Origin of the sequence: Pseudomonas kielensis, from assembly GCF_014236655.1 — a bacterium.
In the GTDB taxonomy this organism is placed as follows: domain Bacteria; phylum Pseudomonadota; class Gammaproteobacteria; order Pseudomonadales; family Pseudomonadaceae; genus Aquipseudomonas; species Aquipseudomonas kielensis.
Window position 1 is genome coordinate 1 of record NZ_JACMYG010000029.1, and the last position, 55,179, is coordinate 55,179.

The following is a 55,179-nucleotide window of genomic DNA, read 5'->3' on the forward strand; positions in this document are numbered from 1 at the left end:
CGTGATCGGCATGCTCGAACTGACCCTCGAACGTGACGAGCACAGCCTGCAGGATCGTCCGGCCATTGAAGTGGCCTACAACTCGGCCAAGGACCTGCTGGCGCTGATCGGTGACATTCTCGACATTGCCCGAATCGAATCCGGTCGCCTGAGCCTGGCGCCCGAACGGGTCAATCTCGGCGCAACCCTGGAAGCTGTGGTACGGGTCTTCGACGGACTCGCGCGGCAGAAGAAACTGACGCTGAGCCTCGACTTCCCCGACGCGGATGCGCAGCCGGATGTGCTGACCGACCCTTTGCGCCTGAAACAGATTCTGTCCAACCTGATCAGCAATGCCATCAAGTTTACCGAGCAGGGAGAAGTCAGCATCAAGGTCCGGTTGATGACGGTCGAGGGTGCCGACCACCAACAAATGGTCATGCACATCAACGATACCGGGATCGGCATCAGTGCAGACGACCAGCGCCGGTTGTTCGAGCCTTTCGCCCAGGCACAGCACACCGGACAATTGGCCAGGAGCGGTGCCGGCCTGGGCCTGGTGATCTGCCGCAGCCTGTGCGAAATGATGGGTGGCGACCTGCAACTGAGCAGCCAACCGGGCGTCGGCACCCAGGTCCGGGTTGATCTCCCCATGACGCCGATACCAGGAGCCTCCGTGCGGGAGCCAGCGCCGCCGCTGGTCGCACCTGGCCAGGCCAGCTTGAACGTGCTGGTGGTCGACGACCATCCGGCGAATCGCCTGCTGATGAGCCAGCAACTGGGGTTCCTGGGCCACCGTTGGGTCACGGCGAACGACGGTGCGCAAGGCTTGGCGGCCTGGCGAGAGGGCCATTTCGACCTGGTGATTGCCGACTGCAACATGCCGGTGATGAATGGCTATGAACTGTCCCGGGCCATCCGCAGGATCGAGCAGGATGAGCAACGAACACCGTGCACGGTGCTCGGTTTTACTGCCAACGCCCAGCCCGAGGAAAAACCTCGATGCCGCCAGGCGGGAATGAACGATTGCCTGTTCAAACCCATCAGCCTGGCGACACTGAGCCAGTGCCTGGAGACCCTGCAGCCGTTCAATGAAGAACCGGCCTTCAACCTGCAGAGCCTGCAAGCACTGACCGGTGGCGACCCGGTGCTGGTGCAGCGCCTGCTCACCGAGCTGCTCAACAGCAATCGCATCGATCGACAAGCATTGCTCAGCGTGTCACCAGGCTGCGGGCGCGAGGCGTTCATCGATATCGCCCACAAAATCAAAGGTGCGGCCCGCATCGTCCAGGCCACCAGGCTGATGGACAGCTGTGAAGCACTTGAGCGGATGTGCCACGAAGCGTTCACCGAGGCCAGCCTGGCAAGCTGCACCGAAGCGATACAGCAGGCGATGCTGGAACTGGAGCGAGCACTGCAACGTGAGATCACCCAGCAATCGCCGGCCTGACGCTTCCGGGCCACAGGTTAAGCCCTGTTGGCCCTGCCCCCCCCCCGGACAGCCTCGAGGATTCACGGCAGACCGTTGTGCCATTAACTATGCTTGTTCGCTGAGCCGTGCGTATCGATCATGGAGAGCCAGCAATGCCCAGCCCACTGCGCCCGGACAAACGGCGATTGCCGCTGCACGTGCACATCAGCGTGATGTTCACCCTGTTGCTGCTGTTCACGGGCGTTGTACTGGGTATTTTCAATTACCGACAAACCACCGAAATCATCCTCTCCAGCAGTGAGAAACTGTTCGAACGCATAGACCAGGACGTACGCAGGGACCTGCAAACCACCTACCAGCCCATTCGACGATTGCTCAGCCTGTTGGCAGAAAGCGTCGCGATCCAGGGCACGGACCTGGCGCACCGGCTGCCCCTGCTCAAACCCTTCAGCCAGTCCCTCAGGGACAATACCGAGCTGGCATCGCTGTACGTCGGTTATGCCGATGGCGATTTTTTCATGGTCCGTCCATTGCGCAGCGATGCACTGAAAAAAAACCTGCAGGCACCTGATGCCGCCGCCTTTCAGGTCTGGAGCATCGATCGTGACAGCCTCACCGGGCAAACCCGCTCACAATCCCTGTTCTATGACGCGACGCTGAACCAGATCGGGCGCCTGGATAATCCGCAGGAAGCCTATGACCCGCGCACCCGCGCCTGGTTCGACCGGGCCAACATCAGCCAAGAGCAAATCACCACCGAGCCCTACATCTTCTTTTCGACCCACAACATCGGCACGACGCTTGCCCGCCGCAGCGGCCCCAATGCCGTCGTAGGTGCCGACCTGACGCTGGCGCAGCTGTCCGCCACCCTGGCCAAGCACCAGGTAACGCCCGGCACCGAGGTCGCCCTGTTCGACGGCGACGGCAATGCTGTTGCCTACCCCGACAGCCGCAAGCTGATCATCGATGATCAAAAGGCCCACTTGGCCAAGGTCAAGGACTTGAGCCCGGCCCTGGCAGCCCTGTTCATGCATACGGCCAGCGGCAATCGCCTGGAGGTCGGCAACCGTCAATGGATCTTTGCCCGCAGCAGCATCCAGGAGGGTGGCCCGCGGGGGCTGAACCTGGCGGTGATGGTGCCCGAAGAGGAATTGCTGGTCGATGCCTATCGAATGCGCTGGCAGGGCGCCCTACTGACCCTGGCTATCTTGTTACTGTGCGTGCCACTGGGTTGGCTGACTTCCCGCATCCTGGTCAAACCGTTACGGGCACTGGTGCAGGAAGCCGACGCGATTCGCAGTTTTGATTTCAACTACCCGGTCACCCGCCGCTCGCCGGTGCTGGAAGTCGACCAGCTCAGCGTCTCCATGGCGCGCATGAAAGCGACGCTGGCCAGCTTCTTTGAAATCACCGACAGCCTGTCGGCAGAAACCCGCTTCGAGCCGCTGCTGCTAAGAGTCCTGGCGGAAACCGTGAAGATTGGCCAGGCCCAGGCGGGACTGATCTACCTGCGGGAAAATGAAGGCAACCGCCTCCAGCCCCATGGCTTGTTCATCGAGGGTGAATCCCACGACCTGTCGGCGTTCAACATCAAGGGTCACGACCCTGACGACACGCAGGCCCCTGCCTGGTTGCGCCCACTGACAAGCCAGAACGCCCTGGTGACTACCCTGGGATTCGAGCAGGCAGGCGACCTGCAAAGTGTCATGCTGGCGCTGCAGAGCCCCAGCGTGCACCTGATCGGCATTCGCCTGCACAACCGCCATAACGAAACGGTCGGCGTGCTGGTCCTGTTGCTGGCCGACAGCGGCGCGCAAGCGGACCTCGAAAAGCTGCGCCCCGACCGGATCGCCTTCATCCAGGCGGTCTCCGGCGCTGCGGCCGTCAGCATCGAAAGCCAGCGCCTGCAGCACAAGCAAAAACAGCTGCTGGACGCCTTCATCCAGTTGCTCGCAGGTGCGATCGATGCCAAGAGCCCCTACACCGGCGGCCACTGCCAACGGGTACCCGCACTGACCCTGATGCTCGCCCAGGCTGCCGCCGCCAGCCGGGCCCCGGAATTCGAGCGCTACAACCCCACCGACGATGAATGGGAAGCGCTGCACATTGCCGCCTGGTTGCACGACTGCGGAAAAGTCACCACTCCCGAATACGTGGTCGACAAAGCCACCAAGCTTGAGACCCTCACCGACCGCCTGCACGAGATCCGCACCCGTTTCGAGGTGCTCAAGCGCGATGCCTGGATCGACTACTGGCAGGGGCTCGCCCAGGGGGGCGATGAACAGATACTGGCTGCGACGCGCGACACCCGCCTGGCCGAGCTCGACGACGACTTTGCCTTTGTCGCCCGCAGTAACCTGGGGGGCGAGACCATGGCCGAGGCCGACCTGCAACGCTTGCACGCCATAGCCCAGCGCACCTGGACCCGCACCCTGGATGACCGGCTGGGACTGTCCTGGGAGGAAAACCGCCGTCAGGCACGTAGCCCAGCTCCCGTGCTGCCGGTCAGCGAGCCGCTGCTGGCGGATAAACCCGAACACCTGTTCGAGCGCAACAGTGCCGAGCTGATTCCAACGGACAACCCCTGGGGCTTCAAACTCGACGTACCGCCGCACAAATACAACCGTGGCGAGCTGTACAACTTGAGCATCACCCGCGGCACGCTGACCCGCGAGGAGCGCTACATCATCAACCATCACATGGTGCAAACAATCCTGATGCTCAGCCACCTGCCCTTCCCCGGGCACCTGAGCAACGTCATGGAGATTGCCGCCGGGCACCACGAAAAAATGGACGGCACCGGCTATCCCAGACAACTCACGCGGGAACAGATGAGCCTGCCGGCGCGGATGATGGCGATCGCCGATATTTTCGAAGCGCTGACTGCCGCAGACCGACCCTACAAGAAAGCCAAGACGCTCAGTGAGGCCCTGGGCATCATGGCGTTCATGTGCCGTGATGCCCACATCGACCCGCAGCTTTTTGCGCTGTTTATCGAGGAACAGATCTATCAGCAGTACGCCGACAGATACCTGGAGCCAGGGCAGATCGATGCCGTGGACCGGCAAGGCCTGCTGGCCAAAGCAGGCCTGGTCAGTTGATCAGCAGTCGGTAAGGCGCAGGAAGATTGCGGCCAGTTGCTCGATACCGGCCTGGTCGGCGACGCTGAAGCGCGCCAGTGATGGGCTATCCAGGTCCAGCACGCCGATCAGCCGACCGTCCTTGACCAGTGGCACCACCAACTCACTGTTCGACGCGCTGTCACAGGCAATGTGCCCGGCGAACGCATGCACATCCTCCACCCGCTGAGTCGTGAGCGTGGCCGCCGCAGCGCCACAAACACCCCGCCCGAAGGGGATCCGCACACAGGCAATCTGGCCCTGGAATGGCCCGAGCACCAGCTCTTCATCGCGGTTCAGGTAGAACCCGGCCCAGTTCAGGTCATCGAGCTGATGGAACAGGAACGCCGAGAACTGCGCGGCGTTGGCGATAAAATCTCGCTCATCGGCCAGCAACGACTCCAGCTGTGCGCAGAGCAGGCCATAACCGTCCAGGCCTGCGCCGCTGTTTTGCAAATCGATCATGCCTGTTGCTCCAACAATTTGAGCCCGACCCAATAGCGGGCGAACTGATAGGCGCAACGCCCGTTGCGGTTACCACGGCCAGTCGCCCAGCGCACCGCGAGGATTTCCAGCTCTTCATCCCGTTGCCAGGCCAGGCCGGCCTTGGTGGCCAACTCGCCGACCCAGTGTTCGACCACGTTGAGAAAGTGCTCCTGGGTAAAGGGGTAGAACGACAGCCACAGGCCAAAACGATCCGACAGCGCGATCTTGTCCTCCACCGCCTCACTGGGGTGCAGTTCGCCGTCGACCCTTTTCCAGTTTTCGTTATCGCTCTCTTTTTCCGGCACCAGGTGGCGCCGGTTGGAGGTGGCATACAGCAGAACGTTGTCCGGGGCCTGCTCCAGCGAGCCGTCGAGCACACTCTTGAGTACCCGGTAATCGCCCTCGCCCGCCTCGAAAGACAGATCGTCACAAAACAGCACAAAGCGTTGCGGCAACTTGGCGACCTGCTCCACCACCCGTGGCAGGTCCGCCAGGTGATCACGCTCGATCTCGATCAAGCGCAGCCCGCCCTTGGCATGCTCGGCCAACAACGCGCGCACCAGTGAAGACTTGCCCGTTCCTCGCGAGCCCCAGAGCAGAGCATGGTTGGCAGGCAGGCCATCGAGGAACTGGCGCGTATTGCGGCCCAGCTGTTCCAGTTGCTTGTCGACCCCGATCAGGTCGGTCAGGCGCATGTCCAGGCTGACCTCAAGTGGCAGCAGAAAACCACTGCGCCCCTCACGCTGCCAGCGGGCAGCCAGGCATTGTGTCCAGTCGATGGCACTGCGTGGCGCAGGCAGCAGCGGCTCGATACGAGCCAGAACCGCATCAGCGCGTTCAAGAAAGGCATTCAGTCGAGAATCCACGTCTTCTCCTCAAGGCAGTTCACAGTAATGATGGGCAGACCAAGCCGCTCCTGACGCCAGACACCATCCGAGTCGCGAGCCAGAGCGCTGCGCGCACGGCAAAACTCGGTAGCGATCAGCTATGCTTGGCCCAGAAGGGAAACGAAAGTGGCTGCGCACCCGATGGATATCAAGTTCACCAACCGCCTGTCCTATAAGCAAGCCAAGCTCACCGTGCTGGTCGGTTTTGTCCTGGGTATGCTGCTGAGTCTGCTGCAGATAGGGATCGATTATGCCAGCGAAGATGCTTCCATCAACCGGGAAATATTGTCGTTGCTGGAAATCAGCCACAGTCCCGCCTCCCGGATCGCCTACAACATCGACGCGGAACTGGCCCAGGAGTTGACGCTTGGCCTATTGCGCTCACCCGCGGTGATTGGTGCGCAACTGACCGACAATAACAACACCGTGCTGGCCAACGTCAAGCGTGCCCCCTCAGCCAGTTCTTACCGCGTGATCAGCGACTTCCTGTTTGGCGCCAATCGTCAATTCAAGGAGCGGCTGTTCCTCGAGCATCTGCCCGATGAGTCCCTCGGCACACTGCAACTGGAAGTCGATACCTACGCCTTCGGCAGCCGCTTCTTGCGCCGGGCCGAAGTCACCCTGCTCAACGGTTTCGCCCGCAGCCTGATCCTCAGTGGCATTCTCCTGGCGTTGTTCTATGTGATGCTGACCAAGCCGCTGGTACGGGTCATTCGTGAGCTGAGCGAGCGAGACCCGCGCATTGCCGAGCAACCGCCGCTGGAATGCCCGCTGCACCATCAGAACGATGAAATCGGAGTGCTGGTCAGGGTGGCCAACCAGCAGTTCGAAAGCATGACCACGGAAATCCAGCAGCGACGCGCCGCCGAAAATCGCCTGACCGACTACCTGGGTCAACTGGAGACCATCGTTTCCTCGCGAACCACCGAGTTGAAAGCGATCAATCGGCGCCTGACAACCTCCAACGAGGAACTGCAGATCGCGCGCCAGACAGCCCTGGACATGGCGCAGGCTCGCTCGGTGTTCCTGGCCAACATGAGCCATGAAATCCGCACGCCCCTCAACGGCCTGCTGGGCATGATCGCCTTGTCCCTCGACAGCCCCTTGAATGCCGAGCAGCGCCAGCAACTGGCGATTGCCCACGACTCCGGCAAAGTACTGGTGGAATTGCTCAACGATATTCTCGACCTGTCGAAGTTCGATGCGGGCCAACTGGAACTCGAACACATTCCCTTCGACCTCGGCTCATTGATCGAGGACACCGCCAACCTGCTCTCGCAGAACGCGGCACCCAGTGTCGAGCTGACCTGCCTGATCGACCCGCACTTTCCCGCCCAGGTGATTGGCGACCCGACACGGGTTCGGCAAATCGTCAGTAACCTGCTGTCCAATGCCCTCAAATTCACCCGCTTCGGCCGCGTCGATGTGCGCCTCAGTTCCTGGGAGGATGGCGTTCGGATCGAAGTCTGCGACACCGGTATCGGCATTGCCCAGGATGCCCAGGTCAAGATCTTCCAACCCTTTACCCAGGCCGGCGCCGGCATTACGCGCCAGTTCGGCGGCACCGGGCTGGGGCTGGCCCTGACCTTCAACCTGTGCAACGTCATGCAAGGCCGCCTGAGCATCAGTTCGGAGTCGGGTTTTGGCAGCCAGTTCTGTGCCGACCTGCCACTGCCCGCGCACACTCGCGCCACACCGCCGGCCCGCCTGCAGGGCAAGGTCGTGGCCATCACGGCGGCCAGCAGTGGCCTGGCCGAGTTGTTGCGCAGTCTGCTGCCCGGATGGGGCCTGGACTACCAGCAGCGCAGCCTCGATGACTCTTTGCACGGTCTGGACCCCGATGTACTGATTACCGACTGCCCACCCTGCCTGTTCGAATTGCGCTCGACGTTCTCCGCACCGATCTTGCTGGTGACAGCCTACGGCAACTTCATGCCCAGCGAAGAAAGCGCCGCCCTTGCTCCTCTGCAACAACAAGCCCGCCCGCTGGCGCGCAATGCGCTGTACCAGACCTTGCGCCGGGCCTTGAACGTGGAAAGCGCTGGGGATAACCGGGCGCCCGAACAAACGCCGTCGCCTCCACGCCGCGGGCGAATCCTGTTGGTGGAGGACAACCCGGTCAATCAACTGGTGGCCAAAGGCATGCTAAGCAAACTGGGCAGTGACGTGATTGTGGTGTCCCACGGCGCCGAGGCACTCGACCAACTGGAACTCAGCCACTTTGACCTGGTGCTGATGGACTGCAACATGCCGGTCATGGACGGCTATGAAGCCAGTCGGCATATCCGGCGCAGCGGTCGCTGGCCGGACCTGCCGATTGTCGCCTTGACCGCCAATGCCATGCCCGAGGAACGGGAGCGCTGTCGCGCGGCCGGGATGAACGACTACTTGGCCAAACCCTTTCGCCGCGAGGAACTCGCCGCGCTGCTGGACCTGTGGATACCGCTCAGGAAAGCCCCTTGATCTGCTCCAGCAACTGATCGAGCCCCGCACGCAATTGCGTCAGTTGCTGAAGATCGATGCCGCTGTCGCACAACAACCTGGTCTTGAGGGGGCCGACCTGCTCACGCAATGCACTACCGGCCGGCGACAGGCTCAGGTGCACTTCCCGTTCGTCACGCGCCGAACGTTGGCGCTGGACGAACTGCATCTGCTCCAGGCGCTTGAGCAAGGGGGTCAGCGTTCCGGAATCCAGCGCCAGGCGTTCGCCCAACGCCTTGACCGTGGGTTGCTCAGGCGGCTGTTGCTGCCACTCCCACAACACCAGCATCACCAGGTACTGCGGATAGGTCAGGCCCAAGGGCTCGAGCAAGGGCTTGTAGCTCCGGATCACCGCTCTGGAGGCCGCGTACAGCTTGAAGCAGAGCTGGTCATCCAGCGCCAGCGAATCAACGGACAGGTCATTCATTTGAGCAGGGCTTCAATCTCGCGTGTCAGGTCCTGCGGCTTGGTCGCGGGGGCAAAACGCTTGACCAGGTTGCCGTCCTTGCCGATCAGGAATTTGGTGAAGTTCCATTTGATGCCTTGGGACCCCAACACGCCGGGGGCGCGCTTCTTCAACTGAACAAACAGCGGATGGGCGTCGCTGCCATTGACGTCGATCTTTTTGAACAGCGGAAAACTGACACCGAAGTTCAATTCGCAGAACTCGGAGATCGCCCCCTCGTTACCCGGTTCCTGCTTGCCGAACTGATTGCAGGGAAAACCAAGCACCACCAGGCCCTGATCCTTGTAGGCCTGCCACAATGCCTCCAGTCCCTTGTACTGCGGGGTGAAGCCACATTTGCTGGCAGTGTTGACCACCAACACCGCCTTGCCGGCGTAATCGGCGAGGGTCTTTTGCTCCCCCTTGATCGTGGTGCACGGGATGTTGAGCAGGTTGTCGGTCATGGCACAGCTCCGATTAATAGGCAGTGGCGACAAACATAGCGAGCAATTGGATTGTACGCAATTTAATTAACCAAAAACCGACCGGGAGTACCGGCCGGCTAACGAGCGCCGGCTGCCGGGAGCACACCTTCGCCGGCCGGCCAGCACCTGCCTCAGTCGCGCGGCACCAGATCCAGGCACACGGAGTTGATGCAATAGCGCAGGCCAGTGGGCGGCGGGCCGTCCGGGAACACATGACCCAGGTGCGCCTCACACTTGGCGCAAACCACTTCCGTGCGGATCATGCCGTGGCTGACATCGCGGATCTCGACCATGGCACTGGCGCCGATCGGCTCGTAGAAACTTGGCCAGCCGCAGCCGGAATCGAACTTTGCCCGGGAGTCGAACAGCGGCTCGTTGCAGCAGATGCAATGATAGACACCCGCGGTTTTGGTCGCGTTGTACTTGCCCGAGAACGGTCGCTCGGTGCCCTTGAGACGGCACACGTTGTACTGCTCCGGATCGAGCATGGCCCGCCATTCTTCCAGGGTTTTCTGGATCTTTTCCATTGTCCTACCTCAGCAACTGAAAAAGCCCGATCTGTACCTTTTCCACGGATCGGGCGGCACGTATGATTGCGCCTCGTCAAACACCAGTCTGGCAGCCGCGTTACACGCATTCAAACGGATTTTGGTGCACCGCTCCGAGGCGCCGGGCTCGTGTGAGAACGCAGGATTCCCAGTACGGTAGTTCATACAACGTCTGGATCGTTCATTTTCGGGAACACATCGCCATGCAGGTCAGCAAATCGAACAAGCTCGCCAACGTCTGTTATGACATTCGCGGCCCGGTGCTCAAGCACGCCAAACGCCTGGAAGAGGAAGGCCATCGCATCCTCAAGCTGAACATCGGCAACCCGGCACCCTTTGGTTTCGAAGCACCTGATGAAATCCTCCAGGACGTCATCCGCAACCTGCCGACTGCCCAGGGCTACAGCGACTCCAAAGGCCTGTTCAGCGCGCGCAAGGCGGTGATGCAGTACTACCAGCAGAAGCAGGTCGAAGGTGTCGGTATCGAGGACATCTACCTGGGCAATGGCGTTTCCGAGCTGATCGTGATGTCGATGCAGGCCTTGCTCAACAACGGCGACGAAGTGCTGGTGCCGGCGCCCGATTACCCGCTGTGGACCGCTGCGGTGAGCCTGGCCGGTGGCAACCCGGTGCATTACCTGTGCGACGAACAGGCCGACTGGTTCCCTGACCTGGCTGACATCAAGGCCAAGATCACCCCCAACACCAAAGCCCTGGTGATCATCAACCCGAACAACCCGACCGGCGCGGTGTACTCGCGCGAAGTCCTGCTGGGCATGCTCGAACTGGCGCGCCAACACAACCTGGTGGTGTTCTCCGACGAGATCTACGACAAGATCCTCTACGACGATGCTGTGCACATCTGCACCGCTTCGCTGGCACCGGACCTGCTGTGCCTGACCTTCAACGGCCTGTCCAAGTCCTACCGGGTGGCGGGTTTCCGTTCCGGCTGGATCGCCATCTCCGGGCCCAAGCAACACGCCCAGAGCTACATCGAAGGCATCGACATGCTGGCCAACATGCGCCTGTGCGCCAACGTGCCGAGCCAGCACGCGATCCAGACGGCGCTGGGTGGCTACCAGAGCATCAACGACCTGGTGCTGCCCCAGGGGCGGCTGTTGGAGCAACGCAACCGTACCTGGGAGCTGCTCAATGACATTCCTGGCGTCAGTTGCGTGAAGCCGATGGGGGCGCTGTACGCGTTCCCGCGGATCGATCCGAAAGTCTGCCCGATCCACAATGATGAAAAATTCGTGCTCGACCTGCTGCTCTCGGAAAAACTGCTGGTGGTGCAGGGCACCGCGTTCAACTGGCCGTGGCCTGACCATTTCCGTGTCGTCACCCTGCCCCGCCTGGATGACCTGGACATGGCCATCGGCCGGATTGGCAACTTCCTGAAATCCTATCGCCAGTAATCGACTTGTTGCCGAGGCGAGTATCGACTCGTCCTCGGTGATTGATTCAGCAACATATCCCCCGCCTTTCGACTACTCTCTGCGCCTTGTGTACGGGCGCCGCCTCATCTGTGGCTGCAACCCAATAGCACCGGGCATTGCGTAGGAAAAAACCGACCCAATATGGCTTTAGACGATACGAAAAATGTCCTGCAACCCACTAGAATCTGGCTGTAGGACACAGTTTGAAATAGTCACCCGGTTGAATAGCCCGGTGCAGCACCTTATATACCCCGCAGTAAGCTACATCTTTAGCATGAGGAGATTTCTACAACCATGATGCGCATCCTGCTGTTTTTGGCCACTAACCTGGCGGTCGTGCTGATTGCCAGCATCACCCTGAGCCTTTTCGGCTTCAACGGGTTCATGGCGGCCAACGGGGTTGATCTCAACCTCAATCAGCTGCTGATTTTCTGTGCGGTCTTTGGTTTCGCCGGTTCCCTGTTCTCGCTGTTCATCTCCAAGTGGATGGCGAAGATGAGCACCAGCACCCAAATCATCAGCCAGCCGCGCACTCGCCATGAACAATGGTTGCTGCAAACCGTTGAGCAACTGTCCCGCGAAGCCGGGATCAAGATGCCGGAAGTCGGTATTTTCCCGGCTTACGAGGCCAACGCATTTGCCACCGGCTGGAACAAGAACGATGCACTGGTTGCGGTCAGCCAGGGCTTGCTCGAACGTTTCTCGCCGGACGAAGTGAAAGCGGTCCTGGCCCACGAGATCGGCCACGTAGCCAACGGTGACATGGTCACCCTGGCGCTGGTCCAGGGCGTGGTGAACACCTTCGTGATGTTCTTTGCGCGGATCATCGGCAACTTTGTCGACAAGGTGATCTTCAAGAACGAAGAAGGCCAGGGCATCGCCTACTACATCGCGACCATCTTCGCTGAATTGGTCCTGGGCTTCCTGGCCAGCTCGATCGTCATGTGGTTCTCGCGCAAACGCGAGTTCCGTGCCGACGAAGCCGGTGCTCGCCTGGCGGGTACCAGCGCCATGATCGGCGCCCTGCAGCGCCTGCGCTCGGAGCAAGGCCTGCCGGTGCACATGCCGGACACCCTGAATGCCTTCGGCATCAACGGTGGCCTCAAGCAAGGGTTCGCTCGCATGTTCATGAGCCACCCGCCGCTGGAAGAGCGTATCGACGCGCTGCGTCGTCGCGGTTGATCCGCCCGGCGCAATAACAAAAAGGCCCGCAGCGATGCGGGCCTTTTTTGTTTGTCCTGAGCGGGCGCCTTGCTCGCGATGTGGTCGGCACAGTCAACGCAAAGCTAACGAGGGGAAATCCGGTACACCCGCTCCACAAGCCGCGTCACCCCGGCCTGCAGGAACTTCCCGCCCTCACCCAGTACATCCTGCTCCTGCAGCTCTTGCGTCCGCCAGGCACGCCCCAACAAGCGCTGCACCTCGTCATCCGCCACGGCAAACGGTGGTCCTGGCAACTGCGCCTGATCGTAATCCAGAGTAATTAGCAACCCGCGCAACTCGGCCGGCAAGATCTGCTGCAGATGCGCGGCATAACGCTCGCGCATCGACGGCGGCAAGGCGATCAGCGCTGCGCGATCGTACAGCGCAGCACAATCAGCCACATCCCGTGCTGCCAGCGCAAAAAAATCGCCACACCACAGCTCGATGGCCCCGGCACGATAGACCCTGAACGCGCCCACATCGCTCACTTCTGGCGTTAACTGCTGCTCGCTGAAGAAGTCTTCGACAGCCGTTTGTGAAATTTCAATTCCAAGCACCGGGTGCCCCTGCCCTGCCAGCCACAGCAGGTCCAGACTCTTACCACACAGCGGGACCAGCACACGCGCCCGCGCAGGGACCGCCAGGTCCGGCCAGTGTTGCTGCAAATATGGATTGACTTGCGGCTGGTGAAAACCGATCTGGTTCGAAGCCCACTTCTTGTGCCAAAACTCCGGCTGCATAAATCACCCTGAAAATTCGATCAATAGGCACTAAAACTTATATTAGATTTAGATCAATGATCTGACTGAAGATGCAGCTATCTTACCGCTCAGGACCGCCTTCATGCTCCCCTGCCTGTTTATCTCCCACGGCTCACCGATGCTGGCGCTGGAACCCGGCGCCAGCGGGCCGGCACTGGCGCGCCTGGCCCGCGAGCTGCCAACCCCCAAGGCCATCGTGATTGTCTCAGCGCACTGGGAAAGTCAGGACCTGCGGGTCAGCAGCGGCGCACAACCAGAAACCTGGCACGACTTTGGTGGCTTTCCGGCCGCCCTGTTCGCCGTGCAATACCCCGCACCCGGTCAGCCGGAGCTGGCGGCACAAGTGGCCGAACTGCTCAAGGCTGATGGCCTGGTGGCGCAACTGGACGGGCAGCGTCCGTTCGATCATGGGGTCTGGGTGCCGTTGTCGCTGATGTATCCGCGCGCCGACATCCCCGTGGTGCAGGTGTCACTGCCAAGCCATGCCGGTCCGGCGCTGCAGACCCGGATTGGTCATGCACTGGCCAGCCTGCGCAAACAAGACGTGCTGTTGATCGGCTCCGGCAGCATCACCCACAACCTGCGAGAGCTGGACTGGCACGCCGGCCCCGAGAGCGTCGAGCCATGGGCCCGTGAGTTCCGTGACTGGATGATCGACAAGCTGGCGGCCAACGATGAAGCGGCGCTGCATGACTACCGCCAGCAGGCACCCAACGCGGTGCGCAGTCACCCGAGTGACGAGCACCTGTTGCCGCTGTATTTTGCCCGCGGTGCCGGCGGCACATTCAGCGTGGCGCACACAGGCTTCACCCTGGGCGCGCTGGGCATGGACATCTATCGTTTTGGCTGACCCCTGCCCCTGGGCAGCAAACAGCAGGCAAAAAAAATCCCCGAACCAGTCGGGGATTTTTTATCGCAGATCAATCAGCCCAGGGGCGGATCAATCTTCGCGGTAGCGACGCAGTTTCAGCTGCTTACCGGCAACACGAGTGTCCTTCAGCTTGGTCAGCAGTTTCTCCAGACCATCTTCCGGCAGCTCTACCAGCGAGAAGCTGTCACGCACCTGGATGCGACCGATTGCTTCGCGAGCCAGACCACCCTCGTTAAGGATGGCGCCCAACAGGTTCTTGGCAGCGATACCGTCACGCGCACCCAGCGCGGTACGGCAACGAGCACGACCTTCGGCCAGCGGGATCGGTGCACGACGCTCACGATCACCACGGTCCGGACGATCACCGGTACGCTCTGGACGGTCGCCACGCGGTGCATTGTTCGGCACCAGTGGACGCTCCTTCTCGATCGCAGCCAGGGTCAGCGCTTGACCGTTGGTAGCCTTGCGCAGCAGGGCTGCGGCCAGGGCACGCGGGCTGCAACCGATGTCGGCGGTCAGGCGATCAAGCAGATCACCGTGGGTCGACTCGGCATCAGCAACCAGCGGCGCCAGGCTGTTGGTCAGTTTCTTGATGCGCGCATCGAGAACTGCCTGGGCGTCCGGCAGGCGAACTTCAGCAACTTTCTGCCCGGTTACACGCTCGATTACTTGCAGCATGCGGCGCTCACGAGGAGTCACCAGCAGCAGCGCACGACCTTCGCGACCGGCACGGCCGGTACGGCCGATACGGTGAACGTAGGATTCCGGATCGTACGGCATGTCAACGTTGAACACGTGAGTGATGCGCGGAACGTCCAGGCCACGAGCAGCAACGTCGGTCGCCACAACGATGTCCAGACGGCCATCCTTGAGGGAGTCGATCACGCGCTCACGCTGGTTCTGGGCAATGTCACCGTTCAGCGCAGCAGCTTTGTAGCCTTTGGCTTCCAGGGCGCTGGCCAGGTCCAGGGTCGCTTGCTTGGTCCGCACGAACATGATCAGTGCGTCGAAATCTTCCACTTCCAGCAGGCTCAATACAGCCGAGGTCTTCTGGTCAGCGTGAACCAACAGGTGAGCCTGTTCGATCGCGGTAACGGTCTGAGTCTTGGTCTGGATCTTCACGTGTTGCGGATCGCGCAGGTGGCGTTCAGCAATGGCACGGATCGACTGCGGCAAGGTGGCCGAGAACAATACGGTCTGACGGGTAGCTGGCAGTGCCTTGAAGATGACTTCCAGGTCGTCCATGAAGCCCAGCTTGAGCATTTCGTCGGCTTCGTCGAGAACCAGGTGGTTCACGGTCGACAGGACTTTCTCGTCGCGACGCAGGTGGTCGCACAGACGGCCCGGCGTGGCGACAACAATCTGTGCGCCATTACGGATTGCTTTCAATTGTGGGCCCATCGGCGCGCCGCCGTAGACAGCCACAACAGTTACGCCTGGCATTTGCTTGGCGTAGGTTTCAAAAGCGGTTGCAACTTGCAGCGCCAACTCTCGGGTTGGCGCCAGGATCAGGGCTTGCGGCTCGCGCTTGGCAGGATCGATGCAGTGCAGGATAGGCAGGGCGAACGCGGCGGTTTTACCGGTACCGGTTTGCGCCTGGCCAATCATGTCTTGGCCGGCCATGATGATCGGGATCGATTGCTGCTGAATAGCCGAAGGCTCTTCGTAGCCGGTCGCAATGACGGCTGCCAGAATATTCGGATTAAGATTAAAAGCGGCGAAGCCGCCGGTTTCCTGGGTCATGGGTCTGCCTCTAAGTGCATCCGCAAAGACCCATGCTCCAAAGCTGCGCGTGCCGTGTTGAGACTCAAGAGTCGCCCTGGCAGCTTTGTCGGCGGGGATTTGCGAAAACGAATGAATGAAAAGAATCGTCAAGGAAGAGTCCGCAGTGCGGACGTGCAGCCGAAGCTGACTTCGGGGAATTGCTCTACCTAAACGCGGCCCGGCTAAAGGCCGGCGCGCACTATACCGGAATTAGCTGAAAAAGGGAGCTTTTTTTATCGGAAAAAGCCTGTGAACGCAGGACTGTCACAGCTTTTGCGGATATTCGCGCGACGGTCTATTTTTCAAAGGCCCGGCCCTGCTGGTCATCGCGCTTAATCGGTTCATCTTGCAGGCCGCAACCTTTGGTCCGATGCCTCCTTTCCCTCCGAGGATTTACCCCATGAATCAACCGGATAAGAGTCGTGTCAGCCTGGAACGACGGGGTCACGTCCTGTTGATCGGGCTGGATCGGGTCGCCAAGCGTAACGCATTCGACCTGGACCTGCTGAACGCCTTGAGCCTGGCCTATGGCGAGTTCGAGGCCGACTCGCAGGCCCGGGTTGCCGTGGTGTTTGCCCATGGCGAGCACTTCACTGCCGGCCTCGACCTGGTGAGTGCCAGCGGCGCACTGACCCAGGGCTGGCAGGTTCCGAGCGGCGGCTGCGATCCGTGGGGCGTATTCGTCGGCCCCAGGGTCAGCAAACCGGTGATCGTGGCCGCCCACGGGTATTGCCTGACCATCGGCATCGAACTGATGCTGGCGGCGGACATCAACCTGTGCGCCAGCAACACCCGCTTTGCGCAGATGGAAGTCCAGCGCGGGATCTTTCCCTTCGGCGGCGCCACCTTGCGCCTGCCTCGACTGTCGGGCTGGGGCAATGCCATGCGCTGGTTGTTGACCGGAGACGAATTCGACGCTCACGAAGCGTTGCGCCTGGGGCTGGTGCAGGAAGTCATGGCCAGCGAGGACCTGCTGCCGCGCGCCATTGAACTGGCTGAACGCATCGCCCGCCAGGCGCCGCTGGGCGTGCAAGCCACATTGCAGTCGGCACGCCAGGCCCACCTTGAAGGTGAAGCCGCGGCGGCGGCGAGTTTGCCAGCGTTGGCCAAGGAACTGTTGAACAGCGAGGATGCCAGGGAAGGCGTGCGGTCGCTGATCGAAAAACGAGCGGGGGTGTTCAAAGGCTGCTAAACCACCCCCCTTGGCGCGCCTTCAGGTGGCGGGGCGAATGGCCTTGATCAGGTTCTGCAACGAGTAACCCAGGCGCGGGGCCAGGGCTTCGGCGCGGGCGGTAAGCCCGTGCATGTCCAGCTCCTGGTCAAGCTCTGCCGGCACGATCAGGATCACATTGCCCTCCTTCACCGGCAGCTCCCAATAGTGGCGGTGATACAACCCGCGCAGCAGCGCCGCCCCCAATGGCTTGCCATCATCGGTAGCCCATTGGTTGATCACCAGCCAACCGCCCGGATTCAGGCGTTTCTGGCAGTTTTCCAGGAAGTTCCACGCCAGATGCCCGACACCCGGCCCGACATCGGTGTACAGGTCAACGAAGATCAGATCCGCCGGCTCGGCGGTTTCCAGCAGATCGAGCGCATCGCCAATGCGGATGTACAGCCGCGGGTCATCGTCCAGGCCCAGGTATTCGATGGCCAGGCGCGGTACATCCGGGCGCAGTTCGATGGCCTCCACGTCTTCCAGCGGCAGGAACTTCAGACAGGCCTGGGTCAGGGTGCCGGCGCCCAGCCCGAGGAACAACGCGCTGTCCGGCTGTTCGTGGCACAGCGCGCCAATCAGCATGGCGCGGGTGTAGTCATACTCCAGCCAGCTGGGGTCGGCGGTGAACACGCAGCTCTGCTCGATGGCGTCGCCAAATTCGAGGAAGCGGTAATCCGCCACTTCCAGCACCCGGATCATGCCGAACTCATCGTGCACTTCGGCGAGCAGATGCTCGACGCGCTCCTCAGTCATTTCGTCTCCTGGTCGTTGCCCGGCCAGTCCCGAGACAACGTAATCATTCGTTCCGCGTTAGGCGGCAAAGGCGCGATTGTCGGCCAAGCATCGCCAGCAGGTCACGTACTAATTGCTGATAACATGAGGTCCCGTGCGTAAACACTAGAGACCGTGATGAGCCAACCCTGGAGCCCTGACAGCTGGCGCGCCCTGCCGATCCAGCAACAACCCCACTACCCGGACGCGGCGCACCTGCATGCCGTCGAGCAAAGCCTGGCCAGTTATCCGCCACTGGTGTTTGCCGGCGAGGCCCGGGAGTTGCGTCGTCAGTTTGCCGAGGTGACCGAAGGTCGTGCATTTCTGCTGCAAGGCGGTGATTGCGCGGAGAGCTTTGCCGAGTTTTCGGCGGCCAAGATTCGCGACACGTTCAAGGTGCTGCTGCAGATGGCCATCGTCATGACCTTTGCCGCCGGCTGTCCGGTGGTCAAGGTCGGGCGGATGGCGGGGCAGTTCGCCAAGCCGCGCTCGGCCAACGACGAAACCATCGATGGCGTGACCCTGCCGGCCTATCGGGGGGACATCGTCAACGGCATCGGCTTCGACGAAAAAAGCCGGGTACCGGACCCGGACCGCCTGCTGCAGTCCTACCATCAGTCCACTGCCACCCTGAACCTGTTGCGCGCCTTTGCCCAGGGTGGTTTTGCCGACCTGCACCAAGTGCACAAGTGGAACCTGGACTTCATCGCCAACTCGGCGCTGGCGGAAAAGTACAGCCACCTGGCCAACCGTATCGATGAAACCCTGGCCTTCATGCGCGCCTGCGGCATGGACTCCTCGCCGCAATTGCGCGAGACCAGTTTCTTCACCGCCCACGAAGCCCTGCTGCTCAACTACGAAGAAGCCTTCGTGCGGCGCGACAGCCTGACCAACGACTATTACGACTGCTCCGCCCACATGCTGTGGATCGGCGACCGCACTCGCCAGCTCGACGGTGCTCACGTCGAGTTCCTGCGCGGGGTCAACAACCCGATCGGGGTCAAGGTCGGCCCAAGCATGAACACCGATGAACTGATTCGTCTGATCGACGTGCTCAACCCCGACAACGACCCGGGCCGCCTGAACCTGATCGCCCGCATGGGCGCAAACAAGGTCGGCGATCACCTGCCGCAACTGATTCGTGCCGTGGAGCGTGAAGGCAAGAAAGTGCTCTGGAGCTGCGACCCGATGCACGGCAATACCATCAAGGCCAGCAGCGGCTACAAGACCCGCGACTTCGCGCAGATACTCGGCGAGGTGAAACAGTTCTTCCAGGTTCACCAGGCCGAAGGCACTTACGCTGGTGGCATTCACATCGAGATGACCGGTCAGAACGTCACCGAGTGCATCGGCGGCGCACGCCCGATTACCGAGGACGGCCTGTCGGACCGCTACCATACCCACTGTGATCCACGGATGAATGCCGATCAGTCGCTGGAGCTGGCGTTCCTGATCGCTGAAACCCTGAAGCAGGTTCGCCGCTAAGGCGGGTTATCCCCCCGCCAACGCCACCCGCAACCGCGCCGCACTGGCGCGGGGGCAATTGAGTTGAATCTGCGCCAGGCCCAACCAGTCGGCCATCTGGCGCAAATTGTCCGCCAATGCCTGCATGCCCGCCTCATCAAGGCCCGGTTGCTCCTCGTGAACCGCGTGCACGGCCAATCGACCTAGCGCCCGCTCTGCCCGCAGATCGACCCGCGCAGCGATCCGCTCATGGTGCAGAAACGGCAACACGTAGTAGCCAAACACCCGTTTGGCGGGCGGGGTATAGATTTCCAGGCGGTATCGGAAGTCGAACAGACGCTCGGTCCGGCTGCGCTCCCAGACCAACGAATCAAAGGGTGAGAGCAAGGCACTGGCGCTGACCCGGCGTGGCATTTTCGGCACGGGCAAACAGTAGGCCAGCGGCTTCCAACCCTGCACTTCACATACCTGCAACGCACCATCCTCCACCAACTCCGCCAACGCGCCGCGACTCTGCGCCAGATCCAGGCGAAAATAGTCGCGCAGGTCCTTCTCAGTGGCCACGCCCAGTGCAGCAGCGGCATGCAGGAGCAGCCCCCGTTGCGCATCGGCCTCGCTTTGCAGAGCAACGTTGCGCACGGACGCAGGAATCACCCGCTCAGGCAGATCGTAGAGCCGTTCAAAACCGCGCCGCCCCGCCACCGTGACTTCCCCGGCCGCGAACAACCATTCCAACGCATGTTTCTCCACACTCCAATCCCACCAGGGCCCCGCGCGCTCCTGGCGTGTCGACAAACTGCCAGCACCCAGCGCACCCCGCTCCTCCACAGAGGCGAGGACCCGGCGAATGGTGTCCTGCTGCTCCCGCCCGAAACGCGCCAATTGCTGGTAGATCCCCTCGCCTTGCGCGGCCCGTTGCATCCGCCAGCGCAGCAGTGGGTACATCGACAACGGCAGCAATGACGCTTCATGCCCCCAGTACTCGAACAAGCTGCGGCGCCGCCCCTGGCTCCAGGCGGCCTGGTCCAGCAGTTCGGATGAGTAAGCCCCCAGGCGTGAGAACAGGGGCAGGTAGTGCGAGCGCACCAGCGCGTTGACCGAATCGATCTGCAGCACGCCCAGGCGCTCGATCAACCGATTGAGTTGGCCAGACTTGACCGGCGCCGGCGACTGACGCCCAGAGAAACCTTGGGCCGCCAGTGCCAGGCGTCTGGCCTGCTTGAGGGAAAAACTCAGGGAGCTGCCCATGCAACCGTCCTTGATGAGGGTTTGCTCCACCTTACTGCCAGGCTGGCAAAACGCCAATGGAGCGCTCAACGCTGGCTACTTGCCCTTGCCCATGGGGTCTTCCCAGAAATGCCGTTCGGCCTCCTGCTCGATGTCCGCCCGACTCAGGCCGATATCCTTCAGCGCCTCATCACTGAGGCTGGCCAGCACTGCCCGCTCACGATGCAACTGATACCAGCGCACGAGCCTTTCCAGCAGTTGGTGGGTGAAGCCATGCAGTGAAAAATGGTTCAACTGCACATAACCTTTTTGACCTTTCATCGTCTTGCCCTCCGTTGTGGATGGCTCAAGTCTCGCGCCGGGACTAAGATCAATCCAACGAATGTTTCTGATGCAACACATCTCGGAGATTGATGAGTTGAGCGCCTACCCCAGCATTGATACCGAAGTCCTGCGCACGTTCGTCGCCATCGCCGACCAGGGCGGTTTCACCCGTGCTGGCGAGTTGGTCAACCGCACCCAATCGGCGGTCAGCATGCAGATGAAGCGTCTTGAAGAGGACGTGCTGCAACGCCAGCTGTTCCAGCGCGACGGCCGCCAGGTAAAGCTGACCGCCGAGGGCCAGGTGTTGCTCGGCTACGCCCGGCGGATCCTCAAGTTGCACAGTGAAGTGTTCAACACCCTGCGTGAGCCGCACATGGTCGGCATGGTCAAGATCGGCACGCCCGACGACTATGTCATGCGCTTCCTGCCGGGCATCCTGTCGCGCTTCGCCCAGGCCTATCCGCTGATCCAGATCGAAGTGCACTGCAACTCCTCCGAGCAGTTGCTGCAGCGCCAGGACCTGGACCTGTCGATCGTCACCCGCGAACCGGGCAGCGAGATCGGGCAACTGCTGCGCAAGGAACGTTTTGTCTGGGCCCAGGCGCAGTGCTTCAACCCCAACGAGCAAGTGCCGCTGCCGCTGGCGATGTTCAACAGTGACTGTTTTTGCCGGCGCTGGGCCTGTAACGCGCTGGACGCCAGTGAGCGCGAGTACCGCATCGCCTATAACAGCTCCAGCCTGTCGGCGATCATGGCGGTGGTCAGTGCCGGGCTGGCGGTAACGGCCCAACTGGAAAGCCTGATCCCCCAGGACATGCGCATTCTCGGCGAGGCGGAAGGTCTGCCGCAGCTGCCCGAAGCCAGCATCATGCTGCTGCGCAACCTGCATACCCCCTCGCCCATCACCGAGTGCCTGGCCGAACACATTGTCGAAGGCTTCAAACTTTAAACGCGAGCATCACTGCACACAGCACCAGGAAGGCGCAGAACAGCCCGCGCAGCAGGCGCTCTGGCATGGCGTGTGCGATCTTCACCCCCCAACTGATGCTCAGCAAGCCGCCTGCAGCCAAGGGCAGCGCAATGTTCCAGTTCACCTGCTGATGCAGTGCGTAGGTGACCAGTGTGACGCCGGTGCTGGGCAAGGCCAGCGCCAGCGACAGGCCCTGGGCGACCACTTGAGTGGTGCCGAACAGACTGGTGAGCACTGGCGTCGCCACCACGGCGCCACCCACACCGAACAGCCCGCCCATGGCCCCCGAGGCCGCTCCCAGGACGCCTAGCCAGGGCCATGGGTAGCGCATCTGTGCGCTGGGTTTGGCGCTCGCCATGAACATGCGCAGCAGGTTGTAGCTCGACAGCGCCACCAGGAAGGCAACAAAACCGATACGCATGACCTGGGCATCAATGCCCACCGCCCAGATCGAGCCGAGCCAGGCGAAACAGAACCCCATCGACGCCAGCGGCAGGGCATGACGCAATTCGATGCGATTGCGCTGGTGATAACGCCACAGCGCCAGCATCACGTTGGGCACCACCATCACCAGCGCCGTCCCTTGGGCAATCTGCTGATCCAGGCCAAACAGCACGCCCAGCACCGGAATCGCGATCAATCCGCCGCCGATCCCGAACAGTCCACCCACAGTTCCCAGGGCAGCGCCCAGTACCAGATACATCGCCAACTCAATCACAATTCATTTCTCCCCACATCAGGCTGTGCATCCTACGCAGTCGCTCCTAGCGGGGAAACGCACAGCAACGCACAATGGCTGTGCCAAATCCGCATAAGTTGATCTTCATGAATCCCAATGCACTCACCGACCAACTGGGGCTTTTCCTCGACGTCGTGGAAACCGGCAGTTTTTCCGCGGCCGCCCGCCGCCATCCACTGACACCCTCGGCTGTCGCCAGGCGCATCGACAGCCTGGAGCATGCCCTGGGCAGCCAACTGTTCGTGCGCACCACCCATGCCGTTCGCGCCACACCCGCAGGGTTGGCGTTTGCCGAACGAGCCCGCCGGATAGTCAGTGAATTGCGCCTGGCCCGCGCCGAAGCGGCGTCCCTGAGCAACGCGCCGGAGGGCCTGATTCGGGTCGATGCGCCCGCGGCCTTCGGTCGACGTCACCTGGCACCGGTGATTGCCGACTTTCTGCAGGAGTACCCGGGGCTCGACGTCCAATTGCATCTGATCGACAGCTTCGTCGACATGCAGGGCTTGAACCTGGGCAAGGTCGACCTGGTGCTGCGCGCCGGACAAATGGCCGACACCCGCATGGTGGCCACCCCCTTGGCGCGTATGGTGCGCATTGCCTGCGCCAGCCCGGCTTACCTCAAGCGGCGCGGCGTACCCCAGCAGCCCGAGGAATTGAGCAGCCATGACGGCCTCGATTGGGATGGCCTGGCACCGCCCTTCGCCTGGCGCTTCGAGCGCAACGGCCAACAGCACTTGCATCGCCCGCAACGTATCCGCCTGAGCGCCAACAATGCCGAAGCGCTGCTCTACGGCGCCCTCGCCGGCCTGGGCATCGCGCACCTGCCGACCTGGTTGTGCAGCGAGTACCTGCTGCGCGGCGAACTGCTGCCGTTGTTCTGCGACAGCGGCTTGCCCAAGCCGGAAAACACCGGCATCTATGCCCTGCGCCTGGAACAGCAGGCCAGCTCCCGCACACGGCTGTTGCTGGAATACCTCAAGAGCCGTTTCAGCCCGATCCCGCCATGGGACCTGGCGCTGCAGCGCGATTTCAGCCGGCTCTAGCGGACAATCAGTTGGCGCAATGCAAAAAAAAGCCCGACACAAGGTCGGGCTTTTTTGCCTACAAGGACTGCGCTTATTTAGCACGGCCTTTGTAAGAACCGCCTTCGCGGGTATCGATCTCGATCATGTCGCCGATTTCGATGAAGTCAGCAACCGACAGCTCGGTACCGTTCTTCAGTTTGGCAGGCTTCATCACCTTGCCGGAAGTGTCACCGCGAGCGGAACCTTCGGTGTAGTCAACCTGACGCACGATAGTGGTCGGCAGCTCTACGGATACCAGACGGTCTTCGAAGAACACGGCCTCGCAGACGTCGGTCATGCCTTCTTCAACGAATGGCAGAACGCTTTCGATGTCTTCGGCGTTCAGCTCGTACATGGTGTAGTCAGTGGTGTCCATGAACGTGTAGGTGTCGCCGCTGATGAAGGACAGGGTCGCTTCTTTGCGGTCGAGGATCACGTCGTCCAGTTTGTCGTCGGCGCTGTAAACGATCTCGGTCTTGTAACCGGTCAGCAGGTTTTTCAGCTTGGTCTTCATGATCGCGCTGTTACGACCGGACTTGGTGAATTCAGCTTTCTGAACCAGCCAAGGGTCGTTTTCGAGACGGATCACCGTACCGGGTTTCAGTTCTTTACCAGTTTTCATTGCGAATATCCGAATTTGGATGGGATTTACAAAAATCTAGGCCGCGTATCATATCCAATTTAGGTAAAACTGCACCAGCGCTGCGGCAAGATCGGCCCGCAACGACTGTTCCAGAGACCAGGCGCGGGCGTGATTTTGCAGTTCGGGCCAGTGCTCCTGGGCGCCGACCCAGGCCGCAGCCATCCCCTCGCCGCTATTCCAGGCCCGCCACAACCCCTCTAGCGCCGCGCGTGCGGCCGGCGACATGGCGTTGGTATAGAGGGTCAAAAAGGCTTCGAGCTTATCCAGGTGAGCCTCTTCCTCCTGCTGGTAGATATGCCACAGCATCGGACGAGCGGCCCATTGCGCACGGACGAACGAGTCCTCGCCACGCACCGCGTTGAAATCGCAGCACCACAGCAGCAGGTCGTACTGGTCCTGGCGGACAAACGGCAACACCTGCACGGTCAGGGCTCCCCGTTGCTGCACATCGCCGACTGCCAGTTCTGGTTGCCCCAGCCAGCGCGCCACATCCCCGAGGACTCGCCCCTCCGGCACCAACAGATGGGTGGCCTGCGTGGCATTCGCCATGACCTCCAGCCAATCGGCCAGCCCGGCATTCTCGTAGGCAAACAGGGATATCAGACGTGCCTCCGGGGCGCGCTCTACCCCCAGGCCTTGCAGGAACTCACGCTGCGCAACCGGGTTGGCTTGAAACTGCTCGCGCCGTACCAGCAACTCGCGCTCGCGCAGCAGACCACCGGTGCCCGGCTGGAACCCCGGGAAAAAAAAGTACTTCTGCACATGCTGGAACTTCACCGAGGGCAGGCCGTGGCAGCCGACGATCCAGTCCTCGGCACTCAAGTAGTCGAGGTTCAGCCACAGCGGCGTCCGCTCGCGTGCGGCCATCGCCTCCATGTAGGCATGCGGCAACTGACAGGCGAAGGCGGCGACCACCACATCGGCGGCGTCCGTCGCTTGCCAGTCCGCCGGCCAGTGACGCACGTCCACCCCCTGCTGCCATTGTTGGCTCGCGCTGATATCGAGTTCCGGGCACAGGCGCTCGAATGCCCGCAGGTCATCGACCCACAAGCGCACCGCGCAGGGATGCTCGGCCACCAACTGGCGCGCCAGACGCCAGGTCACGCCGATGTCGCCGTAGTTGTCGACGACCGTACAGAAAATATCCCAGTCGACTTTCATGCCGGGCTCCGTGGGGCAAAGACTTCGATTGTCCGCATAAATCGGTGCGCGCAGAAGGGCCGACGGCGATTAATCTTCATGCGACAATCCACGCTTGCCCATTTCCCCCGCCACGAGGCAACGATGCCGTACCGTCCCCCCACTCGCCGCACAGTGTCCATCACCCTCAACCCGCTGCAATTGATCGGCAGCATCGCGCTGGGTCTGTGGCTGGGGTTTGTCGCCATCGCCCTGACCGCCTGGCTGCTGTCCAGGCTGTTGCCTGCTACGCAGTTGGCACCGCTGGCTGACGCGGTGCGCCCGGCCCCCCCGGCCACGCCGGTGGCGGCACAACCGGCAGCGGATAACCAGATGTTCGAGCAGTACAAGTCCATCCTCAATCAACAGGCGCGGCAGGAAGTCCTGGAGCAGGCGCGCAACGACCCACGCAATCAGAGCAATCCGACCTGCCAGTTCTGGCTGCAACAAGACCGCACCATTCCCAGCGACAAAAGCCGCAGCAACGTGCTGCAGTTCTGCAACTGATCATGAATAAACAGAACGTACACCAGTTGCTTCTGGAGAAGCTGGCGGTCGATTTCGACGTCGCCCAACGAGCGGCGCAAACCGCCTACGAAACCGCGACCCACGAAGAAAACATCGCCGAGAACAAGTACGACACCCTGGGGCTCGAAGCCTCCTACCTGGCGGCGGGCCAGGCCAAGCGAGTCGAGGAAATTCGTCAGGCGCTGACGCTGTGCCAGAACATGCCCCTGGGTGCATATGACGCACAGCAGGGTATCCAGATCGGCAGCCTGCTGGGCCTGGAAGACGATCAGGGACGCCAGCAATGGCTGTTCCTGGCGCCGGATGCGGCGGGCTTGAAGGTCTATCTGGTGGGACAGTTGATTACCGTCATCACCCCGCGCTCGCCACTGGGCAGCAGCCTGCGGGGCAAGTTCGAGGGCGATGAGGTGGAGATCGTGGTGGCAGGCACTCGGCAACAGTTCACTGTCACCGAGGTCATCTGAAGGACTCAGTGAACCGGTAGTTCAACGCCGTCAAACAGTTCTTCGAGTTCCTGCTTGTTGTGGCACTGGATGGCCTTGGCCATGACTTCACGGGTCAGGTGCGGAGCAAACTTCTCGATGAAGTCGCACATGAAGCCACGCAGGAAGGTACCGCGACGGAAACCGATCTTGGTCACGCTGGACTCGAACAGCTCGCTGGCATCGAGTACCACCAGGTCGTTATCCAGCTTGGTATCGACCGCCATCTTGGCCACGATCCCGACGCCCAGACCAAGGCGCACATAGGTCTTGATCACGTCGGCGTCAGCGGCGGTGAACACCACCTTAGGCGACAAGCCTCGGTGGCTGAAGGCTTCGTCCAGCTTCGAACGACCGGTGAAACCGAAGACGTAGGTCACGATCGGGTATTCGGCCAGGGCTTCGAGGGTCAGCTTCGGCAGCTTGGTCAGCGGGTGACCCTGGGGTACCACCACACACCGGTTCCAGCGGTAGCACGGCATCATCACCAGGTCACCGAACAACTCCAGGGCCTCGGTGGCAATGGCGAAATCCACGGTGCCGTCGGCGGCCATTTCGGCGATCTGCATCGGCGAACCCTGGTGCATGTGCAGGGCAACATCGGGGTATTGCTTGATGAAATTGCTGATCACCGGCGGCAGCGCATAACGTGCCTGTGTGTGGGTGGTGGCGATCGACAGGGTGCCTTTCTTTTCGTTGGAGAACTCCTGGGCAATCTGCTTGATGCTCTCGACCTTGCGCAGGATTTCGCCGGCGGTGGTGATGATGCGCTCACCGGCTGGAGTGACGCGGGTCAGGTGCTTGCCGCTGCGTGCAAAAACCTCGACGCCCAACTCGTCTTCCAGCAGGCGGATCTGCTTGCTGATGCCCGGCTGCGAGGTGTACAGGCTTTGAGCCGTAGCCGAAACGTTGAGGTCGTGGTGCGCCACTTCCCAGATGTAGCGCAATTGTTGAAGCTTCATATGAATCCCTCAAAGCAGATAGACGCCACGGGCATCAGCGACGGTATATAACTATATTAATGGCTTGAAGAATAAATCTAGAACTTTTTCATCAAAAGGCCAGCATTCTCGCCTCAAATATCCCCATGCCGCCGGCGCTTTGAGACGGGCACCAGGTAAACCGGCACTTGCGCCAACTGCAACACCCGTGCGGCGGTGCGCCCCAAGGGGGTTTCCCCACCGCTGCCGTGGCTGTGACTCCCTAGGATCAACAAATCCACCGAGAGTTTCTTGGCCTGTTCGAGAATCACCTGCGACGGATCGCCCTGGAACACCCGAACCGACTGAATGAGTTCCAGGTCCTGCTGACCTTCCCTCAATTCCTCGCGAAAACTGTCGAGCACCCGATGCTCGATGTTGGTCATTACCGTACTCAGGCCCTGGCTGTGAAACTCGTTCAGCGCCTGTTCGTCAAGATAGCTCTGCAACACCGATTCAGCGAACAGGCCCATCGGTTCAACCGCGTGCACCACATACAACTCGGCCTTGAATGTTCGGGCCAGTGCCAGTGCATGCTGCATCACAAAAGGAGCGTAAAGGCCGAGGTCAGTGGCATACAGCATCGAACCAATCATGTGACCTCCTCGAGTGCCAGAATGGCGGAGATTGCTTCAGCTTAGCAGTGCTGCGCGCAGTTCGACGTGCCGCCCAAGGTGCTGAACGGGTGGCCTAGACCTTCAGTTCGTTGCTGATGCCATGGGGCACGTGCCCGGTGGCCACGACCTCGCGAGCCAGTTCGCAGTGGCCGGCCTGGTCGTCGAAAAACACATCGGCGGCGAAGGCCTCGAGAAATGCCGACTTGGTCAGGCCGCCGAGAAACAGTGATTCGTCGAGGCGGATATCCCACTCGCGCAGCGTGCGAATCACCCGCTCATGGGCGGGCGCCGAACGTGCCGTGACCAGGGCGGTGCGGATCGGGCACTGGTCTTCGGGGAACTCGCGCTGCAAGGCATTGAGTGCCGCCAGGAAGCCCTTGAACGGACCTCCGCGCAGCGGCTCACGCGCGGCTTGCCGCTCGCTGGCCTGGAACGCTTCAAGACCGCCGGCCTGGTAGACCCGCTCCGACTCATCGGAAAACAGCACCGCATCGCCATCGAAGGCGATGCGCAATTCTTCGCTGGCCGCACGGCTGGCGCCTCCCGACAGAATGGTCGCGGCGGCGAAGCCGGCGTCCAGAGCACTGCGCACGTCTTCAGCGTGAGTGGAGAGAAACAGGTCGCAGCCAAATGCCTTGAGGTACGGATAGGGACTGCGGCCACCGACAAACGCTGCCCGGGAAATTGCCAGGCCGTAATGGTGGATCGAGTTGAATACGCGCAACCCGGTATCGGCACTGTTGCGCGACACCAGCACCACTTCGACCCGAGCCTTGCCCAGGTGCGCATTGAGGTTCAACAGTTTCTGCACCAGGGGGAAAGCATCGCCCGGCTCGAGGGTCTCGTCTTCGTGTTCGATCTGGTACTGCCGGTACGCCTCGACGCCACTGGCCAGGTACACCTTGTGGCTGTCGCTGAGGTCGAACAGCGCTCGCGAGGAAATCGCCAGGACCAGTTTGTCGTCGATGCCTTTTGCCATGTGTCCCCCCGGACTGAAACTTCAGCGGTTACGCCCATCAATAAAGCACAGGGCCTGATACAGAGCTTCGATCTTGGGCATCGGGCAACCCGCTGCCCGGGCCGAAGCCAAGGGCCGGGCGTAGATCGCAGCCAACTCCAGCGGCCGCTGCTGCAGGAAATCGTGGTACATGCTCGGCCAATAGTCGGGCATTTTTTCAGTGACTTTGAACAGATGTTCGGCATAACCCGGTGGCATGCTGTGCCCACAGGCCAGTGCGCCCTGCACCACTTCCGCCATCAGCGCCTGGATCAGCTCGCGGCTGTGCTGATCGGCCATCAAGGGGCTGGTACTCGCCCCGAGCAGCACCGACAAACCGTTGTAAGGAACATTCCAGACCAGTTTTTGCCAACGCGCCTGCTGAAGATTGGCCATGGCCTGGGAATCGAGACCAGCGGTACGAAACAGCCCTGCGCCCTGTTCGACGATCTGCTGGCGCGCGGGTGCATCGGCCATCACCGGGCCACTGTGATAACCCACATGCACGGCGCCTAGCGCCTGGTGTTCGATGATGCCTGGGCCGGCGCGGTGCACACAGATGAAACACAGGCCACCCAGCAGGTGCAGCGAGTCGGGTAACAGCTCACGCAAGCCGTCCTCGACGTCCAGGCCGTTCTGCAGCAGCAGGACCTTGGCGCCCGCCGCCGCAGCCTGGATGATCGCCGGCGCCAGCTCGCTGTTGCTGGTGGTCTTGGCGCCCACCAGCAGCCAGTCGCAAGGTGGCATGTCCTCAGCCCTGCTGTAGGCCTGGACCGGGTTCAAGGTCAGGGCGCCGAACGGCGCACTGTGCAGTTGCAGGCCACGCTCGGCCACCGCGCAAAATTCGCTGCGCAATAGAAAGTGCACGTCGAATCCGGCCCGCGCCAACATCACACCGTAAAATCCACCAATTGCCCCGGTGCCGATAATGCCGATTCTCGGCGGTTGTTCTGCTGTTGCGGTCATGGCAACTCCTCTGGTTCCCGACTCAGCGCCAGCCCCACCGCCGCGTTCAGTTCAGTGCGGGTGAGGCGCGCCTGGACTGCGCCAAAAAACTCACCGTCGCGCACCACAAACAGCGCCGGTAAATGAAAGACCTGATAACGCGCCACTGCGCCCCCGTTGTTGCCGGCATCGATCCAGCACAGCCGATCGACCGCGAGGCCGAGGGCGGGTAACTGGACTCGCGCCCAGCGGCAACTGGAGCAGCCAACGCCGGTGAAAATCACCAGCGAGACACCACTCATCGCCAACAGCCGTTGGTCGGCGTCAAAATCGGTCAGCTCGCATTCGACCACTATACTGGGGGAAACACTGTCGAATGACCGACACTTGGAGTCCGCGTTCATGGGGCGTTTTATTCCTCATCCTGACGATGTGCCCGTCGAGTTAACGTTGCGCAAGCACCAGTGTATTTCTCGGCAAGAGCTGCACACTATCAGTCTCGGCGGCGTGGCTTGCAATTATCACCGCGCCTGGCGCAAGGGAACGGCACTGGAAGTGCGCATGCCGACCCTGAGCGAACATGTCTGCTACTTGGGCTATGTGGCCTGGTGCCTGCGGCGCAAGCGCGGTTACCTGGTGGGCATCGCCTTCATCGACGAACAGACCCTGTTCAAGGCACGAATGGGCGAGCAGGTCTGCCAGATCGAGCGTTATTGCCGCCAGCAGGAGCAGCAGCGCGAACCACAAGGCGTCCAGGCGCTGGCCCTGCAATGGGTCGATCAACATGCCACCGAGTACTCCCACGAGACCGTTCGCCAGGCTTTTGCCACGCCGGCACTGGATTAAACCCGCGCCTGCCCATTGTCGAGCCACCGCCTAACGCGCTAAGGTTCGGCTCCCCGCTGCGCTTAAATCATGCTGTGCTCCGCCGCGCGGGGATCGCTGGCGGCCGGCACCCGTGACCTGACGAGTAACACGATGGCTGATTTACCGATCAATGACCTAAACGTCGCCTCCAACGAGACGCTGATCACCCCTGACCAGCTCAAGCGTGATATCCCCCTGAGCGATGCTGCCCTGCAGACCGTGACCAAGGGCCGCGAAGTGATTCGCAATATCCTGGATGGCACCGACCACCGCCTGTTCGTCGTAATCGGGCCCTGCTCGATCCACGACCTCAAGGCCGCACACGAATACGCCGAGCGCCTCAAGGTCCTCGCGGCAGAAGTGTCCGACACCCTGTATCTGGTCATGCGGGTCTATTTCGAGAAGCCACGTACCACCGTCGGCTGGAAAGGCCTGATCAACGACCCGTACCTGGACGACTCCTTCAAGATCCAGGATGGCCTGCACATTGGTCGTCAATTGCTGCTGGACCTGGCCGAGATGGGCCTGCCGACGGCGACCGAAGCCCTTGATCCGATCTCCCCGCAGTACCTGCAGGACCTGATCAGCTGGTCGGCAATCGGCGCGCGCACCACCGAATCCCAGACCCACCGGGAAATGGCCTCCGGCCTGTCCTCGGCGGTCGGCTTCAAGAATGGCACCGACGGCGGCCTGACCGTTGCCATCAATGCCCTGCAGTCGGTTTCCAGCCCACACCGTTTCCTGGGGATCAACCAGGAAGGTGGCGTATCGATCGTCACCACCAAGGGCAATGCCTACGGTCACGTGGTCCTGCGCGGCGGCAATGGCAAGCCGAACTACGATTCGGTCAGTGTGGCGCTGTGCGAGCAGGCGCTGAACAAGGCCAAAATCAAACCGAACATCATGGTCGACTGCAGCCACGCCAACTCCAACAAGGACCCGGCCCTGCAACCGCTGGTGATGGAGAACGTGGCCAACCAGATCCTGGAAGGCAACCAATCGATCATCGGCCTGATGGTCGAAAGCCACTTGAACTGGGGCTGCCAGGCAATTCCCAAGGACCTGGCCGAGCTGCAATACGGCGTGTCGATCACCGATGCCTGCATTGACTGGGCTGCGACCGAAACCACCTTGCGCAGCATGCATGCCAAGCTCAAGGATGTGCTGCCTAAACGTCAGCGCACCTGACCTGCATTCAGCGCACACAAAAACGCCGGGCTTAGCCCGGCGTTTTTATGGGTAACCCTGATCAGAGCTTGGCGGCATGCCGCTGATGACGCTCCATGTAGCGCTCCACGTAGGAGCACGAGGGGATGACGGTGTAACCCATCTGCTCCGCGTACTCGAGCGCCTGCTCGGTCAACGCGGCGGCAATACCACGGCCCCGCAGCGCGTTGGGTACGAACGTGCGATAGATATCCAGGGTCTGCTTACCCAGGTCCATATAGGTCAGGTAGGCACGATGACCGTCCACATTGGTCTCGAACTGATGACCAGCCTGGTCATGGTGGATGGACAACGCCTCGCTCATCACTACTCCTCGCGGGTCTTTGACTGACCCCTACCTTACCGATGTTTTTCCGGCGAAGGAACCTCTACGCCACCCCGTGCCTGTCTGACACCGAGAAAAACCCGTCCGGATCCCACGCAGCCTGGCACGTATCAAATAGTAGGCACCAAAGGCATAAATGCTCAAGGCACGCTCATCACGATGTCGCGGGCGCGGGTTCAGCACGGGTCACGTCGAGGCGGTTCGACCGACGCTCTTGAGCGGCCGATCACCTGAACATTGCCGGATATTGAGACTTAAGACGTGCGCCAGTAGTTAAAGTCACCGCTAACATGCAAATGTGACGTGAAACGACGCACAATTCCTCAACGTAAGTGTAGACGAATCAATAAAGAAGGACTTTAGGCCGACACTGCGAAACAGCCACCAAGGTGCCCCTGGCTTTCAAGCAGCTCGTTCAGGACGGGCTTCGCGGCTGCACACTTTTTATACAGCGCGATTAAAAGTTGCTCGAAAAAGAATCAGCGCCTACAATTTTTTTTGCTTCTTGCTCTACGTCAGTTTACTTACTAAAAGTAATGGGTAGTATGTACGCCGGCTGTTTCCTCACTCTGGGGTGACAGCCAATTAATAGAAAGTCCTTGAAGGGGAACACGATGAACAACGTTCTGAAATTCTCTGCTCTGGCTCTGGCCGCAGTTCTGGCTACCGGTTGCAGCAGCGTATCGAAAGAAACCGAAGCACGTCTGACTGCTACTGAAGACGCAGCAGCTCGCTCCCAAGCTCGTGCAGACGAAGCTTACCGTAAAGCTGATGAAGCTCTGGCTGCTGCTCAAAAAGCACAACAGACTGCTGACGAAGCTAACGAGCGTGCTCTGCGCATGCTGGAAAAAGCTAGCCGCAAGTAATAGTCCTTCGGGATTGTTATCAAGCCGACCCATTTTTTGGGTCGGCTTTTTTATTGCCCGCAGTTTCTGCCGGCCATAAAAAACCCGCCGGGGCTGACGTCCCGGCGGGTCTTGTATAGCGCTTACTGCAGCTCGAGCGGCGTGCTCGACACCAACGGCGTGCCAGTGCCTGGCACTGCGATTTCCACTGGCAGGCCATCTTCGGCCGCGACCACGTCACGCACCACATCCCAGTTCATGCGCATGTTGCTGGTGATGTCTTCACGCTTGAGCATGGCGTTGATGACTGCGGTGTGCTTGTCGACCACCGATGGGTTGCCCTTGTCATCGATGGGCGTATGCGCCTCCAGATAGACCTTGCCCCCGCTCATGCCGAACTTGTACGGGTCGTTGAGGATACGCACCGAGGTACCCACCGGCACCATGCTGGCCATCTCCAGCACGTTGTTGTTGAACATGCGGAAGCAGCCGTGGCTGGTACGCATGCCGATGCCGAACTTCTTGTTCGAACCATGGATCAGGTAACCCGGTGTGCCCAGGGTGAACTTGAACGGTCCCAACGGGTTGTCCGGACCAGCCGGTACGACGTTCGGCAACGGGTCGCCATCGGCGGCGTGCTCAGCCTTGATCGACGCGGGCGGGGTCCAGGTCGGGTTGGGGGTCTTGGCGATGATGCTGGTGTGGGCAATCGGCGAGCCCCAGCCTTCCCGACCAATCCCCAGGGGGAAGGTGTAGACCACGTTGCGGCCTTTAGGGAAGTAGTACAGGCGGTACTCGGCCAGGTTGATCACGATGCCTTCGCGCGGGCCCGGGGGCAGGATGAAACGTGTTGGCAGGATGATCTCGGTGCCCGCGCCAGGCAGCCAGGGATCGACACCCGGGTTGGCCGCGACCATTTCCGAATAACCCAGGTCATAGGTAGTGCCCAGGTCGGCGAAGGTATCTTCGTACTTGGCCTTGATCACTTGCACCTGGCCGACGATATCTTCGCCCGGCGGTGGCAAGGGCAGCTCCAACGCTGCAACGGGACCGGCCACGCACAAGGCGGCAAGAGACAGGCAGCGGGCGACGGCAGGAAAGCGCGACAACATCCGGAAAATCCTTTGCATGATCAACAGAGGGGGTAAAACCGCGATTGTACACCGCCGTCCGCGGATTCGGGGAGCCGGGCGACGGTCGCTGCGCCGCAGGTTACAACTCGAAACGCAACTCCGGCCAGATCGGCGAGGTGCCGCGTTTTTGCGACTCCAGGATCGCCCGGCACAATGAACACAGGCGCTGATCCTGGAATACCCGGCGATCGACGCTGGACCAGCGCGGTTGCGCCGGCAGCAACGTTCCGCACAGGGTACGGTCGGCCGAGCCGCCCAACTCCAGTTGACGCGTCACCAGATGCACCCGGACTTCCTGGCAGGCGAACAGATCCAGCTGCTCGTCAGGCTCGATCAGTTGGTAGGCAAACAGGGACCAGGCAGGACGCGGCATCGGGGGCTCCAGATCAGGGGGGCGCCACATTAGCCGAAAGCCTGCCGCTAGAAAAGCATCAAAGCAGGGGTTTTAGCGCTGGCCAGACATTTTCCAGCAACTTGCCCTGTGCGGCACCGGCCGGGTGAATGCCATCGGCCTGCATCAGCTCGGGCTTACCGCCAATGCCTTCGAGAAAAAACGGCACCAGCGCGACCTTTTTTTCCGTCGCCAGGTTGCTGTAGACCTGGGCAAAGGCCTGGGTATACCGCACACCATAATTAGGCGGCAGTTGCATGCCCAGCAACAGCACCTTGGCGCCACTGTCCCGGGACTGGTCGATCATCGACGCAAGATTTTGTTGCAATTGCGTGGGCAGCTGTCCACGCAGGCCGTCATTGCCCCCCAATTCCAGCACCACCAGCGCCGGCTTATGGGCTGCGAGCAGCGCTGGCAGCCGCGCCTGGCCACCGGCACTGGTGTCGCCACTGATGGACGCGTTGACCACCGTCGTGGTGAAACCTTCGTCCTTGAGCCGTTGCTCCAGCAACGATACCCACCCCTGCCGGGTATCCATGCCGAAAGCCGCGCTGATACTATCGCCAACGATCAGGACAGTACCCGCCGCTGCGTTCTGGGCCATGCACATCAAGGCCAGGCCAGCACTCAAAAACCACACACGCATCGGACTCTCCATGGGCGCAAGCATTCTCACTGCGCGGAACCTTAGCAAAGTGGTTCCCAGCGCGGAAGGTGAACTGACCATCCTGCACCAACTCAGCCTGGAACTGAACAAGGGCGACAGCCTGGCCATCGTTGGCAGTTCCGGTTCCGGCAAATCCACCCTGCTCGGCCTGCTCGCCGGCCTCGACCTGCCCAGCAGCGGCGAAGTCACCCTGGCCGGCCAGGCCTTGAGCCAACTGGATGAAGACCAGCGTGCGCGCATCCGCGCCGAGCACGTGGGTTTCGTGTTCCAGTCATTCCAATTGCTGGACAGCCTCAACGCCCTGGAAAACGTGATGCTGCCGCTGGAACTCGATGGTCGCAAGGACGCCCGCGAACGAGCCACCGAACTGCTGCGCCGGGTCGGCCTGGGCAAGCGCCTGAGTCATTCGCCGCGCCAGCTGTCCGGTGGCGAGCAGCAGCGCGTGGCGATCGCCCGGGCATTTGCCGCCGAACCCGATGTGCTGTTTGCCGATGAACCCACCGGCAACCTCGATACCCATACCGGCGAACACATCAGCGACCTGCTGTTCGAACTGAACAAGGAAAACGGCACCACCCTGGTGCTGGTCACCCACGATGAGCGCCTGGCGCACCGCTGTCACCGCCTGATCCGCCTTGAAGCCGGCCTGTTGGTCGCCCCCCTGGAGCCTTGATGGCACGTTTGCCGCTGTTGCGCCTGTTCAGCCTGGCCATTCGTCAATTGCTGCGTGATGCCCGCGCCGGCGAACTGCGAGTGCTGTTCTTCGCCCTGCTGGTGGCCGTGGCCGCCAGCACCGCCATCGGCTATTTCGGCGCGCGCCTCAATGGCGCAATGCTGTTGCGCGCCACCGAATTTCTCGGTGCCGACCTGTTGCTCGAAGGCAGTTCACCCGCCCGCCCCGAGCAGATCCAGAGCGGCAAGGACCTGGGTTTGCAACACGCCCAAGTGGTGGAGTTCTCCAGCGTCATCGCCACCGACCAGGGCATCCAGCTGTCGAGCATCAAGGCCGCCGATGGGGTCTACCCACTGCGCGGCCAACTGAAAAGCGCACCCGCGCCGTTTGCCCCGGAAGAAGCCGGCGGCAGCCCGCAGCCGGGTGAAGCCTGGGTCGAGGCGCGGCTACTGACGGCACTGGATCTGAAGATCGGCGACAGCATCGATGTCGGCATGAAGACCCTGCGCCTGAGCCGCGTCCTGACCTACGAGCCGGACCGTGCCGGCAATTTTTACAGCCTCACGCCGCGGGTGATGATCAACCTCGCCGACCTGGCGGCCACCGGCGTGGTGCAACCCGGCAGCCGGGTCAGCTACCGTGAACTCTGGCGCGGCGATGCCAGCGCCCTGGCCACCTACCGCGAACAACTCAAGCCCGGCCTGGCGGCGAACCAGCGCCTGCAGGATGCCCGCGACGGCAATCGCCAGATCGGTGGCGCGCTGGGCAAGGCCGAACGCTACCTGAACATGGCAAGCCTGGTGGCGGTGCTGCTGTCCGGGGTCGCGGTGGCGCTGTCGGCGACCCGTTTTGCCACCCGCCGTTTCGACGCCAGTGCCTTGTTGCGCTGCCTGGGGTTGTCCCGCCGGGAAACCCTGGTGCTGTTCAGCCTGCAACTGACCGTGCTGGGGTTGCTCGCCAGCGTCAGTGGCGCCCTCATCGGCTGGTTCGCCCAACTGGGGTTGTTCGCCCTGCTCGGCGACTTGCTGCCCACCGACGTGCCGCCTGGAGGCCTGCTACCGGCCATTGCCGGGATCGGCACCGGGCTGGTGGCCCTGGCCGGATTTGCCCTGCCGCCACTCGCCGCCCTCGGCCGAGTGCCGCCCCTGCGGGTACTGCGTCGCGACATGCTGCCCATCCCCTCTAGCACCTGGATGGTCTATGGCGCCGCCCTGGGCGCTTTGGGCCTGATCATGTGGCGCCTGAGCCTGGATCTGGTGCTGACCTTCGCCCTGCTCGGTGGTGGCGTACTGGCCGCACTGGTCCTCGGCGGCTTGTTGCTGCTGGTGCTCAAAAGCCTGCGCCGCCTGCTGGCCCGGGCATCCCTGCCCTGGCGCCTGGGCCTGGGGCAATTGCTGCGTCATCCGCTGGCGGCGGCCGGTCAGTCCCTGGCTTTTGGCCTGATCCTGTTGTCGATGGCGTTGATCGCCCTGCTGCGTGGCGAGTTGCTCGACACCTGGCAGAACCAACTGCCAAAAAATGCGCCCAACTATTTCGCCCTGAACATCCTGCCGGCCGACAAACAGGCCTTCACCGATCGCCTGATCGAACTCTCCGCCCAATCCGCACCGCTGTACCCGGTGGTGCCGGGACGCCTGATCAGCATCAATGGTGAACCGGTGCAGGGGATTGTCAGCAAGGACTCCCAGGGTGATCGGGCGGTCCAGCGCGACCTCAGCCTGACCTGGGCGGAGCACCTGCCGGCGGGCAACAGCATTACCGCCGGCAATTGGTGGTCAGCCCAGCCGTCCGACGACATGCCCGGGGTCTCGGTCGAGGGCAAGGTTGCCGAGAGCCTGAAGCTCAAGCTCGGCGACCACCTGGTGTTCACCGTCGGCGGGGTCAACCGCGAAGCCCGGGTCACCAGCCTGCGCAGCATCAACTGGGACAACTTCCAGCCGAACTTCTTCATGATCTTCCAGCCCGGCACCCTGCAGGACCTGCCCGCGACCTACCTGACCAGTTTCTACCTGGCAGCCGGTCACGATCAGCAGATCATCGACCTGTCGCGCGCCTTTCCGGCGGTGACCATCCTGCAAGTCGAAGCCCTGCTGGCGCAGCTGCGCAGCATCCTGGGCCAGGTCACCCTGGCCGTCGAGTACGTGCTGTTGTTCGTTCTGGCGGCGGGCATGGCCGTGCTGTTTTCCGGATTGCAGGCGACCCTCGATGAACGCATTCGCCAAGGGGCCTTGCTACGTGCACTGGGGGCCGAACGGCAACTGCTGGTCAAGGCCCGGCGGATCGAGTTCGGCTTGCTGGGTGCGGTCAGCGGCCTACTGGCGGCCATTGGCTGCGAGCTGGTGAGCCTGGTGCTGTACCGGTACGCCTTCGACCTGGCCTGGCATCCCCACCCGTGGCTGCTGTTGCTGCCGGTGATCGGTGCATTGCTGGTCGGCGGTGCCGGAGTCTTCGGTACGCGCCGGGCATTGAACGCCAGCCCCCTGACAGTCCTGCGCGAGGGTTGATAGACTCGGTGCTTTCCCAGCACAAGACCTTGTCATGAGCCGCTATCGCCCTCCCCGTCCTGCCGGCACCGCCCTCATTACTCCCGAGGGCGAAGCGCGGATGCGTGCCGAGTTCCACGAACTCTGGCATGTCCGCCGGCCCCAGGTGACCCAGTCCGTCAGCGAGGCCGCCGCCCAGGGCGACCGCTCGGAAAACGCCGAATACACCTATGGCAAAAAAATGCTGCGCGAGATCGACAGCCGGGTGAGGTTTCTCACCAAGCGCCTGGAAGCGCTCAAGGTGGTCAGCGAAAAACCCAGCGACCCGAACAAGGTCTATTTCGGTGCCTGGGTGACCATCGAGGATGAACAGGGCAAAACGTCGCGTTATCGCATCGTCGGCCCGGATGAGCTGGACCTCAAGCAAGGCCTGATCAGCATCGACTCACCGCTGGCACGGGCCCTGATCGGCAAAGCGCTGGATGCCGAGGTGCGGGTGCAGACCCCGGACGGCGAGCAGTTCGTGTACATCACCGCCATCGACTACCCCTGACGACTAGCGACGGGCAATCAGCCCCTGGCGAGCAACACGGGTCAATTGGCGGATCATTTCACCGGCTTCTTCAGCGCTAGGCGACTGGATCACAGCCAGGTCAAAGCTGTCACTGGCAAACCGCGCCAGCGATTCGCCGTCTTCGACAAACTGGATCAGGAACGCTGCCGGGCCACCGTTGCGACGTGGCCAGCCATCCAGATAACGCAGCAGCGTCGGCTGGTGATTACCGCCCAGGAGGATTTTCGGGTTGCGTTGGGTCAGGTGAGCCGTGATCGGCGCGGGGCGTACAGAGGGGTGCAGTGCATTCATGTTGTCGTGTCTCAGCCTCAAAAATCTGCATGGCAGGTGAGAGGCAACACCGAACCAGCGCTTTAGCGGTACTTCAAAGCCTGTTCAAGGCTTCTATCGGCAACTGATTGAGTCACCTGGCGCCCCGCAAGTAGCTGTTTAAATCGGCGCATGGCAGCATCCTAGAGAAGCTGACGGGACAGTGTCAAGAATGCGCAGCAACAAAAAAGGCCCGCGTATGCGGGCCTTAGTCGTGAGCCAGAGCACTTAACCGGCGATGGCGCGATCCACCGACAGCTTGCCGGCACCTTCAAACAAGACCGCGATGCTACCGCCGAGCAAGGCCAGGGCAAACTCGTAGCCGTTGTTGGACATGAACAGGCCGTTGCTGATGTGCACGGAAAAAATCGCCACCAGCGAAAGGAAGGTCAGGCCCAGGGCCGCCGGACGCACCAGCAAGCCGATGATCAGCGCCAGGCCGCCGAAGAACTCGGTACCGCCCGCCAGGATCGCCATCAACTGCCCCGGAGCCAGACCCAGGCTTTCCATGTACTGCGCAGTCCCGGCAAGGCCATAGCCGCCAAACATGCCGAACAGCTTTTGCGCACCGTGGGCGGCAAAGATCACGCCGACGAAGATCCGCAAGACCGTCAGACCGTAGCCGGCGCGGGTGAAAAGTACCTTGTTGATCAGTGTGCTCATGCTCTGTCATCCATTGTGAGTGTGTGTGGGTTGGTCGCCATATTAATCGGTAAAACTCATGTTAAAAGCGCAAAAAACCCGCCATAACAATCAGTTTAGTTGATTATTTCCGACTGGCAACTTTCTGCCCCGGGGCCTCCAGTGCCTCCCGCTCCCGGTCATAGGCCAAGTAGTACTTGTTCACACTGTTAACATAGCTGACAGGCCCCATCCCTACCTGCTCCATGGCAATGCGCTCGACCTGGAAGAACCACTGGTTGGGGTTCAACCCACGGCGCCGCGCCTCGGCACGCATCCCCTGGACCCGCTCCGGACCAATGTTGTAGGCGGCGAGAATGAACGCCATGCGCTCGCGCTCATTGAGCTTGGGGCTGGCAAAAAACTTGCGCCGAATCAGCGCCAGGTACCGGGCACCGGCCTGCACATTGCTGTCCAGGGATTGAATGTTGTTGACCCCAACCCGCTGCGCCGCCGAAGGCGTGATCTGCATCAGTCCGGTCGGCCCGCTGCCGCTGCGGGCGCTGGGCTCCAGGGACGATTCCTTGAACGCCAGGGCCGCCAGGTTCAGCCAATCCAGGCCTTGTTCGCTGGCATGTTTCTGCAGCACCGTGCGCACTTTCTCCAAGCGTTGCCGGTCGTTGCGGGCCAGCGGGTTGCGTACCTGATACAAGCGCCGATAGATCCGCTGGAACGCCACATCCTGGTCGGAGGGGGCTTTGTAGGTGGTGAGAAAGCGGTCAATGCTGGCCCGCAGCATTGAGGCATCACGATGCACGAACCAGAACTCCTCGCCCGGCTCGCTGATCAGTACCTGCCGGTCGAAACGCAATTTGGGCAGGATCTTGCCCCAGCGCTCGGCAATGGGTTGCTCGACAATGGTCAAGTGAAAAATCCCGCCCTGGACCATCTCCAGCACATCCTCCACGGCGAGGCTGGGGTCTACCCACTCGATCTTCACCGGCGGTAACTTGTGCAGCGCGAGTTTCTGGTTGATCTGGTTGATCGCCTCCCCGGCGGCACTGCCAGTGGGCAGCGCCAGGGTTTTGCCCGACAGCTGTTCAAGACGGGTGTAGCGCCGTTCGCCCTTGATTCCGACCAGCAGTAACGGCACGTTGCTGACAATCGGCTCACTGGCGCTGACCGCCCGCGCTGCCTGGGCGTCAAGCAGCTCGCCGGGGGCCACCAGGTCACCTTCGCCACGTTGCAGCGCACCGAGCAATTGGTCCTTGGCCTTGGGAATGATCTTCAGGGAAATTTCCTGGCCATCACGGGCATGGCCATTGAGGTATTGCTCGAAAGCGCGCAGGCGATGGTATTCCATGCCGATGTTCTGGCCCTGGACTTGCGCGGAACTGTTGCGGCTCTGATTGACCAGCACCCGCAGTACCCGGCTGCTGCGGATCTGCGCCAAGTCGCGGACCTTACCCGTCTGTACGGCCTCCACGGGCCCGGCCAGGCGCGCCAGTGCCGGCAAAGGCACGAGCAGCGACAGGCACAACAGGAATAAAGCCGGGAGTCGCGTCATCCGTTCTCCGGAAAGAATACTGTCCCGTTGCGCGACATTAGGCGCAGCAGGTCGACAGAAACAGAGCGCCTGAAGCGCTGGCAACGGGCGAAAGAGCGGGCTGCGCGCCTGATAAAATCAGTCGGCGTGCTCCTGCGGCATCAAAAGACAGCGTTAACTCGTTGTAGTTCTTGGTTTTTCTTATAAATCTTGAGCTCTGGTATGCTTTCCGGCCGCATCCCCAGGGTAGCACCATGCAACTCATCGATATCGGCGTCAACCTGACCAACCCCAGTTTCGCCGGCAAACACCAGGCGGTGCTGGACCGCGCCTACGCCGCAGGGGTCTGCCAACTGGTGCTGACCGGCACTAGCGTGGAGGGCAGCGAACAGGCCCTGGAACTGTGCCAGCAACTGGACGAAAGTGGCGAGCGCCTGTTCTGCACCGCCGGTATTCACCCACACTCGGCCAGCGACTGGAATGCCGACAGCGCGCGGCGCCTGCACAGTTTGCTGAAAGAACCGAACGTGCGGGCCGTGGGGGAATGCGGGCTGGATTTCAATCGTGACTTCTCACCGCGCCCACAGCAGGAAAAGGTCCTGGAAGAACATCTGGCCTTGGCGGTCGAATTGCAGTTGCCGGTGTTCCTCCATGAACGAGACGCCAGCCAGCGCCTGCTGGAGATCCTGCGCGACTTCCGCGACCAGTTGCCGGCCGCCGTGGTGCACTGCTTCACTGGGGAAAAAAAGGCGCTGTTCAGTTACCTCGACCTGGACTTGCACATTGGCATTACCGGCTGGATCTGTGACGAGCGCCGTGGCACCCATCTGCACCCGCTGGTACGCGACATTGCCCGCGGCCGCCTGATGCTCGAGAGCGATGCACCCTACCTGTTGCCGCGCAGCCTGCGGCCCAAACCGAAGAATGGACGCAATGAGCCGGCCTACTTGCCCGAAGTCCTGCGCGAAGTGGCCCTGCATCGGGGCGAGAGCCTGGAAGACCTGGCAGCCCACAGCACGGCCTGTGCCCGGGCGTTTTTCGGCTTGCCCAGCCCTACCCACTGCTGACTTGACCCACATCAACACCGGCGCCCCTCGATAGCGGCACAATGATGGCACCTTGCCAATGTTGTTTCCGCTATCAGAGAAGACCTCCATGGGTGCCTGGCTTAGCAATATCTCGCTGAAATACAAGTTCTGGGCGGTCAATGCCGTCGCCTTCGTGACCACCCTGCTGCTGGTGCTGTACGCCGTGCAACTGGAGCAACAGGCGCGCAGCGAGGCCGCTCGGCAGGCCGCTGGCGCGCAAGCGCAATTGCTCCGAGCCTGGCCCGCCACCCAGCCGTTGCCGGCTAATGACGCGCTGCTGAACTTCAGCTCGGGGCAGATTCCCACGCTCGACGAGCGGCCGTTGCCGCAATTGAGCAATGCCAGCGGCTGGGTCTCGATCAATGCCATGCCGTTGTTCGGCGACCATCTGCTGATCGGTGCCGAGGTCCTGTCGCGGGGCAATGGCGAACGCACTGCCGTCCTGGCCTACGGCCCGAGCCTGACCCAGGTATTTGCCGATCGCTTCGTCAACTACGCGGCGGCGGTGTTGATCCTGATGCTGGCGATGCTCGGCGCCTCGCAGCTGTTGATCCGCTTTCTGCTCAGCCAGCTCAACACCCTCAAGGATGTCATGTTGCATGTCGAGAAGACCGGTGACCTGTCCGCTCGGGTGCCGCTGTCATGCGCCGATGAAGTGGGTCAGATGGCCAGTGCGTTCAATGCCATGCAGGCCGGCTACCAGCGCGTGGTCAATACCGTCGCCCACACCGCGCGCCAACTGGATGTCGGTGCAGCGCGCCTGGCCAACAGCATGAACGATGTCCGTCAGGGCATGCTCGGCCAGCAAAGTGAAACCGATCAGGCCGCCACCGCGATCAATCAAATGTCCGCCACCGTTTACCACATCGCCCAGCATGCCGGCGCAACGCGGGACCTGTCGCAAACCGCCGACGACCTGGCAGGCAGCGGCCAGCAGGTGGTCAGTCGCGTGCAGCACTCCATTGCCGGGCTGTCCACCGGCGTGCAGCAGACTGCCGCAATGATCCAGCGCCTGGCCGAGGACAGCCAGAAGATCAACGGCGTGGTTGGCGTGATCCACAGCATCGCCGAGCAAACCAACCTGCTGGCCCTCAACGCCGCCATCGAAGCGGCCCGCGCCGGTGAGATGGGCCGGGGGTTTGCGGTGGTCGCCGACGAAGTGCGCAGCCTGGCCAAGCGGGTCCAGGCCTCGACCGATGAAATCACACGCATGGTCTCGGCCCTGCAAGCGGGCACCCGCGACGCCGTGGACTTCATGCAGGATAGCTCCTTCAAGGCTGACGACTGCGTGCAGCAGGCGCAGGAGGCGGGCAGCGCCCTGGCAAAAATCACCAGCGCCGTGGCGCAGATGCGTGAAAGCAACACGCAGATTGCCGTGGCTGCCGAGCAGCAGAGCCAGGTGGCTGAAGAGATGAATCGCGCGGTGGTGAGCATCCGCGACGTGACCGAAAACACCGTGGCGCAGACCCTGGACTCGGCCAGCACCAGCGATGAGCTGGCAAAGCTGGCCGGTGAACTGAACCAGGCCATCGGCCAACTCAAGCTTTAGGTACTCTCACGGAGGGGGGGCTATCACCTCGATAGCCAACCTTGATTCGCCGCCTGTCAGGACCCGACCTATTCTTCAATCATGTGTTGTACACGGATCGAGGAGTACCTTCATGGGCAAACGTCACCCCAATCTTCCCGCCTGGCAATGGCGGGCATACCCGAACAATCACCAGCACCCGACCAACCTGGTTCTGCACCTGATTGCCGTGCCGCTGTTCATCCTGGGCTTTTTGCTGATCGTCTCCGGGGTGTTCAGCCTGAGCCTGGCCAATGTCGCCATTGGCGTGATCGGCTTGCTGGCCGCGCTGGGCCTGCAGCGCCACGGTCACAGCCTGGAAGCCCAGGCGGCCGAACCCTTTACTGATCGCAAGGATGCTGTCTCGCGGCTGCTGGTCGAGCAGTTCCTGACCTTCCCGCGGTATGTCTTGAGCGGCGGCTGGTGGCGCGCCTGGCGCGAACGTCACCGCCGCTGACATCAGGCGAAGATCGTCACCGTCTGGCGGCTCAGGGCAATCAATTGGCCCTCGGGGCTCCATAAGGCGGCAGCGGCATGGCCGTAGCCATCACGGGCGTGTTCGATCTCTACAGAGTACTTGCACCAGTCCAGGGTGCTCAGGGCCAGCAATGGTTGTACGAACTCGATGGTCCAGGTCAGCGTACTGCCGGCCGCTGGCTTGTTCAGGTGTGGCAACAAGGCCGGGGGCCAGGCATCCACCAGCGCCAGGATGTGCGCCTCGCTCACCACTTCGGCATTGGCTTCGTCACGCAAACGCACCCAGCCGCCCATGTCGCGCGACTTATTGCCGGTGAAAGGCAAGCCGCCGATGCTCCAGCGCATCGCCAGGTGGCGCATGAACTCCGGCGTCACACCTTTGATGTATGGCAGCTCCTGGCACTCGTCCCAATGCTTCATCGCCGGCGCGGGTGCGGCCAGCACCTCGACCTCGGATGGTCGCGAGGCGCCGAAGCTGCCCTGGACCAGCGTCACCACCTGACCGTTCTGCACCGCTCGCCCCAGCACCTGGCTGACCGCCTTGCCTTCGCGCAGCACCTCGACGTCAAAACGGATCGGCACGCCGGGCTCGGCCGGGCCGACAAAGGTGATCGCCAGCGAGCGCACCGGGCGCTCTGCCGGGACCCTGGCGCGCATGGCTTCGTACTGCAAGGCGGCGACCAGCCCACCAAAACTGGCGCGACCCTGCGCCCACTGCGCCGGAATGACCAGTTCATCAGGGGAACGGCGCACGGCGTCGAGTAATTCGCTAAAGCGCATGGCAACCTCAAGTCAGGGGAAAGGACTGCAGGATCTTAACCAGCCCAAGCGCTCTATACAGCACCTATTCCGGCCAAAGTGCCTGACAGATAGGCCGCCCTCGTAGCCGCTGCCGAGCAGCGCGAGGCGGCGTCGACGGCCGCAGGACGTTCATTGGACTTGGCAATGCATAACGCCGGCGCTGGATTCAAGACTTGAAGCAGGCGGCGCTCAGCCTGTCGAGCACTTGATCGGCACGCGCCTCGGCCTTGCTCATGGTCTGTTGCCAAACCGCCACGCAGGGCAGCAGATCGGACTCATGCTCGGCCCTGGCCAACCATTGCCAGCAATCGTGCCAGTCGCCCAGCGCTGCCTGCGCCGCCTTGAGCCGTGGCATGGCGGCCTTGGGCAAACGATCCAGCTCCGGATAGGCTTCGATGGCGTAGCGCACGCGCTTGATCAGCAAGCGCAGGCGATGACGGTCATGGGCCGGATCGTGCAGGGTCTTGTCCAGGCTATGCCACTGCTTGGCCAGACGCTTCTCGATGCGTGCTCGCAGGCGCTTGAGCAGCCCCTGGCGCTGGGAGGCGCGCAGGAACCGAGGGAAGGCATCGAGCACCATCAACAACTGCGCCAACTGGGGACTGCCGGCCACCGCCGGGTAGGCTTGGGCCATCTGCCGAATGCGTTGCTCGGCCGCTGCGGTTTGCCCGTGGCTGAGCAGATAGGCGGCCAACACTTCGCGGTCACGCATCGGCGTGGTCAAGGTGCCCACGCCCGCCGCTGCCGCTTCCAGTTGCTCGACGCCGGGCAAGCCACGCAAGGGGCGCAACAGGCTGCGTAACCGGCGCACCGTGGTGCGCAAGTCATGCAATGCCTCCGGGTCGGTGCTGGCACTCAGGCGGGCCTGGCAAGCCAGCAAACGCACATGCACGCCCAATACTTGAGCCACCAATCGATCCACCAACGCAGACATCCCGTTCTCCCCAGTCAACCCACTCATCCTCACCACTCTACGCTAGGCGCAACAACGGCTGTCGGTATTGCGCCAGGTCATGGATGGTTAGCGACCGGCGCGGGATTCGCGGATATAGAAGCGCGCTTTCTCGGCCTTGTTGGCGCAGCCTTCGAAGGCTTCGAATTGTTGCTGGGTCTTGGCCCCGGTCAGCAGCGACAGGGCCTTGGAGTAACTCACGGTGCCGGCGAATCCTTCGGCCTTGGCCAGGTCCAGCTCTTTCCAAGCGGAATCCAGTTGGCTGGCGCAGCTATCGCGATACGCCGTCTTGCCCGCGCAACCGGCCAGGACCAACGCAATCAATGGCAGACAGATCCATGCTTTCATCAATGACACCTCAAGGTAGAAATACAATCGTGCAGGGTATGACGGTCAACGCAGGTAAAAGTGCCTTGGCCCATCGCTGGAAACTATAGCGTCGGCGAGAATACCCATGCGCCGTCATCCAGTGTCGAAAAAACGACTGCTTGTGTCTGTGTGATTGAAGCACGCCCCTGAAAGGGTGCATTGTTAAAACCTGTTTGGCGAAGGATCAACTACATGAAAAAGCGTGTCGCACTGGTGCTCGGCTCCGGTGGCGCCCGGGGCTATGCCCATATCGGGGTCATCGAAGAAATTGAACGACGAGGCTACGACATCGCCTGCATCGCCGGTTGTTCCATGGGGGCCGTGGTGGGCGGCATCTACGCCGCTGGCAAACTCGAGGAGTACCGTGACTGGATTGAAAGCCTGGACTACCTCGATGTGCTGCGCCTGGTGGACGTGAGTTTTCGCCTGGGGGCCATACGCGGCGAAAAAGTCTTCGGGCAGATCCGCAAGATCGTCGGCGAGATCAATATCGAAGAGCTGCGCATTCCCTACACCGCCGTGGCCACCGACCTGACCAACCAGCAGGAAATCTGGTTCCAGGAAGGCTGCCTGCACCAGGCCATGCGTGCCTCGGCGGCCATTCCGAGCCTGTTCACCCCGGTGATGCAGGGCAATCGCATGCTGGTGGACGGTGGCTTGCTCAACCCGCTGCCGATCGTCCCCGTGGTCTCCAGCCACTGTGACCTGATCATCGCGGTCAACCTCAACTCCACCAACCAGAAGCACTATCAGCTGCCGGTGATCCAGCGCCCCGCCGCGTTCAAAAGCCGCTTCGACAGCCTGATCAACTCCCTCGGCTCGCACCTGCCGTTCCGTCGCAAGCAGGCCGAACAATTGCTCCTGCTGGAGCAGGAAGCGTTGCGCAGCGAAGCCGCCGAGATCAACCCCTGGCTCGAAGGCGCCGAACCCGAGGCCCAGCAACCCGCAGCCGCACCCGAAACCGAAGGGGCACCCAAGTCGGCAACCGGCTCGTTCATCATCGACAACGTCGGCCCGGCCTCCCTGCTCGACCTGATCAACCAGAGTTTCGAGGTCATGCAAACCTCCCTGGCGCAGTACAAGATTGCCGGTTATCCACCGGACATCCTGATCAACGTGCCAAAGCGCGTCTGCCGGTTCTTCGAGTTCTACAAAGCCCCGGAATTGATCGCCCTGGGCCGGGAGATTGCCCGGGACACCCTGGACCGTTACGAAAGTGAGCGCGATTGAGCATCCGCTGACGGGACAAGGTTCACGCGTCGCTCAACAACCGATACCCCACCCCTGCCTCGGTCAGGATGAACCGTGGTCGGGTCGGGTCGTCCGCCAGTTTCTGGCGCAAGTGCCCCACCACGATCCGCAGGTAGTGACTGTCCTCGACATGGGTCGGGCCCCAGATGTCCTTGAGCAGTTGCTGCTGGGTGATGACCCGTCCGGCGTGGCGTGCCAGTTGCGCCAGCACTGCGTACTCCTTGCGGGTCAGCGCCACTTCGACGCCGTCGAGCAGGACGCGGCGGTACGCCAGGTCCACCGTCAGCGGGCCGATGGTCAGCGCTGCTTCCGGCGCCTGGCCAGCAGGAGCCTGGCGCAACAGGGCCCGGATACGGGCGAGGAATTCCTGGATGCCGAACGGCTTGGTCACGTAGTCGTTGGCGCCACCGTCCAGGGCTTCGACTTTCTGCCCCTCGCTGGCACGCACCGACAACACCAGCACCGGCACCTTCGACCACTCGCGAAACTCGCGCAGGACCTGTTGGCCATCCATGTCCGGTAGACCGAGGTCGAGCACCAGCAAGTCCGGTTTGTTCAGCGCAGCCTGGGCCAGGCCTTCGCTGCCCGTGCCGGCTTCCAGCACTTTGTAGCCCTGGGAAGCCAGGCTGATGCGCAGGAACTTGCGGATCTGCGGCTCATCGTCGATGACCAGGATGGTCGTAGTCTGGCTCATGATTTCCATTCAACATAAAGAACTGGCGACAGAGTAGCGCAGCTCGCCTCAGGCTTCACTTTCCAACCCCGGTTGTGCCTGCAACGGCAGGTGCAGGGTGATGCAGGTGCCATGGCCATTGATGCCATCGCCAACGCTGATGCGCCCGCCGTGGGCTCCGACCATGCCCTGACAGATCGCCAGGCCCAGCCCCGTGCCCTGCCCGCCCCGATCCCCGCGGGCGGCGGTGTAGAACATATCGAAGATCTTCGCCCGCTCCTCTTCCGGGATCCCCGGGCCTTCGTCACTCACCGAGAAATACAGCTCGCTGTCCGTCGCCCCGGCACTCAGTTGCAGATGGCCCTGGACCGGGGAAAAACGTGCGGCGTTTTCCAGCACATTGACCAGCGCCTGTTCGATCAGCGCCGCGTGCACGAACAGCAGCGGCAGTTCGGCCGGCACCTCGACAGCGACCTGCAACGGCGCCAGCACCGCGCGCAAGCGATTGAGCGCACTGCCAACGATATCGGCCGGCGACACCCAGTCGCGCGCCAGCTTCAGCGCGCCATGGCCCAGTCGGGTCATGTCCAGCAGGTTCTGGATATAGCGGTCCAGCCGCTCGGCTTCATCGCGCGTGCCTTCCAGCAGTTCGCGACGATCCTCCAGCGGGATCGCCTCGCCCAGCGCCAGCAGGCTGTCGATGCTGCCGCGCATGGACGTCAGCGGCGTGCGCAGGTCGTGGGACACCGACGCCAGCAAGGCGCTGCGCAGTTGTTCGGTTTCACCGTGCAGGCGCGCTGCCTCCAGGTCTTCGGCCAATTGGGCGCGGGCCAGGGCCTGGGCCAGGGGCTGGCTCAGCGCCGTCAGCAAGCGCCGCCGTTGGCCGCTGAGCGGCTCGTCTTCGCGCGGGCACACGCCGAGCAGGCCCAGCGGGCCGTCATCGACCGACAACGGCCACCACCACCAGCGACCGAACGGCAAGGTTCCCGTGCCCTTGCCCGCCGGCTGATCGTGTTGCCAGGCCCATTCGGCGGCCGCGCGCTCGGCTTCGGAAAACTGCAACGGCCCGCCGGTTTCCACCTTCCAGCCGCCCTGGGCGTCACGATTGACCAGGCACAACTGCAGATCATTCCAGCCCACAAGGTGCTGCGCCGCCGCACTGACCACGGCCTGACGGTCAGTTGCGGCCGTGAGTTTGCGCGACAGGTCCAGCAGCTCGCTGGTCTCTTGCTGAGTATCACGCAGTGCCTGCAATTGCCGCCGCTGGCGGGCGGCGAGGTTGCCGGTGAGCGCCGCCATCAGCAGGAAAAACAGCAAGGTCAGCACGTCTTCTTCGCGCTGGATGGCAAACGAGAAGTTGGGTGGGATAAACAGAAAATCGTAGGTCAGGAACGACAGTGCAGCGCACACCAGCGCCGGCCCCAGACTACTGCGCACCGCCACCAGCAGCACTGCCGCAAGAAAGACCAGGGAGATGTTCGGCAGGGGCAGCAGGCTCGAGACGGCCCACGCCAGGCCGCAGGCCAACAGGGTGGCCAGCGGTGCCAGGGCGTAGTCGAACCAGACCAGGGCCTGGGGCGAACGCTGGCGCGGTGCGTGCTGTTGCTCATCGCTGTCCAGTACGTTGATTTCCAGGCCACGGGCATTACGCAACAGGCGTGAGGCCAGCCCGCCGCCAAACAGCCGCCGACGCCAACGTGGTCGAGACTGGCCGACCAGCACCAGGCTGGCACGCCGCTCGGCGGCGTGCTGAATCAGGGTCTTGGCCACTTCGCCGGCACGCAGCAACACCACTTCGCCGCCCAACCGTTCGGCCAACTGCTGGGCGCTTTGCAGGCGCAAGCGCGACTGTTCATCTCTGGCGCTGCCGTTGTCCACATGCACCAGGCTCCACGGCAAATGCCGCCGCTGGGCCACCCGACTGGCGTGACGCACCAGGCGTTCGGCCTGGGCATCGCCGTCGACCCCCACCAGCAAGCGTCCCCGCACTGCCGGCGCGGCCTGGCCCAACTGCCGATAGCCACGGCTGAGGTCGTCGTCGACCTGGGCCGCTGCGGTTTGCATCGCCAGCTCGCGCAACGCGGTGAGATTGGTCTGGGTGAAGAACGCATCGATCGCCGCCCGTGCCTGCTCGGGTACATAGACCTTGCCGTCACGCAGGCGCTCGAGCAGCTCACGGGGCGGCAAGTCGATCAGCAACAGCTCGTAGGCTTCCTGCAGCACCCAATCGGGCAGGGTCTCGCGCACTTGTACGCCGGTGATGCCGCGCACCTGGTCATTGAGGCTTTCCAGGTGCTGGACGTTGACCGTGGTGTAGACATCGATACCGGCCGACAGCAGCTCCTGGATGTCCTGCCAACGCTTGGCGTGGCGACTGCCGGGGGCATTGCTGTGGGCCAGTTCGTCCACCAGCACCAGCTTTGGCCGGGCCTTGAGCAGGCCGTCGAGGTCCATCTCCTCGAGCATCACCCCACGGTATTCCGAGCGCAGCAACGGTTGTTGCGGCAATCCGCCGAGCAAGGCCTCGGTCTCCGCGCGGCCGTGGGTTTCCACCACCCCGGCCATGACCTTCACCCCCTGGCGCAACTGGCTATGAGCGGCCTGCAGCATGGCGTAGGTCTTGCCGACGCCGGGCGCCGCGCCGAGAAAGACCTTGAGCCGGCCGCGGCCGTCGTGGGGCAGATCGGCTAGCAGTGCATCGGCGCGGCCGGAGTCGCTCATGGGAGGCTCTTCATTCAGGTGATTGGGGGGTGTCGCTCGGTTTGTCTGCGCAGGCCCGACAGCGCCTACAACGGCAACTGCTCAAGCGCCCGGTTCAATTGCAGCACATTGACCACCGGTGGGCCTACCAGCGGCCGTTCGATATGCGCGTTGAGCAATTGGCGCAACGTCGCCACCGGCACATTTCGCGCAGCGGCAACCCGCGCCAGTTGATAGGCAATCGCGTCCGGAGGCAAGTGCGGATCGAGGCCGCTGCCGGAAGTGGTCAGCAACGCCAATGGCACCGGGCCCTGGCCGGGGACCAACAGTTTGTTGGCCTCATCGATGACCCGCGTAGCCAGCGCCGGGTTGCTCGGTGCCAGGTTGCTGGCGCTGCTGGAAACGGTGGCAAAGGCCCCCGCCGACGGCCGTGGATGGAACCAGGCATCACCGACGAAATCCTGGGCGATCAACGACGAGCCGCGCACTTTGCCATCGGCATCACGCACCAGGCTGCCATTGGCCTGGTCCGGGAAGGCGACCTGGGCCACGCCGGTCACTACCAGTGGATAAGCGACGCCGGTAATCAGAGTCATCAGAACTAGCAGGCTCAAGGCCGGGCGAATCATTGTGGACATGTCACACCCCTCAATTCAGTTAAAACGCCACGCACCAGGCGTGGCGCAGGTCCGTTACACCAGATGCAAGGCGGTCAGCAGCAGGTCGATCAACTTGATGCCCACGAATGGCACCACCAGCCCGCCCACGCCGTAGATCAGCAGGTTGCGGCGCAGCAGATGGGCGGCGCTGGCGGCCTGCACCCGCACCCCACGCAAGGCCAGTGGAATCAACGCAACGATGATCAAGGCGTTGAAAACGATGGCCGAGAGAATCGCGCTCTGCGGGCTGCTCAGGTGCATGATGTTGAGCACCCCAAGCTGTGGATAAATCGCCGCGAACAGTGCCGGCAGGATGGCGAAATACTTGGCCACGTCGTTGGCGATGGAAAAGGTGGTCAGCGCCCCGCGCGTCACCAGCAACTCCTTGCCGATCTGCACCACGTCCAGCAACTTGGTCGGGTCGCTGTCGAGGTCGACCATGTTGGCCGCTTCACGTGCCGCCTGGGTGCCATCGTTCATCGCCATGCCAACGTCAGCCTGGGCCAGGGCCGGGGCGTCGTTGGCGCCGTCACCACACATGGCCACCAGACGGCCGTCGTTCTGTTCCTGACGGATGCGCGCCAGCTTTTTCTCCGGCGTGGCTTCGGCCAGCACATCATCGACGCCTGCCTCCGCAGCAATCGCCGCCGCGGTCAGCGGGTTGTCACCGGTCACCATGACGGTGCGGATCCCCAGCTTGCGCAGTTCGGCAAAACGCTCGCGAATCCCGGGCTTGACCACGTCCTTGAGGTGAATCGCGCCCAGCAGTCGACCGTCGGCGCAGACCAGCAACGGCGTGCCGCCGCTCTGGGCGATCTTGTCGATTTCCCGCGACATCGGTGGCAGCAGGTCGGCACGCTCCTGACCGACAAAGGCCAGCAGTGAATCCACCGCGCCCTTGCGGTAGACGCGTCCTTGATAATCGACCCCGGACAACCGGGTTTCGGCGCTGAATGGCACGCCGGTCACTGCTTCGGCGGCAGGCTCAGGCTGTGGATAAAGTCCGCGCAGGTACTCGACGATCGATTTGCCTTCGGCCGTGTCGTCCGCCAGCGAGGCGAACAACGCCCCTTCGGCCAGTTCCTTGGCGCTGACCCCAGGCGCCGCATAGATGGCCGCGCAACGCCGGTTGCCGAAGGTGATGGTGCCGGTCTTGTCCAGCAACAGCACATGCACGTCACCCGCCGCTTCCACGGCACGGCCGGACTTGGCGATCACGTTGAGCCGCACCAGGCGGTCCATGCCGGCAATCCCGATGGCCGACAGCAAGCCACCGATGGTGGTGGGAATCAACGTCACCAGCAGCGCCACCAGGAACACCAGCGGCAGGTTGCCATTGGCGAAGTGGGCAAAAGGTTGCAAGGTCACGACCACCACCAGGAAAATCATGGTCAGGCCGATGAGCAGGATATCCAGCGCCACTTCGTTCGGGGTTTTCTGGCGCTTGGCGCCTTCGACCAGGGCGATCATCCGGTCCAGTGTCGACTCACCGGGGTTAGCGGTGATGCGCACCAGCAGCCAGTCGGACACCAGCCGGGTATTGCCGGTGACCGCCGAGCGATCACCCCCGGATTCGCGGATCACCGGGGCGGACTCACCGGTAATCGCCGCCTCGTTGACGGCGGCGATGCCTTCGATCACCTCACCGTCCCCCGGGATCATTTCCCCGGCCTCGACACGCACCACATCGCCTTTGCGCAGGTTGGCGGCGGGCACTACCTGAAAGCTGCCATCGGCCTTCTTGCGTCGCGCACTCAGGCCTTCACTGCCAGCCTTGAGGCTGTCGGCGCGGGCCTTGCCACGACCTTCGGCCAGGGCTTCGGCAAAGTTGGCGAACAGCACGGTGAACCACAGCCACAGGGCAATTTGCGCGGCGACGTAGGTCGGCACCGCAGTGTCCGGGATGAAGCACAAGACCGTGGTGAGGATCGCCGTGAGTTCGACCACCAGCATCACTGGCGAGCGCTTGAGCTGGCGCGGGTCGAGCTTGACGAAGGCTTGCACCAGCGCCGGCCGCCACAGAGCCGAGATTGCGGTTTTTGGTTGCTCCGGGGCCTTGGCGGCCACGGGTTTGGTTGCGGGCATATTCATCATCCAGCTCCTATACAGTGGCTCAGAAGCCCAGGCTCAAATGTTCAGCAATCGGACCCAGCGCCAGGCTCGGCAGGAATGTCAGGCCACCCACCAGCAAAATGGTCACGGTCAACAGGGTCACGAACAGCGGACCATGGGTCGGGAAGCTGTTCTGGCCAATCGGTGCGGCCTTTTTCTGCGCCAGGCTACCGGCCAGTGCCAGCACGGGCAGGATGTAGCCAAAGCGTCCGATCAACATGCCAAGGCCCAGCATCAGGTTGTGGAACGGCGTGTTGGCACCCAGGCCGGCGAAGGCCGAACCGTTGTTGGCGCTGGCCGAGGTGTAGGCGTAGAGCAACTGGCTGAAGCCGTGGGGTCCCGGGTTGCTGATGGTGGCCATGGGGCCAGGCAGGCTGGCCGCCAGGGCACCCAGTACCAGCACACCCACCGGCATCACCAGCAAGGTCACCACCAGCAACTGCACTTCCTTGGCCTGCAACTTCTTGCCCAGGTATTCGGGGGTCCGGCCGATCATCAGGCCGGCGAGGAACACCGCAATCAGTACGTTGAGCAACATGCCGTAGAGGCCGGCACCCACGCCGCCGAAGATCACTTCGCCGACCATCATGTTGATCATCGAGACCATGCCGCTCAGCGGGTTGAGGCTGTCGTGCATGCCGTTCACCGAGCCGTTCGACGCGGCCGTGGTGGTCACCGACCAGAGCACCGTGGCGGTGGTACCGAAACGCGCTTCCTTGCCTTCTTGCGGCGCGCTTTGTTCGACGGCCGCATTGTTCAGGCTCGGGTTGGGCTGGTATTCGGCCCACAGCGACACGCTGCCGCCAATCAGGAACAGCGCGAGCAT

The 55,179-nt window shown here is 62.2% G+C and carries 55 protein-coding genes (1 of these 55 only partly in view); 22 read left to right on the forward strand and 33 right to left on the reverse strand.

What is annotated here, in order from left to right; genetic code table 11:
- The coding region (locus tag H7995_RS22115) for an ATP-binding protein (RefSeq protein WP_185818843.1) at positions 1-1,429 on the forward strand (1,429 nt) is incomplete at its 5' end.
- A gap of 134 nt (positions 1,430-1,563) precedes the next feature.
- On the forward strand, positions 1,564-4,512 hold the full coding sequence (locus H7995_RS22120) for an HD domain-containing phosphohydrolase (protein WP_185818844.1): 2,949 nt from the start codon (positions 1,564-1,566) through the stop codon (positions 4,510-4,512).
- Here the strand turns inward: H7995_RS22120 and H7995_RS22125 are convergent, their stop codons facing one another.
- Both H7995_RS22125 and H7995_RS22130 read right to left on the reverse strand, forming a co-directional pair.
- On the reverse strand, positions 4,513-4,995 hold the full coding sequence (locus H7995_RS22125; protein WP_185818845.1) for a GAF domain-containing protein: 483 nt from the start codon (positions 4,993-4,995) through the stop codon (positions 4,513-4,515).
- Positions 4,992-5,882: an ATP-binding protein gene (locus tag H7995_RS22130; RefSeq protein WP_166590164.1), complete on the reverse strand. Its 891-nt coding sequence runs from the start codon at positions 5,880-5,882 to the stop codon at positions 4,992-4,994. The genes H7995_RS22125 and H7995_RS22130 overlap by 4 nt, the downstream gene beginning before the upstream one ends.
- 162 nt (positions 5,883-6,044) lie before the next feature.
- Between H7995_RS22130 and H7995_RS22135 the strand changes: the two genes are divergently transcribed.
- A complete protein-coding gene (locus tag H7995_RS22135; RefSeq protein WP_185818856.1) occupies positions 6,045-8,366 on the forward strand; it encodes a hybrid sensor histidine kinase/response regulator in 2,322 nt (773 codons plus the stop codon).
- Here the strand turns inward: H7995_RS22135 and H7995_RS22140 are convergent.
- From H7995_RS22140 to msrB, 3 genes are all read right to left on the reverse strand, one after another.
- The gene (locus H7995_RS22140; RefSeq protein ID WP_166590163.1) at positions 8,350-8,811 is read right to left on the reverse strand and encodes a MarR family winged helix-turn-helix transcriptional regulator; all 462 of its coding nucleotides are present in this window, start codon (positions 8,809-8,811) and stop codon (positions 8,350-8,352) included. The genes H7995_RS22135 and H7995_RS22140 overlap by 17 nt on opposite strands.
- Positions 8,808-9,293 carry a glutathione peroxidase gene (locus H7995_RS22145; RefSeq protein WP_166590162.1) on the reverse strand — a complete coding sequence of 162 codons (486 nt, stop codon included), beginning with the start codon at positions 9,291-9,293 and terminating at the stop codon, positions 8,808-8,810. The genes H7995_RS22140 and H7995_RS22145 overlap by 4 nt, the downstream gene beginning before the upstream one ends.
- A 152-nt stretch (positions 9,294-9,445) precedes the next feature.
- Positions 9,446-9,841 carry a peptide-methionine (R)-S-oxide reductase MsrB gene (gene msrB / locus H7995_RS22150; protein WP_159997279.1) on the reverse strand — a complete coding sequence of 132 codons (396 nt, stop codon included), beginning with the start codon at positions 9,839-9,841 and terminating at the stop codon, positions 9,446-9,448.
- Between the two features lie 224 nt (positions 9,842-10,065).
- Here msrB and H7995_RS22155 point away from each other — a divergent pair, with 224 nt between their 5' ends.
- Together H7995_RS22155 and htpX are read left to right on the forward strand one after the other, a co-directional pair.
- Complete coding sequence (locus H7995_RS22155) at positions 10,066-11,277, forward strand: pyridoxal phosphate-dependent aminotransferase (protein ID WP_166590160.1); 1,212 nt, start codon at positions 10,066-10,068, stop codon at positions 11,275-11,277.
- Positions 11,278-11,592: 315 nt separating this feature from the next.
- Positions 11,593-12,480 carry a protease HtpX gene (gene htpX / locus H7995_RS22160; RefSeq protein ID WP_095168127.1) on the forward strand — a complete coding sequence of 296 codons (888 nt, stop codon included), beginning with the start codon at positions 11,593-11,595 and terminating at the stop codon, positions 12,478-12,480.
- A 104-nt stretch (positions 12,481-12,584) separates the two neighbouring features.
- Here htpX and H7995_RS22165 read toward each other — a convergent pair whose 3' ends face one another.
- Entirely contained in the window at positions 12,585-13,241 is a 657-nt protein-coding gene (locus tag H7995_RS22165; protein ID WP_185818846.1) for a thiopurine S-methyltransferase, read from the reverse strand.
- 103 nt (positions 13,242-13,344) lie between these two features.
- Here H7995_RS22165 and H7995_RS22170 point away from each other — a divergent pair, with 103 nt between their 5' ends.
- The gene (locus tag H7995_RS22170; protein WP_185818847.1) at positions 13,345-14,112 is read left to right on the forward strand and encodes a DODA-type extradiol aromatic ring-opening family dioxygenase; all 768 of its coding nucleotides are present in this window, start codon (positions 13,345-13,347) and stop codon (positions 14,110-14,112) included.
- Between the two features lie 90 nt (positions 14,113-14,202).
- Here the strand turns inward: H7995_RS22170 and H7995_RS22175 are convergent, their stop codons facing one another.
- Positions 14,203-15,876, reverse strand: coding sequence for a DEAD/DEAH box helicase (locus H7995_RS22175; RefSeq protein ID WP_095168122.1), 1,674 nt, complete (start codon positions 15,874-15,876; stop codon positions 14,203-14,205).
- Positions 15,877-16,297: 421 nt separating this feature from the next.
- Between H7995_RS22175 and H7995_RS22180 the strand changes: the two genes are divergently transcribed.
- Positions 16,298-17,089, forward strand: a complete 792-nt coding sequence (locus H7995_RS22180) for a crotonase/enoyl-CoA hydratase family protein (protein ID WP_166590157.1) — start codon at positions 16,298-16,300, stop codon at positions 17,087-17,089.
- A gap of 21 nt (positions 17,090-17,110) precedes the next feature.
- On the opposite strand, the gene H7995_RS22185 is transcribed toward H7995_RS22180, so the two are convergent.
- Entirely contained in the window at positions 17,111-17,866 is a 756-nt protein-coding gene (locus H7995_RS22185) for a spermidine synthase (RefSeq protein WP_166590156.1), read from the reverse strand.
- A gap of 156 nt (positions 17,867-18,022) precedes the next feature.
- On the opposite strand from H7995_RS22185, the gene H7995_RS22190 reads away from it, so the two are divergent.
- A complete protein-coding gene (locus H7995_RS22190; protein WP_166590155.1) occupies positions 18,023-19,369 on the forward strand; it encodes a class II 3-deoxy-7-phosphoheptulonate synthase in 1,347 nt (448 codons plus the stop codon).
- Between the two features lie 6 nt (positions 19,370-19,375).
- Here H7995_RS22190 and H7995_RS22195 read toward each other — a convergent pair whose 3' ends face one another.
- Entirely contained in the window at positions 19,376-20,596 is a 1,221-nt protein-coding gene (locus H7995_RS22195; protein WP_182341578.1) for a winged helix-turn-helix domain-containing protein, read from the reverse strand.
- A 75-nt stretch (positions 20,597-20,671) separates the two neighbouring features.
- The gene (locus H7995_RS22200; RefSeq protein WP_166590153.1) at positions 20,672-20,896 is read right to left on the reverse strand and encodes a DUF1127 domain-containing protein; all 225 of its coding nucleotides are present in this window, start codon (positions 20,894-20,896) and stop codon (positions 20,672-20,674) included.
- Between the two features lie 97 nt (positions 20,897-20,993).
- Here H7995_RS22200 and H7995_RS22205 point away from each other — a divergent pair, with 97 nt between their 5' ends.
- The gene (locus H7995_RS22205) at positions 20,994-21,848 is read left to right on the forward strand and encodes a LysR substrate-binding domain-containing protein (protein ID WP_166590229.1); all 855 of its coding nucleotides are present in this window, start codon (positions 20,994-20,996) and stop codon (positions 21,846-21,848) included.
- Here the strand turns inward: H7995_RS22205 and H7995_RS22210 are convergent.
- Complete coding sequence (locus H7995_RS22210; RefSeq protein ID WP_182341581.1) at positions 21,838-22,587, reverse strand: sulfite exporter TauE/SafE family protein; 750 nt, start codon at positions 22,585-22,587, stop codon at positions 21,838-21,840. The two genes, H7995_RS22205 and H7995_RS22210, sit on opposite strands and share 11 nt — an antisense overlap.
- A 107-nt stretch (positions 22,588-22,694) precedes the next feature.
- On the opposite strand from H7995_RS22210, the gene H7995_RS22215 reads away from it, so the two are divergent.
- Positions 22,695-23,651 carry a LysR family transcriptional regulator gene (locus H7995_RS22215; RefSeq protein ID WP_166590151.1) on the forward strand — a complete coding sequence of 319 codons (957 nt, stop codon included), beginning with the start codon at positions 22,695-22,697 and terminating at the stop codon, positions 23,649-23,651.
- Between the two features lie 73 nt (positions 23,652-23,724).
- Here the strand turns inward: H7995_RS22215 and H7995_RS22220 are convergent, their stop codons facing one another.
- Positions 23,725-24,294, reverse strand: coding sequence for an elongation factor P (locus H7995_RS22220; protein ID WP_002554550.1), 570 nt, complete (start codon positions 24,292-24,294; stop codon positions 23,725-23,727).
- 48 nt (positions 24,295-24,342) lie between these two features.
- Entirely contained in the window at positions 24,343-25,476 is a 1,134-nt protein-coding gene (gene earP / locus H7995_RS22225; protein ID WP_166590150.1) for an elongation factor P maturation arginine rhamnosyltransferase EarP, read from the reverse strand.
- A gap of 123 nt (positions 25,477-25,599) precedes the next feature.
- On the opposite strand from earP, the gene H7995_RS22230 reads away from it, so the two are divergent.
- Both H7995_RS22230 and H7995_RS22235 read left to right on the forward strand, forming a co-directional pair.
- On the forward strand, positions 25,600-26,001 hold the full coding sequence (locus H7995_RS22230) for a hypothetical protein (protein WP_166590149.1): 402 nt from the start codon (positions 25,600-25,602) through the stop codon (positions 25,999-26,001).
- Between the two features lie 2 nt (positions 26,002-26,003).
- Positions 26,004-26,486: a GreA/GreB family elongation factor gene (locus tag H7995_RS22235; protein WP_166590148.1), complete on the forward strand. Its 483-nt coding sequence runs from the start codon at positions 26,004-26,006 to the stop codon at positions 26,484-26,486.
- 5 nt (positions 26,487-26,491) lie between these two features.
- On the opposite strand, the gene cysB is transcribed toward H7995_RS22235, so the two are convergent.
- The 5 genes from cysB to H7995_RS22260 form a co-directional block, all read right to left on the reverse strand.
- Positions 26,492-27,466, reverse strand: a complete 975-nt coding sequence (gene cysB / locus H7995_RS22240) for an HTH-type transcriptional regulator CysB (RefSeq protein ID WP_166590147.1) — start codon at positions 27,464-27,466, stop codon at positions 26,492-26,494.
- Between the two features lie 113 nt (positions 27,467-27,579).
- Complete coding sequence (locus H7995_RS22245; RefSeq protein WP_166590146.1) at positions 27,580-28,080, reverse strand: universal stress protein; 501 nt, start codon at positions 28,078-28,080, stop codon at positions 27,580-27,582.
- Between the two features lie 94 nt (positions 28,081-28,174).
- The gene (locus tag H7995_RS22250) at positions 28,175-29,080 is read right to left on the reverse strand and encodes a 5'-nucleotidase (protein WP_166590145.1); all 906 of its coding nucleotides are present in this window, start codon (positions 29,078-29,080) and stop codon (positions 28,175-28,177) included.
- Between the two features lie 21 nt (positions 29,081-29,101).
- Positions 29,102-30,064, reverse strand: a complete 963-nt coding sequence (locus tag H7995_RS22255) for a putative 2-dehydropantoate 2-reductase (RefSeq protein WP_166590144.1) — start codon at positions 30,062-30,064, stop codon at positions 29,102-29,104.
- Positions 30,061-30,447 (reverse strand): YbbN family protein, encoded by a 387-nt coding sequence (locus H7995_RS22260; protein ID WP_185818848.1) that lies wholly within the window; start codon positions 30,445-30,447, stop codon positions 30,061-30,063. Before H7995_RS22260 ends, H7995_RS22255 begins: the two co-directional genes overlap by 4 nt.
- Between H7995_RS22260 and H7995_RS22265 the strand changes: the two genes are divergently transcribed.
- Both H7995_RS22265 and H7995_RS22270 read left to right on the forward strand, forming a co-directional pair.
- Complete coding sequence (locus tag H7995_RS22265) at positions 30,446-30,889, forward strand: PilZ domain-containing protein (RefSeq protein WP_166590143.1); 444 nt, start codon at positions 30,446-30,448, stop codon at positions 30,887-30,889. The genes H7995_RS22260 and H7995_RS22265 overlap by 2 nt on opposite strands.
- 132 nt (positions 30,890-31,021) lie before the next feature.
- Positions 31,022-32,098, forward strand: coding sequence for a 3-deoxy-7-phosphoheptulonate synthase (locus H7995_RS22270; RefSeq protein ID WP_166590142.1), 1,077 nt, complete (start codon positions 31,022-31,024; stop codon positions 32,096-32,098).
- Between the two features lie 61 nt (positions 32,099-32,159).
- Here H7995_RS22270 and H7995_RS22275 read toward each other — a convergent pair whose 3' ends face one another.
- Complete coding sequence (locus H7995_RS22275) at positions 32,160-32,441, reverse strand: GNAT family N-acetyltransferase (protein ID WP_093422070.1); 282 nt, start codon at positions 32,439-32,441, stop codon at positions 32,160-32,162.
- A 635-nt stretch (positions 32,442-33,076) separates the two neighbouring features.
- Between H7995_RS22275 and oprI the strand changes: the two genes are divergently transcribed.
- Positions 33,077-33,328 (forward strand): outer membrane lipoprotei OprI, encoded by a 252-nt coding sequence (gene oprI, locus H7995_RS22280; protein ID WP_003172710.1) that lies wholly within the window; start codon positions 33,077-33,079, stop codon positions 33,326-33,328.
- 122 nt (positions 33,329-33,450) lie between these two features.
- Here the strand turns inward: oprI and H7995_RS22285 are convergent, their stop codons facing one another.
- The 3 genes from H7995_RS22285 to H7995_RS22295 form a co-directional block, all read right to left on the reverse strand.
- The gene (locus tag H7995_RS22285; RefSeq protein ID WP_166590141.1) at positions 33,451-34,419 is read right to left on the reverse strand and encodes a L,D-transpeptidase family protein; all 969 of its coding nucleotides are present in this window, start codon (positions 34,417-34,419) and stop codon (positions 33,451-33,453) included.
- A 100-nt stretch (positions 34,420-34,519) separates the two neighbouring features.
- Positions 34,520-34,813 carry a hypothetical protein gene (locus H7995_RS22290; protein WP_027620143.1) on the reverse strand — a complete coding sequence of 98 codons (294 nt, stop codon included), beginning with the start codon at positions 34,811-34,813 and terminating at the stop codon, positions 34,520-34,522.
- Between the two features lie 58 nt (positions 34,814-34,871).
- Positions 34,872-35,477: an arylesterase gene (locus H7995_RS22295; protein WP_185818849.1), complete on the reverse strand. Its 606-nt coding sequence runs from the start codon at positions 35,475-35,477 to the stop codon at positions 34,872-34,874.
- A gap of 10 nt (positions 35,478-35,487) precedes the next feature.
- On the opposite strand from H7995_RS22295, the gene H7995_RS22300 reads away from it, so the two are divergent.
- The 3 genes from H7995_RS22300 to greB are packed head-to-tail and all read left to right on the forward strand — an operon-like array spanning position 35,488 to position 39,207.
- The gene (locus H7995_RS22300; protein WP_166590139.1) at positions 35,488-36,171 is read left to right on the forward strand and encodes an ABC transporter ATP-binding protein; all 684 of its coding nucleotides are present in this window, start codon (positions 35,488-35,490) and stop codon (positions 36,169-36,171) included.
- Complete coding sequence (locus tag H7995_RS22305) at positions 36,171-38,675, forward strand: ABC transporter permease (RefSeq protein ID WP_166590138.1); 2,505 nt, start codon at positions 36,171-36,173, stop codon at positions 38,673-38,675. Before H7995_RS22300 ends, H7995_RS22305 begins: the two co-directional genes overlap by 1 nt.
- A gap of 34 nt (positions 38,676-38,709) precedes the next feature.
- Positions 38,710-39,207: a transcription elongation factor GreB gene (gene greB / locus H7995_RS22310; protein WP_095168093.1), complete on the forward strand. Its 498-nt coding sequence runs from the start codon at positions 38,710-38,712 to the stop codon at positions 39,205-39,207.
- 3 nt (positions 39,208-39,210) lie between these two features.
- Here greB and H7995_RS22315 read toward each other — a convergent pair whose 3' ends face one another.
- From H7995_RS22315 to H7995_RS22325, 3 genes are all read right to left on the reverse strand, one after another.
- The gene (locus H7995_RS22315) at positions 39,211-39,519 is read right to left on the reverse strand and encodes a hypothetical protein (RefSeq protein ID WP_095168092.1); all 309 of its coding nucleotides are present in this window, start codon (positions 39,517-39,519) and stop codon (positions 39,211-39,213) included.
- Between the two features lie 246 nt (positions 39,520-39,765).
- A complete protein-coding gene (locus tag H7995_RS22320; RefSeq protein ID WP_166590137.1) occupies positions 39,766-40,200 on the reverse strand; it encodes a DoxX family protein in 435 nt (144 codons plus the stop codon).
- Positions 40,201-40,303: 103 nt separating this feature from the next.
- Positions 40,304-41,725 carry an MltF family protein gene (locus H7995_RS22325; RefSeq protein WP_166590136.1) on the reverse strand — a complete coding sequence of 474 codons (1,422 nt, stop codon included), beginning with the start codon at positions 41,723-41,725 and terminating at the stop codon, positions 40,304-40,306.
- Positions 41,726-41,958: 233 nt separating this feature from the next.
- Between H7995_RS22325 and H7995_RS22330 the strand changes: the two genes are divergently transcribed.
- The 3 genes from H7995_RS22330 to H7995_RS22340 all read left to right on the forward strand — a co-directional run bounded on the left by H7995_RS22330 (position 41,959) and on the right by H7995_RS22340 (position 44,816).
- Positions 41,959-42,771, forward strand: a complete 813-nt coding sequence (locus H7995_RS22330) for a TatD family hydrolase (RefSeq protein ID WP_166590135.1) — start codon at positions 41,959-41,961, stop codon at positions 42,769-42,771.
- Positions 42,772-42,859: 88 nt separating this feature from the next.
- On the forward strand, positions 42,860-44,341 hold the full coding sequence (locus H7995_RS22335) for a methyl-accepting chemotaxis protein (protein WP_185818850.1): 1,482 nt from the start codon (positions 42,860-42,862) through the stop codon (positions 44,339-44,341).
- A 112-nt stretch (positions 44,342-44,453) separates the two neighbouring features.
- Positions 44,454-44,816: a terminase gene (locus H7995_RS22340; RefSeq protein ID WP_166590133.1), complete on the forward strand. Its 363-nt coding sequence runs from the start codon at positions 44,454-44,456 to the stop codon at positions 44,814-44,816.
- Positions 44,817-44,818: 2 nt separating this feature from the next.
- Here the strand turns inward: H7995_RS22340 and H7995_RS22345 are convergent, their stop codons facing one another.
- From H7995_RS22345 to H7995_RS22355, 3 genes are all read right to left on the reverse strand, one after another.
- On the reverse strand, positions 44,819-45,616 hold the full coding sequence (locus tag H7995_RS22345; protein ID WP_166590132.1) for an acyl-CoA thioesterase: 798 nt from the start codon (positions 45,614-45,616) through the stop codon (positions 44,819-44,821).
- A 187-nt stretch (positions 45,617-45,803) separates the two neighbouring features.
- A complete protein-coding gene (locus H7995_RS22350; RefSeq protein ID WP_185818851.1) occupies positions 45,804-46,571 on the reverse strand; it encodes a CHAD domain-containing protein in 768 nt (255 codons plus the stop codon).
- 87 nt (positions 46,572-46,658) lie between these two features.
- Entirely contained in the window at positions 46,659-46,937 is a 279-nt protein-coding gene (locus tag H7995_RS22355) for a hypothetical protein (protein ID WP_095168077.1), read from the reverse strand.
- Positions 46,938-47,150: 213 nt separating this feature from the next.
- Between H7995_RS22355 and H7995_RS22360 the strand changes: the two genes are divergently transcribed.
- Positions 47,151-48,188 (forward strand): patatin-like phospholipase family protein, encoded by a 1,038-nt coding sequence (locus tag H7995_RS22360; RefSeq protein ID WP_166590130.1) that lies wholly within the window; start codon positions 47,151-47,153, stop codon positions 48,186-48,188.
- Between the two features lie 22 nt (positions 48,189-48,210).
- Here the strand turns inward: H7995_RS22360 and H7995_RS22365 are convergent, their stop codons facing one another.
- The 5 genes from H7995_RS22365 to kdpA form a co-directional block, all read right to left on the reverse strand.
- Positions 48,211-48,903 (reverse strand): response regulator, encoded by a 693-nt coding sequence (locus tag H7995_RS22365; RefSeq protein WP_166590129.1) that lies wholly within the window; start codon positions 48,901-48,903, stop codon positions 48,211-48,213.
- 48 nt (positions 48,904-48,951) lie between these two features.
- Complete coding sequence (locus H7995_RS22370; RefSeq protein WP_185818852.1) at positions 48,952-51,603, reverse strand: sensor histidine kinase; 2,652 nt, start codon at positions 51,601-51,603, stop codon at positions 48,952-48,954.
- Between the two features lie 65 nt (positions 51,604-51,668).
- Complete coding sequence (kdpC, locus tag H7995_RS22375) at positions 51,669-52,220, reverse strand: potassium-transporting ATPase subunit KdpC (RefSeq protein ID WP_166590127.1); 552 nt, start codon at positions 52,218-52,220, stop codon at positions 51,669-51,671.
- Positions 52,221-52,274: 54 nt separating this feature from the next.
- Positions 52,275-54,332, reverse strand: a complete 2,058-nt coding sequence (gene kdpB, locus H7995_RS22380) for a potassium-transporting ATPase subunit KdpB (RefSeq protein WP_166590126.1) — start codon at positions 54,330-54,332, stop codon at positions 52,275-52,277.
- A gap of 22 nt (positions 54,333-54,354) precedes the next feature.
- Positions 54,355-55,179 carry the final stretch of a potassium-transporting ATPase subunit KdpA gene (gene kdpA / locus H7995_RS22385; protein ID WP_185818853.1) on the reverse strand. Its footprint extends 870 nt past the window's final position, so 825 of the gene's 1,695 nt are visible here — the last part of the coding sequence; the start codon falls outside the window, past its right edge; its stop codon occupies positions 54,355-54,357.

Excerpts from the sequence above, each read along its gene's own strand:
- H7995_RS22165 (WP_185818846.1), bottom strand. The coding sequence starts at position 13,241 with ATGCAGCCGGAGTTTTGGCACAAGAAGTGGGCTTCGAACCAGATCGGT.
- H7995_RS22340 (WP_166590133.1), top strand. The coding sequence starts at position 44,454 with ATGGGCAAACGTCACCCCAATCTTCCCGCCTGGCAATGGCGGGCATAC.
- msrB (WP_159997279.1), bottom strand. The coding sequence starts at position 9,841 with ATGGAAAAGATCCAGAAAACCCTGGAAGAATGGCGGGCCATGCTCGAT.
- greB (WP_095168093.1), top strand. The coding sequence starts at position 38,710 with ATGAGCCGCTATCGCCCTCCCCGTCCTGCCGGCACCGCCCTCATTACT.
- H7995_RS22245 (WP_166590146.1), bottom strand. The coding sequence starts at position 28,080 with ATGATTGGTTCGATGCTGTATGCCACTGACCTCGGCCTTTACGCTCCT.
- H7995_RS22370 (WP_185818852.1), bottom strand. The coding sequence starts at position 51,603 with ATGAGCGACTCCGGCCGCGCCGATGCACTGCTAGCCGATCTGCCCCAC.
- H7995_RS22155 (WP_166590160.1), top strand. The coding sequence starts at position 10,066 with ATGCAGGTCAGCAAATCGAACAAGCTCGCCAACGTCTGTTATGACATT.
- H7995_RS22265 (WP_166590143.1), top strand. The coding sequence starts at position 30,446 with ATGGGGCGTTTTATTCCTCATCCTGACGATGTGCCCGTCGAGTTAACG.
- H7995_RS22315 (WP_095168092.1), bottom strand. The coding sequence starts at position 39,519 with ATGAATGCACTGCACCCCTCTGTACGCCCCGCGCCGATCACGGCTCAC.
- H7995_RS22350 (WP_185818851.1), bottom strand. The coding sequence starts at position 46,571 with ATGTCTGCGTTGGTGGATCGATTGGTGGCTCAAGTATTGGGCGTGCAT.
- H7995_RS22215 (WP_166590151.1), top strand. The coding sequence starts at position 22,695 with ATGAATCCCAATGCACTCACCGACCAACTGGGGCTTTTCCTCGACGTC.
- H7995_RS22275 (WP_093422070.1), bottom strand. The coding sequence starts at position 32,441 with ATGAGCGAGGCGTTGTCCATCCACCATGACCAGGCTGGTCATCAGTTC.
- oprI (WP_003172710.1), top strand. The coding sequence starts at position 33,077 with ATGAACAACGTTCTGAAATTCTCTGCTCTGGCTCTGGCCGCAGTTCTG.
- H7995_RS22200 (WP_166590153.1), bottom strand. The coding sequence starts at position 20,896 with ATGAAAGGTCAAAAAGGTTATGTGCAGTTGAACCATTTTTCACTGCAT.
- htpX (WP_095168127.1), top strand. The coding sequence starts at position 11,593 with ATGATGCGCATCCTGCTGTTTTTGGCCACTAACCTGGCGGTCGTGCTG.
- H7995_RS22345 (WP_166590132.1), bottom strand. The coding sequence starts at position 45,616 with ATGCGCTTTAGCGAATTACTCGACGCCGTGCGCCGTTCCCCTGATGAA.
- H7995_RS22175 (WP_095168122.1), bottom strand. The coding sequence starts at position 15,876 with ATGACCCAGGAAACCGGCGGCTTCGCCGCTTTTAATCTTAATCCGAAT.
- cysB (WP_166590147.1), bottom strand. The coding sequence starts at position 27,466 with ATGAAGCTTCAACAATTGCGCTACATCTGGGAAGTGGCGCACCACGAC.
- H7995_RS22270 (WP_166590142.1), top strand. The coding sequence starts at position 31,022 with ATGGCTGATTTACCGATCAATGACCTAAACGTCGCCTCCAACGAGACG.
- H7995_RS22120 (WP_185818844.1), top strand. The coding sequence starts at position 1,564 with ATGCCCAGCCCACTGCGCCCGGACAAACGGCGATTGCCGCTGCACGTG.
- H7995_RS22325 (WP_166590136.1), bottom strand. The coding sequence starts at position 41,725 with ATGACGCGACTCCCGGCTTTATTCCTGTTGTGCCTGTCGCTGCTCGTG.
- H7995_RS22220 (WP_002554550.1), bottom strand. The coding sequence starts at position 24,294 with ATGAAAACTGGTAAAGAACTGAAACCCGGTACGGTGATCCGTCTCGAA.
- H7995_RS22125 (WP_185818845.1), bottom strand. The coding sequence starts at position 4,995 with ATGATCGATTTGCAAAACAGCGGCGCAGGCCTGGACGGTTATGGCCTG.
- H7995_RS22190 (WP_166590155.1), top strand. The coding sequence starts at position 18,023 with ATGAGCCAACCCTGGAGCCCTGACAGCTGGCGCGCCCTGCCGATCCAG.
- H7995_RS22300 (WP_166590139.1), top strand. The coding sequence starts at position 35,488 with ATGGGCGCAAGCATTCTCACTGCGCGGAACCTTAGCAAAGTGGTTCCC.
- H7995_RS22295 (WP_185818849.1), bottom strand. The coding sequence starts at position 35,477 with ATGCGTGTGTGGTTTTTGAGTGCTGGCCTGGCCTTGATGTGCATGGCC.
- H7995_RS22250 (WP_166590145.1), bottom strand. The coding sequence starts at position 29,080 with ATGGCAAAAGGCATCGACGACAAACTGGTCCTGGCGATTTCCTCGCGA.
- H7995_RS22335 (WP_185818850.1), top strand. The coding sequence starts at position 42,860 with ATGGGTGCCTGGCTTAGCAATATCTCGCTGAAATACAAGTTCTGGGCG.
- H7995_RS22135 (WP_185818856.1), top strand. The coding sequence starts at position 6,045 with ATGGATATCAAGTTCACCAACCGCCTGTCCTATAAGCAAGCCAAGCTC.
- H7995_RS22320 (WP_166590137.1), bottom strand. The coding sequence starts at position 40,200 with ATGAGCACACTGATCAACAAGGTACTTTTCACCCGCGCCGGCTACGGT.
- kdpC (WP_166590127.1), bottom strand. The coding sequence starts at position 52,220 with ATGTCCACAATGATTCGCCCGGCCTTGAGCCTGCTAGTTCTGATGACT.
- H7995_RS22180 (WP_166590157.1), top strand. The coding sequence starts at position 16,298 with ATGAATCAACCGGATAAGAGTCGTGTCAGCCTGGAACGACGGGGTCAC.
- earP (WP_166590150.1), bottom strand. The coding sequence starts at position 25,476 with ATGAAAGTCGACTGGGATATTTTCTGTACGGTCGTCGACAACTACGGC.
- H7995_RS22185 (WP_166590156.1), bottom strand. The coding sequence starts at position 17,866 with ATGACTGAGGAGCGCGTCGAGCATCTGCTCGCCGAAGTGCACGATGAG.
- H7995_RS22195 (WP_182341578.1), bottom strand. The coding sequence starts at position 20,596 with ATGGGCAGCTCCCTGAGTTTTTCCCTCAAGCAGGCCAGACGCCTGGCA.
- H7995_RS22260 (WP_185818848.1), bottom strand. The coding sequence starts at position 30,447 with ATGAACGCGGACTCCAAGTGTCGGTCATTCGACAGTGTTTCCCCCAGT.
- H7995_RS22230 (WP_166590149.1), top strand. The coding sequence starts at position 25,600 with ATGCCGTACCGTCCCCCCACTCGCCGCACAGTGTCCATCACCCTCAAC.
- H7995_RS22285 (WP_166590141.1), bottom strand. The coding sequence starts at position 34,419 with ATGTTGTCGCGCTTTCCTGCCGTCGCCCGCTGCCTGTCTCTTGCCGCC.
- H7995_RS22365 (WP_166590129.1), bottom strand. The coding sequence starts at position 48,903 with ATGAGCCAGACTACGACCATCCTGGTCATCGACGATGAGCCGCAGATC.
- H7995_RS22330 (WP_166590135.1), top strand. The coding sequence starts at position 41,959 with ATGCAACTCATCGATATCGGCGTCAACCTGACCAACCCCAGTTTCGCC.
- H7995_RS22355 (WP_095168077.1), bottom strand. The coding sequence starts at position 46,937 with ATGAAAGCATGGATCTGTCTGCCATTGATTGCGTTGGTCCTGGCCGGT.
- H7995_RS22255 (WP_166590144.1), bottom strand. The coding sequence starts at position 30,064 with ATGACCGCAACAGCAGAACAACCGCCGAGAATCGGCATTATCGGCACC.
- H7995_RS22170 (WP_185818847.1), top strand. The coding sequence starts at position 13,345 with ATGCTCCCCTGCCTGTTTATCTCCCACGGCTCACCGATGCTGGCGCTG.
- H7995_RS22140 (WP_166590163.1), bottom strand. The coding sequence starts at position 8,811 with ATGAATGACCTGTCCGTTGATTCGCTGGCGCTGGATGACCAGCTCTGC.
- H7995_RS22305 (WP_166590138.1), top strand. The coding sequence starts at position 36,171 with ATGGCACGTTTGCCGCTGTTGCGCCTGTTCAGCCTGGCCATTCGTCAA.
- H7995_RS22235 (WP_166590148.1), top strand. The coding sequence starts at position 26,004 with ATGAATAAACAGAACGTACACCAGTTGCTTCTGGAGAAGCTGGCGGTC.
- H7995_RS22290 (WP_027620143.1), bottom strand. The coding sequence starts at position 34,813 with ATGCCGCGTCCTGCCTGGTCCCTGTTTGCCTACCAACTGATCGAGCCT.
- H7995_RS22360 (WP_166590130.1), top strand. The coding sequence starts at position 47,151 with ATGAAAAAGCGTGTCGCACTGGTGCTCGGCTCCGGTGGCGCCCGGGGC.
- kdpB (WP_166590126.1), bottom strand. The coding sequence starts at position 54,332 with ATGAATATGCCCGCAACCAAACCCGTGGCCGCCAAGGCCCCGGAGCAA.
- H7995_RS22145 (WP_166590162.1), bottom strand. The coding sequence starts at position 9,293 with ATGACCGACAACCTGCTCAACATCCCGTGCACCACGATCAAGGGGGAG.